Raw genomic sequence first — 57,149 nt, forward strand, 5'->3', positions numbered from 1 at the left:
CCGGACGAACCGGTCCCGGTCCTGGACGCCCTCCGGCAGCAGTTCACGCCGCAGGAGCACGGAGCGGCGTGGGGGCGGCCGTGGAGCACCAAGTGGCTGCGTCTGCAGGGGCAGGTCCCGGACGCCTGGGGCACGGCAGCGGACACCTCGGTGGAAGTCATTGTGGACCTGGGCTTCAGCAGTGACCTTCCCGGATTTCAATGCGAAGGGATCGCCTGGCGGCCGGACGGGACGATCGTCAAGGCCATCTCCCCGCGGAACCAGTACATTCCGCTGAAGCTCCTGGGCGGCGGGATGGCCGTCGACTTCTACGTCGAGGCGGCCGCCAACCCCGACCTGTCGCAGGGGTGGACCTTCGCGGCGACCCCCTACGGCGACAAAGCAACCTCCGGCAACGAGCCGAAGTACCGGCTCGGCCGGATCGTCATCGCGGAACTCAACCAGACGGTCTGGGAGCTGCAGCAGGACATCTGGACCCTCAGCGGCCTGATGCACGAACTGCCGATGGAACTGCCGCGCCGCCACGAAATCCTGCGCGCGCTGGAACGGATGCTGGACGTGATGGATCCCGACGACGTCCCCGGCACGGCGTCAGCCGGGCGCGAGGCCCTGGCCGGCGTCCTGGCCCGGCCGGCGTACGCCTCCGCCCACCACCTGCTCGCCACCGGACACGCGCACATCGACTCCGCCTGGCTGTGGCCCGTCCGCGAAACCATCCGCAAATGCGCCCGCACCTTCTCCAACGTGGTGGCACTGATGGACGAGGATCCCGGGTTCGTGTTTTCCTGCTCCTCAGCCCAGCAGCTGGCCTGGATCCAGGAGCTGTATCCGGAGCTCTTCGGCCGGATCCGGGAAAAAGTCAAGACCGGCCAGTTCGTCCCGGTGGGCGGCATGTGGGTCGAATCGGACACCAACATGCCCGGCGGCGAGGCCATGGCCCGCCAGTTCCTGGAGGGGAAGAGCTTCTTCCTGGCCGAATTCGGCGTGGAATGCGAGGAGGCCTGGCTGCCGGACACCTTCGGCTATTCGGCGGCCATGCCGCAGATCGTCAAGGCCGCCGGCAGCAAGTGGTTCCTGACGCAGAAGATCTCCTGGAACCAGGTCAACCGGATGCCGCATCACTCCTTCAACTGGGAGGGGATCGACGGCACCCGGGTCTTCACCCACTTCCCGCCGGTGGACAGCTACAGCTCGGAACTCAGCGGCCGGGAACTCGCCCACGCCGAGCGCAACTACCGGGACCACGGCCGGGGCACGGTCTCGCTGGTTCCGTTCGGCTACGGCGACGGCGGCGGCGGCCCCACCCGGGAGATGCTGGCGGCGGCGCGCCGCACCGCGGACCTTGAGGGATCGCCGAAGGTGGAACTCGGCTCGGCCGCCGGCTTCTTCGCCCGCGCCGAAGCCGAATACGACGCCCTCCCCGTCTGGGTCGGCGAGCTGTACCTCGAACTGCACCGCGGGACCTACACAAGCCAGGCCAAAACCAAACTGGGCAACCGGCGCAGCGAACACCTGCTCCGCGAAGCCGAACTCTGGTGCGCCACGGCGGCCGTGCGCACCGGATACGGATACCCGGCGGACGAACTCAAGCGCCTCTGGCGGTTGGTGCTCCTGCAGCAGTTCCACGACATCCTCCCGGGCAGCTCCATCGCCTGGGTGCACCAGGACGCCGAACGGAACTACGCCGCCGTCGGCCGGCAGCTTGAAGCGATCATCGCCGACGCCGCCTCCGCCGTACTGGGCGCCGGGGACACTGACTTCCTGCTCAACGCCGATCCGCATGCGCGCCACGGGGTCCCCGCGCTGGCCGCGGCCGAGCCGGTCCCCGCCGGGCAGCCCGTGCTGGCCACCGAAGCCGGCGGCGGCTACATCCTGGACAACGGGATCATCCGCGCCGTCATCAACGCCGACGGTCTGCTGGCATCGCTGACGGATTATGCCAGCGGACGCGACGCCATCGCGCCCGGGCAGTTCGGGAACCTGCTGGAGCTGCACCGGGACACCCCCAACGAATGGGACGCCTGGGACATCGACGCCTTCTACCGGCGCAACGTCGTCCGACTGACCGGCGCGCGTTCCCTGACGCTGGAATCCCGCGGCCGGGACGCCGTCGTTGTGGTGGAGCGGCTGGCGGGATCCTCGGCGGTCACCCAGCGGATATCGCTGGCGGCGGGCGCCGGCTCCCTGGCGATTTCGACGGCGGTGGACTGGCAGGAAAGCGAAAAGCTCCTCAAGCTCGGATTCGCGCTGGACGTCCGGGCGGACCGGTCCGCCTCGGAGACCCAGTTCGGGCATGTGTTCCGCCCAACGCACCTCAACACCTCCTGGGAAACTGCGAAGTTCGAGATCTGCGCCCACCGGTGGATCCACGTCGCCGAGCCCGGCTACGGGGTGGCAGTTACGAACTCATCCACCTACGGCCATGACGTCACCCGGAATATCCGGGCGGACGACGGCGGGACGACCACCACCGTGCGGCTCTCACTGCTGCGCGCGCCCAAGTTCCCGGACCCCGCCGCGGACCGCGGCCGCCACGAACTGAACGTCACCATCCGGCCCGGCGCCAGCATCGCCGATGCCGTCGCAGAGGGATACCGCACGAATCTGGCCCCGCGCGTGGTCAAAGGCGCCCATGGCGTGGAACCGCTCATTGCCGTCTCCAACCCGGCCCTGGTCGTTGAGGCCGTGAAACTCGCCGAGGATGGCTCCGGCGACGTGATCGTCCGGGTCTACGAATCGCTGGGGGAGAGGTCCACGGGGACCGTGACGGCCGGCTTTGCCCTCCACGGCATCCACACGGTGGACCTGCTGGAGCGTCCGGCGGTTGCGCCGGGAGTGACCGCGGCGGGGGACTCGGTGGACCTGGCGCTCCGGCCCTTCCAGCTGGTGACGTTGAGGTTTATGCGCTGAACGGGCCGTTAAACAGGCTGAGTGGGAGCGGTCCAGTTGGACCGCTACCACTCATCCCCCCAATGGCGCTTGGGCGGCTGCCTCGGCTCCGCACGGATTGTCCCCGTTCACGAAGCGAATGCCGCTTTCACACATTCATGATTCTCTCATGGTCTAATGATTTTGTGAATGCCTAGCCGCGGTTCCGACGTAATGTTGCCCTAGCGTTACCTGAGGGACTCGCGATCAGCCCGGAAAACCAGAACACCACGAGGCCCACGACGTAGCCCAGGGCCGCCGCGTAGTTGACGAAATGCTGTGCGCCGGCCCAACTGGACGGCGTCAGGGCGGCCGGAAGGCTCAGGACCGCGAAGGCGGCGCCGAGCAGGACGAGCAGGGCGCCGGCCCTGACCAGGCGCGGCAGCCGGCTTCTGACGGCTGCCAGCAGCGGAGCCACCAGGACCAGTGAAACGAAGGCTGGATACGTGCGTCCGGCAGCCGTGAACCAGGGGGCCAGGTCCGCGTCCCCTGCGCCGTCCGCCGCCTGCGCGTGCAGCCCCTCCGGTGATCCGTAGCTGTCCATCAGGAAGAACGCCAGCGTCACGGCCAGGCAGCCGAGCCCCAGCGCCCAGCGCCCGATTCCTCCGGCAATGAGCTGGTGGGCCCGGTCAGCGGCGAGTCCCCTGGTGACCCGGAGGCCGACGAGCAGGACAGTCGCGAAGACGAGATAGCGCAGGATCAGGCTCGTGAGGTCCCACCCGCCCAGGGCGCGGTCAATCAGCTCGTAGAGCTCGGAGACGGCGAGCACACTGCACAAGGTGCCCAGGAAGAGGATGCCGAACACAGTCCGGTTCCGGCCCCGTACTGCGTCCGGCACACGCAGGAGAAGCGCCGCGCAACACACCAGCAGCGTCGCCCATTCCAGCGTTGCCCTCATCAGGGTTCTCCCCGTCGCTCCGCGGCGCGGCTCACAGTTACTATCCGGTCAAGCCAGTGTGCGCTCTCCGCGTCTTCCTGGCCAGAATTTTCGACAGCCAGAAAACGGAAAGCCCCACCACGAGGCACAAAATGGCGGTGTAGCTGAAGACGAAGCGCAGGTAGGCCAGTGACGGAGGAATCACCGGGGACAGCAGGCTCAGCGTAATAGCCAGGGATCCAACTGCCAGCAAGCCGGCGCCGAGCCGCACAAGGCGGGGGAGCCCGCTGCGCACCGCCCGCACCATGGCAGGGAAGAGGGCAAGCGTGATGTAGGCGGGGTAGAGCCGTCCGGCCGCTCCGTAGTACTCCACGAGCGCCGCGTTGCGGACATCCCTGTCGTACACCGCGATCAGGCCGGCGGACGATCCTGCCGTGTCCATCATCAGGAAGACCACCACGACCGCCACCGATGCAGCTCCCACAAACACGATTCCGGGCGGGCCGGTGATCAGCCGGAGGGCGTCGTCCGCCCCGAAGCCCCGGGCGATTCTGAGCCCGAGGGCAAAGACGGTGCCGAAGATGATGAAGCGCAGCAGCAGGTTGGCCAGGTTCGTTCCACCGAGGACACTGTCCACGGCCAGGTACGGTGCCTCGATGCTCAAGAGGATGGCCACGGTCATGAACGCGTAGACGAAGAACAGCGACCTGTTCTCGCCCCGGAGGGCACTCGGAATCCGCGCGACCGCGACGAGAGCGCAGACCGCCAACGTGGTCCACTGCAGGATCTCGATCATCGGGGGTTCAGCCGCAGCTCGCGCTTTGCCATCAGGCTGGAGATCCAGATGAGGGCGAGACCCAGCGCAAGGCACAATACCGCGGTGTAATTGATGACGGCTTGAAGGTATGCAACTTCCGACGGGATCAGGGGGAAGAAGGAGCCGGAGGCCATGGCGGCGAATGCGACCGTCAGCAGCAGTGCTCCGATGCGGATGGTTCTGGGCAGTTGCTGACCCATGGCCACGAAGGTGGCGGGCAGGATGCACACGGCAACGTAGGCCGGGTACAAGCGCCCCGCCGCGGCGTAGGATTCGATGAGTGCCGCATTCTGGGGGCTTCTGTCGCGCACGCCGCTCAAGCCGGTGGCGGTTCCCGCGGTGTCAGCCCACAGGAAAAGAATCACGGTGGCGATGCCTATGACGGCGAGGACAGCCATGCCCGCGGGGCCGGCGATGAGGCGGACGCTCTTCCTGGCGGCGAAGGCCTTGGCGATCCGGTAGCCGGCCAGCAGTACCGTGCCGTAGACGACGAAACGAAGGATCAGGTTTGTATAGTTCTCGGAGCCGAGCCACGCATCGATGGACCGGTAGCTCACGTCGATGCTGAGCAGGATGGCCACGGTGGACAGCACGAAGACGCCGAAAATGGACCTGTTCTCACCCCGCAGCGCACTTGGAATCCGCGCGATCGCGACGAGTGCGCAGACCGCCAAAGTGGTCCACTGCAGGATCGCGATCATCCGAGGTTCTCCCATATCTTTTTTGTTTGTTCCTGCTCGTGTTCCTGGCGGCGCAGGGTTTTGCCGAGGGCCTGCAGCCGCTCCCCGGCCAGGGCCGTGAGTTCGCCATCGGACAAGGCATCCAGGGCGGCCTGCTTGGCCTCCGGCGGCCAGCCGGCCTCGGCTTCTGTCAGCAACCCCGTAGCGACGAGTCCGCCCGTGAATCCTACGCCAGCGGCGCGTGCGGTTGCGACCGCCAACTCGGGGGAGAGCCGGTTGGCGGTCAACTGGGCCGAATAGTTCTGCGGCGCGACCCCGGTGGCGTCCGAGACCCGGTGCCGCAGTTCGCCGTCGTCGATCGCGTCCACCCAGTTCCGGACCGAGGTGGCGTGCGGTGCGGGGGCGAGCGCCGGCGTCAGCGCACTGCCGTCGTCACCGTAGCCGCCGTAGGCCGGGGCCGAGCGGGAGATGACGGCCCGCAGCAGGTCCATGGTGGCAATCTGGCTGACGAGTTCGGCGGGAGTGGGCGGCAGCGGCCGCCCGGCGAGTTCCGCATAGCTGTCGAACGAGGCAAGGTCTGCCAGGGGGCTGCGCTTGAGGGCCCGGCTGATGCTGACGAGGGTGCTTTCCGCGACCTTGCCGCGCACAAGCTGCTGGGCGAGCGTGGTGCGCTTGATCCCGGAGATCCTGCAGATGTCGGCTGTGCTCGCGTTGGGGGCAACGACATGGAGCCAGTGTTGAAACGCCTTGGCGGGTAAGGGCATTTACGGCTTCCTGCAGAGTCGAATGGAAGTGCGGCTTCTGAAGTTCGGTGGAGCGGTGACAGGGGTGATTTTACGGGACGTGCTGATTCAACTATGCTAAATGCTCGAACCCGCTGGTCCGTACACCCCCCAAGTCCGGACCGGCGGGTTCTCTTATGCCCGGCGGCCGGCGGGCGCCCGGAACGCCCTGTGGCGGTCTGCTGTGGGCCGCGGTGAGAGAATGGACCAATGACTGCAACCCTTGTTGCCAAGGACCTCTCCGGTGGTCACGACCACCGCACACTCTTCTCCAAACTCTCCCTCACCGTCGCGCCCGGCGACGTCGTCGGCGTCGTGGGCGCCAACGGAGCGGGCAAATCCACCCTGCTCCGGCTCCTGGCCGGCGTCGACCAGCCGCAGGAAGGCTCCATCAGCCTGGCCCCGGCGGACGCCTTCGTGGGCTGGCTGCCCCAGGAACACGAACGGATCGCCGGCGAGACGGTGGCCGGTTACATCGCGCGGCGCACCGGCTGCGCGCAGGCCACCCTGGACATGGAGTCCGCGGCGGATGCCCTTGGCAGCGGCGCCCCCGGCTCCGATGACGACTACTCCCTCGCGTTCGACCGCTGGATGGCCTCCGGCGCCGCGGACCTGGACGATCGCATCCCGGCCGTCCTGGCCGACCTCGGCCTGGAGGTGGGCCAGGACGCCGAAATGACCGGGCTCTCCGGCGGGCAGGCTGCCCGCGTGGCGCTCGCAGCGCTGCTGCTCAGCCGCTTCGACATCGTGCTCCTGGACGAACCCACGAACGACCTGGACCTCAACGGGCTGGCCAAACTCGAGGCCTTCGTGCAGGGACTCCGCGGCGGCGTGCTGCTGGTTTCCCACGACCGCGAGTTCCTCGCCCGCTGCGTGACGACCATCGTGGAGCTGGACCTCGCGCAGAACTCCGTAGCGGTCTACGACGGCGGCTACGAGGCCTACCTCGAGGAGCGGGCCGTGGCGCGCCGGCATGCCCGGGAACGCTACGAGGAGTTCGCCAACACCAAGGCCGATCTGGTCTCCCGGGCCCGCACTCAGCGCGAGTGGAGCTCCCAGGGTGTCCGCAACGCCATGAAGAAGAACCCGGACAACGACAAGATCCGGCGCGCGGCCAGCACCGAGTCCTCCGAGAAGCAGGGCCAGAAGGTCCGCCAGATGGAATCGCGCATCGCCCGGCTGGACGAGGTCGACGAACCCCGCAAGGAGTGGCAGCTGCAGTTCAGCATCGGCCAGGCACCGCGTTCGAGCGCCGTCGTGGCGACGCTCCGCGACGGCGTCGTCCGTCAGGGGGACTTCACCCTGGGGCCGGTGAACCTGCAGCTCAACGCCGGCGAACGGATCGGCATCACCGGCCCCAACGGCGCCGGCAAGTCCACCCTGCTCCGCCTGCTGCTGGGCCTCCAGCGGCCCGATTCCGGCGACGCCTCCATGGGCGCCTCCGTGGCCGTGGGCGAGATCGACCAGGCCCGCGGGCTGCTGGCCGGCCCGCTGAAACTGGCCGACGCCGTCGAGGCCGTGCTCACGGACCAGACCCCGGCCGAGGTCCGGACCCTGCTGGCCAAATTCGGCCTCAAGGCAGACCACACCTCCCGGCCGGTGGACTCCCTGTCGCCGGGGGAGCGGACCCGGGCTGCGCTGGCGCTGCTGCAGGCCCGCGGCGTGAACCTGCTGGTGCTCGACGAGCCCACCAACCACCTGGATCTTCCGGCCATCGAACAGCTCGAGGAAGCCCTCGAAGGCTACGACGGCGCCCTGCTGCTGGTCACCCACGACCGCAGGCTGCTGGAAAACGTGCGCCTCGACGCGCGCTGGAACGTGGACAACGGCGTCGTCACCGAGCTCCTGGGCCACACCGCCCCGAAAGGCAACAACACATGAGCATGGACCGGGTGGCCTGGAGCTCCCTTTACAACATCACGCGCGCCTCGAGCGGCTCGAAACCGTTCTCCAAGGAGACGCTCAAGCGTGTGTTCAGCTTCGCACGCCCGCACAAGGGCAAGCTGATCGCCTTCGTGCTGCTCTCGATCGTGATGGCCGTGCTGGCCGTCGCCACCCCCGTGCTCGCCGGCCAGGTCGTGGACGCGATCATCGCCGGTGCGGCCACCGACGTCGTGGTCTGGCTGGCCGTGCTGATCGCCGTCGTGGCGGTCGCCGAAGCCGGGCTGGGACTCGTCACGCGTTGGCTGTCCTCCACCATCGGCGAAGGCGTGATCGTGGACCTGCGCACCAAGGTCTTCGACCACGTGCAGAAAATGCCGATCGCGTTCTTCACCCGCACCCGCACCGGGGCGCTGGTGAGCCGGCTGAACAACGACGTGATCGGCGCCCAGTCGGCCTTCGCCGGGACCCTGTCCGGGGTCGTCAGTAACGTCGTGGCCCTCGCCCTGACCCTCGTGGTGATGCTGGGGAAGTCCTGGCTGATCACCGTGCTCGCCATGATCCTGCTGCCGATCTTCCTGATCCCGGCCCGCCGGATGGGCTCCAAGCTGGCCGACCTGCGTCGCGAGGCCGCCGAGCACAACGCGTCCATGGGCACCCAGATGACCGAGCGGTTCTCCGCCCCGGGCGCCACCCTGGTGAAGCTCTTCGGCCGCCCCGACGAGGAATCCCGGGAGTTCGCCGTCCGCGCCGGGCGCGTGCGGGACATCGGCATCCGCACTGCCATGCTGCAGTTCACCTTCGTGACCGCCCTGACGCTCGTCTCGGCGCTGGCCCTGGCCCTGGTCTACGGGCTCGGCGGCTTCCTTGCGCTGCAGGGGCAGCTGGCCGCGGGCGACGTCGTCGTGCTGGCGCTGCTGCTCACCCGCCTCTATGCGCCGCTCACCGCGCTCTCCAACGCCCGCGTCGAGATCATGAGCGCCCTGGTCAGCTTCGAGCGCGTCTTCGAGATCCTGGACCTCAAGCCGCTCATCCAGCAGAAGCCCGACGCGGTGTCCTCGCCGGCCGGGCCGCTGTCCGTGGAGTTCGACGACGTCCGCTTCTCCTACCCTTCGGCGGACAAGGTCTCGCTCGCCTCGCTCGAGGACGTGTCCACCCTCGACACCCGCGGCGGCGAAGAGGTGCTGCACGGCATCAGCTTCCGGGTCGAACCCGGCCAGACGGTCGCCCTTGTGGGCTCCTCGGGCGCCGGCAAATCCACGATCGCGCAGCTGCTCTCGCGCCTATACGACGTCGATTCCGGTGCGGTCCGCTTCGGCGGAGCCGTGCCCGGAACCGGGGTGGATGTTCGTGACCTCACTTTCGATTCCATGCGGCACACCCTGGGCATGGTGACCCAGGACGGGCACCTGTTCCATGAGAGCATCGCCTCCAACCTGCGCCTGGCCCGCCCGGAGGCCAGCGACGAGCTCATGTGGGACGTCCTGCGGCAGGCCCGGCTGGAAGACATGATCCGCTCGCTCCCGGACGGCCTGGACACGGTCGTGGGGGAGCGCGGCTACCGCCTCTCGGGCGGCGAACGCCAGCGCCTCACCATTGCCCGCCTGCTGATTGCCCAGCCGCGCGTTGTGATCCTGGACGAGGCGACGGCGGCCCTGGACTCGACCAATGAAGCCGCCGTCCAGGAGGCGCTCGGCGCCGCGCTCGAGGGGCGCACCGCCGTCGTGATCGCCCACCGGCTCTCGACCATCCGGGCCGCCGATGCCATTCTGGTGGTGGAGGACGGCAGGATCGTGGAGCGCGGAACGCACACCGAGCTGCTGGCCGCCGAGGGCCGCTACGCGGAGCTCTACCGGACCCAGTTCGCCGAGGCCAGCGCCGTGGCGGAAGAGGCCGTTCCCGGGCACTAGCTGTACTAGCCCGGCTGGCCCCAGAGGGCAGGCAGGACGTGGTCGGTGAGCAGCGGGGCGAGGTCGTCCGGCAGCTCCGCGGCCAGGTCCAGCCAGCGGATCTCGGCGATCTCCGCGGAGGGACGGGCATTCCAGACGCCCGGGGCCGTGAAGACCGTGGCCTGGATCTGCGTCGCGGCCTCATTGGCGGCGTCCGCGAGCCAGATACCCAGGAGCACGAGCTCGTCGGCCGCGAGCACGATCCCGACTTCTTCCGCCAGCTCCCGCGCGGCCGTCTGCGCCGCCGTCTCGCCCGTCTCGGGCTTGCCGCCGGGGTGCATGAACTTGTCCGTGCCGCGTTTGCGCACGGTGAGCAGGCGTCCGGCCTCGTCGAAAACACAGACCGCGGAGACCACAATCAGCGGGTTCATGCCGCGGCGTCCGCGGTGCGGCGCAGGACCGAGGTGAGCAGCTGGTCCTTGGCCGGGCCGGTGACATCCCACTCGTAGCGGAATTCGTCCGGGCCCGTTCGGGTGTAGCTCACGCGGTAAGTGTCCGGGTCGCACCAGTGCTGGTCCTGGCTGGTCCGCGCGCCGAAGCCCATGCGGTGGAACGGCCTTCCGTCGGGGAAGAACATGTCCATTGTGTCGGGTGCGCCCGTGGGCCGGAGCAGGTACTCCCGGCTGGCCGGCCCGGTGAACGGTGCGCCGGCCGATCCGGCCGGTCCGCCGGGGACGGAGGCCCAGGAAACGGTGCCCTCTTCGCGGAAGCGGAGGCCGCCGTCGTCGTCCGTTGCGGTAAAGCGCACGACGCCGGTGAAGGTCCCCCGGGTGCCGGTGGACCGGTCCAGCAGGGTTCGTTCCACGGCCCAGGTGCCCAGCAGGTAGGCGCGGAGGTCGAAATCCGGAGCGGCGTCCGGGGACTGGGGATTCAAGTGCCCTCGATTGGAATCGAACCAACGACACCGGCTTTAGGAGAGCCGTGCTCTATCCACTGAGCTACGAGGGCGGGCATCCGTGCTGGACGGCCGCGGGCCGGCCCGTTCGGACACGGATATAAGCATACAAGGTGAGGGGCCGTACTACGCTCTTGGCATGACCGCCGCAGCCGACTCGCCGTCCAAGGACATCATCTACATCCCAGCCATGCCGTCCACCCGGTTCTACGCCGGGGCGCTGGCGCTGCTCAGCGTGCTGCAGTATTTCGTGGCGGAGGCCGCCGTGATCGGCGCGTGGGCGGGGCAGCAGCCGTACAGCCGGCGGACCGGGTACATCAGCGACCTGGGCGCGACGGGCTGCGGCGTTTTCGACGGCCGGGACGTCTGCTCGCCGGCGCACGTGCTGATGAACGCCTCGTTTGTGGTCCAGGGCATCGGCATGATGGTCGGCGCGCTGCTGCTCGGGACGGCGCTGCTGTGCACGGCGGCGCGGCCCGGGGCGCGGTTCGCGCTGGCACCGGCCAGCCGGGTTACGTGGGCGGCCGCCGTCGCCGCGCGCGCCCTCACCGCCGCCGCCGGTGCCGGGACCGTCCTGGTGGGGCTGGTCCCGGAGGACGCCGGCTCCGTGTGGCACGCGGTGGGAGCCATCCTGTACTTCGCCGCCGGTAGCCTGGCGCTGGTGCTGCTGGCCTGGCTCTGGCTCCGGCAGACACCGTTGAGCTGGCCCATCCTTGCCTGCGGCGTGGTGTCCCTCGGGGCCCTGATCGCCGGCGGGGTGACCGGGATGGCCGTGCCTGAGCCCGGCACCCTGGAGCGGCTGATGGGCTACCCCATCACGATCGGCACCGCCGCCGTCGGACTGGTGGTTGCCCAGCGGGTGGGGAGCGAACGCCGCGTGCGGAAGGCCACACTGGCCGCGGGAGCTGCGCAGGCCGCGGGAGCCGGCGGGGCCTGGGGGCCGGGGACAGCCTGACGCCGGGTTCCTGATCTGACGGCACCGCGGTTCGGGGGTGTCTCATGTCTCATGGGAGGCGCACCTTCGATTATCATGAGGGCATTCGCCGGAACATTCCGGTGCAGCATGCGCGTCGGAACTCCAGCGCATGGCGAATGGCCGATTGTGGAGTCCAAATGGGGACGAATGTCTGATCAGCGAGTCTTGCGGCGTTCTAATGCAGCGACAGCCTTCGCGGGCCTGGGCGACGTCGATGCCCGCCACGACGGTCCCGGCCGCGCCTTCGAACTGGTTGTGCCGACCTGCCGCCGGGCTGAGTTCCGATGACAATCGAGGCCACCGCCGGACCCGGCGAACTCATCACAGCAGAGCCTGACGTTGCGCACGAAGCAGTTCCCGACGTCGCGCACCACGCCGTTCCCGACGTCGCGCACGGCGCGGGAGTGACGACTCTCGGGCCTGTCCCGATCGGCGTCCGCCTGCGCGAGGGCGGCATCATCGAAGTCGCGCTTCCCGCCAACGAGGAAATCGAGGGCCCAGAGGCCCGCGTAGCCGGGGCAGCGGTCCGGGCCCTCGCCAACGGCCGGCGTGTGCCTGTGCTGCTGGTCATCACGGGTGTGGTGGGTGTCAGTGTGGAGGCGCGGCACGTCTACAGCACCTCGATCGCGGCGTCCGCCTTTGCCCTTGTGGGGGAAAGCCCCGTCGACCGCGTGATCGCGCACTACCTGCTGCGGTCGAAGACCGAGACCATCCCGGCGCAGTTCTTTCTCTCCGAGGCTGAGGCCATCGACTGGTTAGGGCAGTACACGAGTGAACACTGATCCGCCGGACCCCCGGCTTCACGCCCTCGTGGAAGGCATCGTCCGAATTGCAGGCGGCGACCTGACCACCCGGATTCCGCACTCCGGTGCCCGGGACGACGTCGCCGCGGTTATCGCCGGGATCAACCTGATGGCAGATGACCTGCAGACCATTTACCAGGAACTCGAGGAACGCGTCGAAAGCCGAACGGCGATGCTGCGCGAGGCCCAGGTCGAGCTCGAACGGATGGCGCTGACCGACCCGCTGACCCAGCTTGCCAACAGGACGGCGCTCAACTCGGTCCTGAGCCACGCCCTTGCCGAGACAAGCCGGGGCGAACTGCCGCCGGCACTGCTGGTCCTCGATCTCGACTCCTTCAAGGGCATCAACGACACCCTGGGCCACAGCGCCGGCGACGACGTGCTCCGGGTGATCTCGCGGCGGCTGCAGCAGGCCGTCCGCGACACGGACACGGTCGCCCGTCTCGGCGGCGACGAGTTTGCCGTGATGCTGCCGAAGTCCAACCTGGTCAGGGCCCGCCGGGTCGCCAACAGGATCCTCAAGGCCCTCGGCGAGGGCCTTGAAATCGGGGACCTGCGCATCACCTGCGGCACCAGCATCGGGCTGCGTGTCGCGGAGCCGGGTCAGTCAGTCGACGATCTGGTCATGGAAGCGGACACGGCGATGTACGCCGCCAAGGCTCAGCCGCACAGCAGCATCAAGGTGTTCGAACCGGCACTGCTTTATGCCCGCAGGCTCCAGAGCGTCCTGATCACCGAACTGCGGGAGGCGATCCACCAGGACCAGCTCACCCTGCACTACCAGCCGGTGGTGGAACTTGCGACCGGCAGGATCGAAGGCGTTGAAGCGCTGGTGCGCTGGAACCATCCGGAGCGCGGCCTGCTGATGCCCGATTCGTTTATCCCGCTGGCTGAAGAGACGGGGATGATCGTGGACCTGGGCCACTGGGTCCTGCGGAATGCCGTGCGCCAGCTGCGGCGTTGGCAGCAGGAGCTGAACGTGGACGCCGCCTTCAATGTCCGTGTCAACATCTCCACGACCGAGCTGCAGAACCTCGACCTGATCGATCACGTCCGCGACATCCTCCGGGAAACGGGGGTGGACGCCGCCAACCTCATTGTCGAGCTCACGGAGTCAATGGCCGTCAACGGCGGGGACGTGGACCAGTACTCCCTGAGCGGGCTGCGGCGGCTGGGGGTGCAGCTCGAAATCGATGACTTCGGCACCGGCTACTCCTCCATCAGCTACCTGCGGAAACTGCCGGTCAACGTGGTCAAGATCGACAAGAGCCTGATCGCCGGGCTGGGCTCGGACGAGGAGCAGAGCAATTTCGTCGCGGCGGTGCTGCATCTCATCCATGCCTGCGGGCTCACGGCGATTGCCGAGGGCATCGAGACGGCGGAGCAGGCCGCGGAACTCGTCCGGCTGGGCTGCTCGAGCGGGCAGGGCTACTACTTCAGCCGGCCCGTTCCAGCGGCGCAGATCGAGGCGCTGATTAGTCCCAGGGCGGCGGGGGAGTAGACTCAGCCGCCCGTCATTTCCTTTGTTCAGGCCTTTGTTCGCGGGTGTTAAACAAGAAAGGCGGGTACCGGAAGTTGCCTTCCAGTACCCGCCGTACTTTTCTACGTCCCAGCCTTAGACGCTCAGGTTGGCGTCCGGCCACCAGTTCACCGTCGGCTTGACGGTGTCGGGCCACCAGTTGACGGCTTCGACGGAGCCCTGGGCGGCGTTTCCACCGGCTGCTGAGATTGCTGTAGTCGCGGAAAGGCCCGTGACGGCCAGCGCGCCAGCGACAAGAAGTGTTGCGAGGGTCTTTTTCATGTAGGACTCCAGATACGTAAGAGGCTGATGTGACTCATGTTATGCGAGTTCAGTATAGGGGCATTCGACACGCCATGACCTAACAATTCTTCGAAGTAAGACAATCCTTGTGTTAACGTGCGCTCCTGAGTCACTACTGCGCCAATACTGCGACTAACTGGCTTGCGAGTTTGGTCCAACTTCACCCTCGCGGCAAAGGATAATTGGATCATGCAACAAAATTCTGTTTCCGCGACATATGTGGCGGCTGAGCTTCAAGCACGGGACTACCGGGCTGGCCACGATTTCGGCGAGGCAGCCCGGAGTGCCCGGAAAGCTGCGGTGATTGCACTGAGCGACGGCCAGATCAGGGCTTGGTGGAACATGACCTTTCTCCAAGCTGAGTGTCTCCTGGCGGCTGGCGAATTCGAGGCAAGCGCCGAAGTTTCCGGTACCCTTGTCGCGTCAGGATCCACCACACCGCAGCTCCAGGCACAGGTCCACATTCTGAGGGCCAAAGCATGTCAGGGCGCCGGCCTGTTGGATGTTGCGGCCGCCGAAGCCCGAGCCGCAACGGAGTTGGTGCAGGATGAGGCTGATATTGAAGTGAACGTAACAGCTGGGCTGGCTCTCATTTCCGCGTTAGGGGACAGCGGGCAGCTCCACGAAGCGTGGGCTGAAAGCCTCAATCTCGCCAATGCGATATCGGCAGAAGTCGATGAACAGCTGCTGGGCAAGGCCTACTGGGTGATCGGGAATGTGGCTTTCCTCTGTGGCAAAGTGGCGGAGGGCTTGTATTACCACGAGCTGGCAGCTGACACTTTCTCTCCGACGAGAAACCTCGATGTCTGGGCCAAGTTCAACAAGGCATCAGCGGCTATGCGGCTTGCAGCGGATGTCTCAGACGCAGACACGCTCCGCTGCATCGAACGAGCGGAATTGGCTACGGATGTCATCGGAGGCAGCGCGAACGATTACCTCCTTTTGAAGCTCAATCGTGGGCACTGGAACTTCTTGGCGGGCGACTACGCCGCGGCCGTTGATTTGCTGGAAGAAATCTTTGTTGAAGCGGAAAATCCTTCGCCACAGATTCTGGGGGAGGCCGGCCTATTGCTAGGGCGGGCAAATGCTTCAATGGGAAATCGAGAATCGGCCCAGAGGCATCTGCTCAAGGCCGTGGAGCATTTTGAGGCTTCGGGGGCACAACAGCGTGCAGACCAGGCTCGGGAGTATCTTTCCAATGAGGCGTGATCCGGCCCGGGGTGAGCGGTGTCGCGGTCCCCGTGGCGCCCTCCGAGTGGGGGATGTCCCTCCGAGCCCCGGAGACGGCTGGACGTAGTAGGATCGTGCCCGCCAGCGGCGGTTAGGGACTGGGCATGTCCCGAAGTCGGAGCCGTCGGTGATGCCCTTCGGGTACCACGGCGGCGGATGGACATAACAGGACTATGTCCAGTGGCTCTGCCTAGGATTGGGCATGTCCCGCGGTGGGGGCCGCGGCGGAGGCGCGCTTGCGACCCAGCAACACCGCGGCGCCGCCAGCCACCAGGCTCAGCACCAGCAGCACCCAGCCTGCGACGGTGAGCCCCGAGGCCAGGGCAACCTGGCCGGCGTCGACCGTGTCCGCGGACATTAGCGAGTCAATGGCCGCGTTGCCCCACAGCCGGACGGCCGCGAACAGCAGGGGCACGGCCCACAGCGCCCAGCGCAGCCCCTTGTGTGCCACGTTCGTGCCGATGAGCAGCAGCCAGGTGAAGCCGAAGATCAGCGGGAAGAGGGTGCCCGCCGTCTTATGCACATAGTTCAGCTGGCCGCGGGCGGCCTCGTCCATCGCCAGGCGCAGTTGCTCCACAAAGCCCAGGTCGAAGCCCCCGACCAGGGAGTCCGGCATGGCCAGGCCGCCGCTGAGCTGGGTGAGCTGGTTCAGGGTGAGTAGGTGGACGTACCAGAACAGGAACAGGCTCACCACGACCCCGGCGATCAGGATCAGGTTGCTGTTGTTCTGGGCCTTCTGCGGGGTCCGGCTGGTGCTGGGGTTGATCACCGACGGCAGATGATGCTGGGGGACGACGGCGTTGGCGCCGTGCTTCTTCATTCGCTGTGCGGGTGTCTTGGCCATGGCACCATTATCGCCCGTGCCGACCGGGCGGCCGGCGCGGGCCGAACGCCGGTCGGACTGCCGCCTGTTCACTGCCGGCAGGCGCCGATAGGCTGGAGCGCGTGACCGAACTAGGAAAGCACCGGCTCGGCCGGCACAGCACCGCTGAACTCAACCCCGCCCTGGACGACTATCAGCTCGCCGAGGCCCTCGTGCGCGAGGCCGGGACCCTGGCGCTGCTTATGCGGCAGGCCGGGCTCGAAGGCCGGCAAAAGACATCCGTGTCCGACGTCGTCACCGCCGCGGACCACGCGGCTGAGGCCTATGTGCTCGAACAGCTTCAGCGCTGCCGGCCCGACGACGGCATCCTCGGCGAAGAGGGGGCCTCCGTGGCGGGCACCAGCGGCAGGACCTGGGTGATCGACCCCGTCGACGGGACCTACAACTTCCTGCACGGCTCCACGTACTGGTGCTCCGCCATTGCCCTCAAGGACTCCTCCGGAGTGCTGCTCGGCGGGATCTACCAGCCGGAGGAGGACAAACTCTGGCTCGGCGGCACAGGCCGCCCCTCCACGCTCAACGGCGAACGCCTGACCACCTTCGGGCCGGACGGCGTTCCGGGCGGTCGTTCCAACACCCCGTTAGCCGAACTCGGCGCCGCGACCTACATCCACCCAACCTGGCTCGCCGACCCGATGTGCGCCATGCCCTGGCACGCCGCCGCGACCTCCGCCGCCGCGCTGCGCATGTTCGGCTCCGGGTCCTGTGACCTCAGCCGGGTGGCCGACGGCGGACTGGGCTGCTGGTTCCAGCACAGCTGCCCGGAATGGGACTGGCTGCCGGGCAAGGCGATTGTCCTTGCGGCAGGCGGCGCCGCCGACGTCGTCCGGGTCAACGGACTCGACTGGTTCGTCGCCGGAGGCACGAGGGCGGTCCGGGAACTCCGCGCCGCCCTGGAATCCGGCTCCGCAGGGTAGATCCGGGCGGAGAGCACGCCCGCCCTCGGGACATGCCCAGTCCTCGCTTCGCCCGCCGGGGGACATGCCCATTGTTAGCGGCGGGGCATGGACATACGGGCCTTGTGCCCAGCGGCCCAGGTCGGGGGAGGGCATGTCCGGCAGGGGGCGCTGTGAAGGCCGGGGGACATGCCCATTGTTGGCGGCGGGGCATGGACATAGGGGCATTCTGTCCAGTGGCCGCGGGCAGGGGAGGGCATGTCCCGAGGGGGCGGACGCCGGTGTCTGTGGCACCGCCTAGACTTGTTAACACCATGGATATGTTGTTTGACCCCTACGCCGACGGACCCTTCCAAGCTGCCACGAAGACGGCGGCGAGCACGAAAGCGCCCGCGGGAACGGGGACGGCGACCCTGCACTCCGCGGGAAATTCCGGGCCCCACGGCGGCCACGGGCACAATCCGGCAGGGGATGCGGAGCACCACCGGCTCCCGGGCGCGGCCGAGCTGCTCGAGGGACTGAACCCGCAGCAGGAAGAGGCCGTCAAGCATGCCGGCAGCGCCCTGCTGATCGTCGCCGGCGCCGGCTCGGGCAAGACCCGCGTGCTCAGCAACCGGATCGGCTACCTGATCGCCACGCGGCGCGCGCACCACGGCGAGATCCTGGCCATCACCTTCACCAACAAGGCTGCCGCCGAAATGCGGGAGCGGGTCGAAGCCCTTGTCGGCCCCCGGGCCAAGACCATGTGGGTCTCCACCTTCCACTCGTCCTGCGTCCGGATCCTGCGCCGCGAAGCCAAGAACGTCGGCCTGAACTCCAACTTCTCCATCTACGACTCCGCTGACTCGCTGCGCCTCATCACCCTCGTGGCCAAGAACCTGGACATCGACCCGAAGCGCTTCGCCCCCAAGGCGATCCAGCACAAGATTTCGGCGCTCAAGAACGAACTGATCGACGCGGACAGCTACTCCTCCAGCGCCAACTACAACGACCCTTTCGAACAGTCCGTCGCCGAAGTGTTCAAGGGCTACACGCAGCGGCTGCGCCAGGCCAACGCCATGGACTTCGATGACCTGATCGCCGAGACGGTCTACATGTTCCGCGCTTTCCCTGCGCTCGCCGAGTCCTACCGCCGCCGCTTCCGGCACGTTCTCGTCGACGAATACCAGGACACCAACCACGCCCAGTACGCGCTGGTGCGCGAGATCGTGGGCGAAGGCCCCGGCGCGGCCGAGCTGACTGTCGTCGGCGACTCGGACCAGTCCATCTACGCCTTCCGCGGCGCCGACATCCGCAACATCGTGGAGTTCGAGAAGGACTACCCGGACGCCCGCACCATCAAACTCGAGCAGAACTACCGCTCCACCCAGACCATCCTCAGCGCCGCCAACTCGGTCATCTCCCGCAACCCCAACCGGCCGGAGAAACGGCTGTGGACCGCGGAAGGCGACGGCGAAAAGATCGTCGGCTATGTCGGCGAGAACGAGCACGACGAGGCCCAGTTCATCGCCAAGGAAATCGACCGGCTGCAGGACGAGGGCGACCTGCGCCCCGGCGACGTCGCGATCTTCTACCGCACCAACGCCCAGTCCCGCTCGATCGAGGATGTCCTGGTCCGCGTCGGACTGCCGTACAAGGTGGTCGGCGGCACCCGGTTCTACGAGCGCAAGGAAATCAAGGACGCGCTCGCCTACCTCCGGGTCCTGGTCAACCCGGACGACGACGTCAACCTGCGCCGCATCCTGAACGAGCCCAAACGCGGCATCGGCGACCGGGCCGAAGGCGCCGTGGCCTCCCTGGCACAGCGGGACCGGATCTCGTTTATGGCCGCCGCCCGCCGCGCCGACGAGGCGCCCGGCATGGCCACCCGTTCCGTCAACGCGGTCCAGGGCTTCGTGAAACTGCTCGACGACCTCGCCGAGGTCGCCTCCGGATCAGGCGCGGCCGCTGCCCTGGAGGCCGTCCTGGAACAGACCGGCTACCTCGCCACCCTGCGCTCCAGCACCGACCCGCAGGACGAGTCTCGGGTGGAAAACCTCGCGGAACTCGTCGCCGTCGTGCGTGAATACGAGCGCGACAACCCCGAGGGTTCGCTCGGGGCCTTCCTAGAGGGGGTCTCCCTTGTGGCCGACGCCGACCAGATCCCGGACGCCCCGGCCGGGTCCCCCGACCAGCTGGCCGCCGCCGTCGCCGAAGCCAAGCGGCTCGGCGTCGTCACCCTGATGACCCTGCACACGGCCAAGGGACTCGAGTTCCCGGTGGTGTTCCTGACCGGCATGGAGCACGGCCTGTTCCCGCACCAGCGCTCCGCCACCGACCCCAAGGAACTCGCCGAGGAACGCCGGCTGGCGTACGTGGGCCTGACCCGGGCCCGGAAACGCCTCTACCTGACCCGCTCCGAGGTGCGCAGCATGTGGGGCCAGAGCCAGTACAACCCCGCCAGCCAGTTCATCGAGGAAATCCCGGCCGAGCTGGTCGAGTGGAAGCGCGAAGGCTCCACCCGGCAGGCCGGCGGCTGGGGCGGCGGCGCCTCCATCGGCTCCAGCCGGTACGGCGGATCCTTCTGGGGAGCCGGCACCGCGCGCGGGACCGAGGCCAGCCCGTCCGCCGGCTTCAACGCTGACGTTCCCGCCGCCATCGCCAAGAACCGTGTGCAGCCGCAGAAGGAAATCGTCGCCGTCAGCGTGGGCGACAAGGTCAACCACACGAGCTTCGGCAACGGCACCGTGCTGGCCGTCGAGGGCGCGGGGGACAAAATGGTCGCGAAGGTGAAGTTCAGCATCGGCGAAAAGCGGCTCCTGCTCCGGTACGCCCCGCTGACCAGGCTCGACGCCTAAACTCAGGCATGAAGGTTTTGCTGGCCAGCCAGGCCATCGCCGGACACTTCAATCCCATGACCGGCATCGGCGTCCGTTTGAAGACCGAGGGCCACGAGGTCGGCTGGTATACCGGCCGCACGCTCGCCGGCAGACTGGACGAGCTGGGCATCCCGCACTACCCGTTCGACCGCGCAATCGAGCACACCGGGGACAACCTCAACGAGCTCTACCCGCAGCGCGCCAAACTCAAGGGACCGATGGCCATCCGGTTCGACGGGGAACGGATCTTCGCCAGCAACGTCACGAATTTCTTCGAAGACATCCGGGACGTGCACCAGCGTTTCCCGTTCGACGCCGTCGTGATGGACAGCAGCATGTTCATCCAGCGGCTCGTCGCCGTGGTGCTGGGCAAAACGGTGGTCAGCGTCGTCGCCATCGGCAACATGGAAAGCGACCCGCTGGTCCCGCCCTTGTTCTTCGGCTTCTCCCCGGCGCGGACCCCGGCCGACAAGATCCTCCATGCCGGCGCGCGGCTGGTCTCGGAGCAGATCGTCACCAAGCCGGCGCGGACCAGCTACGCGCGGCAGCTCCGGGGCTACGGCCTCCGGACACCGCGGGGGACCCCCATCACCGACGAGACCTACCGGTGGTCGCACGCGATCATCCAGACGGGCACCGCGTCCCTGGACTTCCCGCGGCGGAACATCAACCCGAAAGTCCACTACGTCGGCGCCCTGCTGCCACACCGGGCAGGATCTGCCACCGACCCGGCCGCCGCGACCGGCCCGGCCGCGGCCAGCGCTCCGGCCGCGGACGCCCGGCAGCCGACGGCGGCGCAGGGGACTTACCGCCGGACCGTCGTCGTCACCCAGGGAACCGTTGACAACAGGGACCCGGCCAAACTGATCATCCCCACCATTGAGGCGCTGAAGGACACGGACTCCCTTATCGTCGTGGCGAGTGGCGGTGCGAACACGGAAGCTCTGCGACGGCGGTATCCGCAGCCCAACGTGGTCGTCGAGGACTACGTCGACTTTGCCCGGGTTTTTCCCTTCACGGACGTTTTTGTCACCAATGGCGGATTCGGCGGGGTGCTGTTGAGCCTGTCCCACGGGGTTCCCCTGGTGACGGCGGGACTCAACGAGGGCAAGAGCGACGTCAACGCCCGGGTGGCATACGCCGGCGTCGGGGTGAACCTGAAGACTGAGAACCCCAGCGCCGCTGCGATCCGCTCCGCCGTCGACACCGTGCTGGGTGATCCGGCCTGGCGGGAACGGGCGCAGGCGATGCGGGGGCAGTTCGAGGCCGACGACAGCGTCGGCGCCGCCGTCGAGGTCATCAAAGCCGCCGTCGCGGGCTGACGCAGGCACCCGGAAGCACCCGGCATCGGGACTGACGCCGGCAGCCGCCGGTGCACGCCGTCCCTGCAGGCATAATGGAGCCCATGCGACGGACACTTCTGGGGATTCTGGCCGCCCTCATCCTGCTGGCGGCCACGGCGTGCACCGTCACGCAGAAGGACCCGGACTATGTCCCGCCCGCACCGCTGCCAGCCCTCGAGCAGCTCAGGCAGGCGCCGCTCGCCGATGCGGCCACATATGCCGCGGGCCAGGACATCCTCAGCTTTGTCACCGATGACCGGAACGTGGTCTGCTCCCTGACATCGGCCCGCGGCGAGCACGTGAACCTGCCGTATGAGCAGAACGGCTACGCCGACCCCGCCAACAACAAGCTGGCGACCGTCCCGGTGGCGCACTGCGAACTGGCGGCCTACCCCGCGCCGGCCGCGAAGGACATCACGGACGACTGCGGCGGGACGGGCCTGGGCTACCTCGGCGGCGCCGCGCTGCTCACCCCGGAGCGCGCCGGCTACGGCGAATGCCGCTCCGGCGTCACACAGCAGGAAGCCGAATCCGGGCCCCGGGGAAGCCGCAAGGGCCCGATCTCCGAGCTTCCCGTCCTCGGCGAGGGCCAGAACCTGGAGCGCAACGGACTGCGCTGCTCGGCCTACAACGGCGGAGTCGCCTGCGGAAACGTCTCCGCCGGCGTCGCATTCTTCGTGTCGCGCGAGCGTTACGAACTGATCTCCGATGCCGGGAAAACAGCCACTCAGGCACCTTCAGACGCCCCAAAAACCCCGTAATCTAGGCGTTTTTCTACGCTCCATAGAATAGTGTCCTTACTCACATTGAGGGTAGTCTGGAACGGGCCCGTCTCCAAGAAGGGCTAGAGTTCGAAAGAGGAGTATTGCGCCCTGTGGCTCGTTTTTGCCATTTGCAGGGTGCGTTTATTCCGCAGCCCGGTAACTGCGATAACGCGGGGTCCGGCTGTACAGAAACTACTTCGACGTAGAGGACACTAAACCGTGGACCTGTTTGAATACCAGGCGCGCGATATGTTCGAGGCGCACGGTGTACCCGTGCTTGCCGGGATCGTGGCGCACACCCCTGAAGAAGCAAAGGCAGCTGCCGAGAAAATCGGCGGCGTAACTGTCGTCAAGGCGCAGGTCAAGGCCGGAGGCCGCGGCAAAGCCGGCGGCGTCAAGGTCGCCAAGACCGCTGACGAGGCGTTTGAACACTCCACCAACATCCTCGGGATGGACATCAAGGGTCACACCGTCCACCGCGTGATGATCGCCCAGGGTGCGGACATCGCCGAGGAATACTACTTCTCCGTTCTTCTGGACCGGGCCAACCGCAACTACCTGGCCATGTGCTCGGTTGAAGGCGGCATGGAAATCGAGCAGCTCGCCGTTGAGCGCCCCGACGCCCTGGCCAAGATCGCCATCGACCCGGCCGTCGGCATCGACCAGGCCAAGGCCGACGAAATCGTCGCCGCTGCAGGCTTCTCCGAGGAACTGCGCGGCAAAGTCGCCGGCGTCATCCTGAAGCTCTGGGACGTTTTCAAGAAGGAAGACGCCACCCTGGTGGAGGTCAACCCGCTGGTCCTGACCGGCGCCGGTGACATCGTTGCCCTCGACGGCAAGGTCTCCCTCGACGAGAACGCCGGCTTCCGCCACCCCAAGCACGCGCACCTTGAAGACAAGGACGCTGCTGACCCGCTCGAGGCCAAGGCCAAGGCGCAGGACCTCAACTACGTCAAGCTGGACGGCTCCGTCGGCATCATCGGCAACGGTGCCGGCCTGGTCATGTCCACGCTCGACGTCGTTGCCTACGCCGGCGAGAACCACGGCGGCGTCAAGCCCGCCAACTTCCTGGACATCGGCGGTGGAGCTTCGGCCGAGGTCATGGCAGCAGGCCTCGACGTCATCCTGGGCGACCCGCAGGTCAAGTCCGTCTTCGTCAACGTCTTCGGCGGCATCACCGCCTGTGACGCCGTCGCCAAGGGCATCGTCGGTGCCCTGGCCGAGCTGGGCCACTCCGCGAACAAGCCGCTGGTAGTCCGCCTCGACGGCAACAACGTTGAGGAAGGCCGCCGCATCCTGGCCGAGGCCAACCACCCGCTGGTTACCCTGGCCGCCACCATGGACGAGGGCGCCGACAAGGCTGCCGAGCTCGCCAACGCAGCGAAGTAAAGGGACTCGACTATGTCTATTTATCTGAACAAGGACTCCAAGGTCATCGTCCAGGGCATCACCGGCGGCGAAGGCACTAAGCACACCGCCCTGATGCTGAAGGCCGGCACCAACGTCGTCGGCGGCGTCAACGCCCGCAAGGCCGGCTCGACCGTCCTGCACGGCGACACCGAGATCACCGTCTTCGGTACCGTCAAGGAAGCCATGGCCGAGACCGGCGCTGACGTCTCCATCGTCTTCGTCCCCCCGGCCTTCACCAAGGACGCCGTCGTTGAGGCCATCGAGGCCGGCATCGGCCTGGTCGTCGTCATCACCGAAGGCGTGCCGGTACAGGACTCTGCCGAGTTCTGGGCCCTGGCACAGTCCAAGGTCGACGCCAACGGCAAGCAGGTCACGCGCATCATCGGACCGAACTGCCCCGGCATCATCACCCCCGGCGAGGCCCTCGTGGGCATCACCCCGGCCAACATCACGGGCAAGGGCCCCATCGGCCTCGTCTCCAAGTCAGGCACCCTGACCTACCAGATGATGTACGAACTGCGCGATCTGGGCTTCTCGACCGCCATCGGCATCGGCGGCGACCCGGTCATCGGCACCACCCACATCGATGCGCTCGAGGCCTTCGAAGCTGACCCGGAAACCAAGGCGATCGTCATGATCGGCGAAATCGGCGGCGACGCCGAAGAGCGTGCCGCCGACTACATCAAGGCACACGTCACGAAGCCGGTTGTTGGCTACGTCGCAGGCTTCACCGCCCCGGAAGGCAAGACCATGGGCCACGCAGGCGCCATCGTCTCGGGCTCCGCGGGCACCGCCCAGGCCAAGAAGGAAGCCCTCGAGGCTGCCGGGGTCAAGGTCGGCAAGACGCCGTCCGAGACCGCCAAGCTCCTGCGCGAGGTCTTCGCCACCCTCTAGGGGCCGAAGCACCAAGCACCACCACAACGCGGGGTCACCTACGGCCCGTCCCACTCGCTGGGATGGGCCGGAAGTGACCCCGCGTTGTTTGTTTAAGCACGACGGCGGCGGGTCACGTTCCCGGGGAGGTGGCCTGCCGCCGTCGTGCTTTTCCGTTTTGCCGAGGCCGGGCCTCAAGCTTTGGCGCCGTGCCGGGGCCGGGCCTCAGACTTTGGCGCCAGCCAGGAGTTCGTCGAGACGCTCGTAGCCTTCGGTCAGGCCGCCTTCCATGCCGGACTGCGCCATGCCGTCGCGGGCCTTCATGCTCGGATAGACGCCGTGGGCCTTCAGCCGCGTGCGTCCGCCGCCGAGATCCTCGAAGGTCAGGAACTCGATGCTGACCACGTCCGGGTAGCCGTCGAACTCGAAGGTCTGGATGGCGAAGTCGTTTTCCCGGACCGTGTGGAAGACGCCGTTGAAGCCGTAGGCGGCGCCGTCCGGTCCCGTGTGGGTGTAGCGGTAGCTGCCGCCGGTCCGGAAATCGTAGTGGTCGATGTCCATCTTCAGCCGCCGCGGGCCGAGCCACTGGGCGACGAGGGCGGGCTCTTTGTGGGCCCGGAACACGTCGGCGACGGGAAAGTCGAACTCCCGCTCGCAATCGATGAAGGGCAGTCCCTCCGGGACACTGAGTTTCAGGGCGTTGGTCATGATGACTCCTTTGCCGGTGTGCCGCGTGCCGCGGCGTTTGATTGGAGCACGGCGTCCAGGCTGCGGAACTGCTCCTCGCGGACCAGCCGGTACTGGTCGATCCAGGCGGTGAGCGCCTCCAGCCGTGCGGGGTTCAGGTGGACGGGCCGGCGCTGGGCGTCACGGGTGCGCGTGACCAGCTGCGCCTGCTCGAGGACCTGGATGTGTTTCGAGACCGCCTGCTTGGTGATCGCGAAAGGTTCCGCCAAATCATTCACGGTGGCCGGACCCCGGCTGAGCCGGGAGATGATGCGGCGACGGACCGGATCGGCGAGGGCCAGGAAGGCCAAGTCGAGCTGATCGTCGTCGCGTTCGTCCACTGGATGCCCCACCTCCCGTCCCGGATCCGACAGTGAATCTGTTCGTCAACTGGTCATCAACCGCGTGTTCGATCACGTAGTCCACTTCGTGTTCAACCGCATCGTTGATCAATCTCTAGGTTGTTAACGCTACGCCTGGCCGCAGGCCTGCGCAAGAGTCCAGCGCGGCGTCCCTACGCGCCCGTCCCGCACCTCGGGACGTGCGCGTAGTGACCCCGCGCCGCCGGGCGGGACGCGTAGTGACCCCGCGCCGCCGTCGGCCCTTGCGTCGGCGGCTCGCACTTTGTTAGTATGTCAGGACAAACTAATGAAGGTGTAGCGAGTGCCACTCGTGCGAATCGACGTCAACCAGGGCCGGACCCCGGAGCAGCTCCAGGCGCTCAGCCGGGGAATCCACGACGCCATTGTGGCCGAATACGGCATTCCGGAGCGGGACTACTTTCACGTCCTGACCGAACATCCCGCGGGCCAGATCCTGGCCCAGGATGCCGGCCTCGGCTTCGAGCGGACGCCGGGCGTGCTGATGATCCAGATCTTCACCCAGGCCGGACGGAGCCAGGCGGCCAAGCAGTCCCTGTTTGCCGCCATTGCGGAAAAGCTGGCCGCCACCGGAGTCGCCGGCGAGGATGTCTTCATCGGCTACGTCGAGAACACTGCGGGGGACTGGTCGTTCGGTTTCGGCCGGGCGCAGTACGTCACCGGAGAGCTGGGCGTGCCCAGTAAATAGCCCGCAGGCACGCGCCGGCTGCCCGCCGAAACGGCCACGCCGCAAGGGCATTCAGGCCCCCAGTGTCAAGTTGTAAATATGTCAGTACAAACCTTTGACAGTACATGCATTCTAGGGCAGAGTAGTGGATGTGGCCCGGCTCACGCCGGCTTCCTAAGCACCGAAGCTCAGGCTGCGCAAAGGTACCGAGTTCACACCAGAAAGGTCCACGATCACCGTGACCCACGAACTGCTCACGATCGGGCGCATCAGCGTTGATATCTACCCGAACGACATCGGGGTGGATCTGGAGGATGTCACGTCCTTCGGAAAGTACCTTGGCGGATCACCGTCCAACGTAGCGGTCGCGGCCGCCCGCCACGGCCGCCGCACCGCTGTGATCACCCGCACCGGCGACGACGCCTTCGGCAAATACCTGCACCGCGAACTGCGCAAGTTCAACGTGGACGATTCCTTCGTCACCGCGGTCAAGGAATGGCCCACCGCCGTCACCTTCTGCGCGATCAAGCCGCCGGAGGACTTCCCGCTCTACTTCTACGGGCGCTTTCCCACGGCCCCGGACCTGCAGATCAAGGCCGAGGAGCTGGACCTGGACGCCATCAGGGACGCCGGCATCTTCTGGTCCACCGTCACCGGCCTCTGCCAGGAGCCCAGCCGCACCGCCCACCTCGCGGCCCACGAGGCGCGGCCCCGCACCGGGCTGAAGCCCGGCCGGTTCACCATCCTGGACCTCGACTACCGGCCGATGTTCTGGGCCTCCGAAGCCGAAGCCCGGGAACAGGTCGCCAGGATCCTCCCGCACGTCACCGTGGCCATCGGCAACGACAAGGAATGCGCCGTCGCCGTCGGCGAAGGCACCCCGGACGAACAGGCGGACCGGCTGCTCGCGGCCGGCGTCGAGATCGCCGTCGTCAAGCTCGGCCCGGAAGGCGTCATGGCCAAGACCCGCACCGAGCGCGTCGTCTCCGCCCCGGTGCCGGTGGAAACCGTCAACGGCCTGGGCGCCGGCGACTCCTTCGGCGGAGCGTTCTGCCACGGGCTGCTCTCCGGCTGGCCGCTCGCCCAGGTTCTCGACTTCGCCAACGCCGCCGGCGCGCTGGTCGCCTCCCGGCTGTCCTGCGCCGACGCGATGCCGACGCCGGAGGAAGTCACCGGTCTGCTCGCCGAACGCGGCCGCCTCGTACCGGGCACCTACGCCACCGAAGGAGCAACCCTGTGAGTGTCGACCCCGCCGCCGCCACCCTCGCGGTGGACGATGATCCCCGCCGCTACGAACACCTGAGCATCATCCGGCTCGAGGACCCCGACGCGATCGCCCGCGCCGCGAAGGCCCGCCGCCGCCACCCCGGCGTCAAGGCCGGCAAGCAGAACTTCATCGTCGCCGCCGACCACCCGGCCCGCGGCGCCCTCGCCGTCGGCAGTGACCCCGTGGCGATGGCGGACCGCCGGCAGCTGCTGGACCGGCTCCAGGTCGCCCTGGCCAATCCCGACGTCGACGGCGTGCTGGCCTCCCCGGACATCATGGACGACCTGCTCCTGCTCGGCGCGCTCGAGGGCAAGCTCCTCTTCGGTTCGATGAACCGCGGCGGTCTCTCCGGGCTGGTCAACGAACTCGATGACCGCTTCACCGGCCACACCGCTGCCGCCCTCGAGGCGCTGGGCGCCGACGGCGGCAAGATGCTCACGCGCATCTGCCTGGGCGACCCGGACACGGTCGCCACCCTGGAGGCCACCGCCAAGGCGATCGATTCCCTCGCCGGGCGCAAGCTCATCGCGATGGTGGAGCCGTTCCTGTCCATCTGGGAGAACGGCAGGGTCCGCAACGACCTTTCCACGAACGCGGTGATCAAATCCGTCGCGATCGCCGAAGGCCTGGGCTCCACCAGCGCCTACACCTGGATGAAGCTCCCGGTGGTGGCCGAAATGGAACGCGTCATGGCGTCCACCACGATGCCCACCGTGCTCCTCGGCGGCGACCCGGACAGCAGCCAGGACGACGTCTTTGCGAGCTGGGAAGCAGCCCTCGCGCTGCCGGGCGTCCAGGGCCTGACCGTCGGCCGGACCCTGCTCTACCCGCAGGACGGCGACGTGGCCGGGGCCGTGGCAACTGCCGCCTCGCTGCTGCACCACACCGCACCCGCCCGCCCGGCACCCGCCCGCACCGCACCCGCAGAAGTATCGGAGTAACGTCCCATGGGAACCAGAACTGCCTCAGGAACACGCAGAATGACCGTCGCGCAGGCGGTCGTGGAATACCTGTCCCAGCAGTACACCGTCGATTCGATCGGCGGCCAGGACTTCCGCGAACGGCTGATCCCGGGCACCTTCGGGATCTTCGGCCACGGCAACGTCGCCGGCGTCGGCCAGGCCCTCAAGCAGTACCAGCAGCTCGATCCCACGATCATGCCGTACTACCAGGGCCGGAACGAACAGGCCCAGGCGCACCAGGCCGTCGGCTACGCCCGGCACACCCGGCGCCGGCAGACCTTCGCGATCAGCACCTCGATCGGACCGGGGTCCTCGAACCTGCTCACCGGCGCCGCGCTGGCCACCACCAACCGGCTGCCCGTGCTCCTGCTGCCGAGCGACACTTTTGCCACCCGCGCCGCGGACCCCGTCCTGCAGCAGCTTGAGCAGCCCTACGCCTACGACATCACGGTCAACGACGCCTTCCGTCCGCTGTCCAAGTTCTTCGACCGCGTCTCCCGGCCCGAGCAGCTGTTCTCCGCGTTCCACCACGGCCTCCGGGTGCTGACGGACCCGGCCGAGACCGGCGCCGTGACCATCTCGCTGCCCCAGGACGTCCAGGCCGAGGCCTTCGACGTGCCCGAGGAATTCCTCGCCGAACGCGAATGGCGGATCCGCCGCCCGGACGCCGACGACGGGGACATCCGCCGCGCCGCCGACGCCATCCGCGCCGCCCAGCGCCCGCTCATCATCGCCGGCGGCGGCGTCCTCTACGCCTACGCCAACGAGGACCTCGCACGGTTCGCCGAGCTGACCGGCATCCCGGTGGGCAACACCCAGGCCGGCGTCGGCGTCCTGCCCTGGGACCACAAGTTCTCCCTCGGTGCGATCGGCTCCACCGGCACGACGGCGGCCAACGCCATCGCCGCCGACGCGGACCTGATCATCGGCATCGGCACGCGCTACGAGGACTTCACCACCGCGTCCCGGACCGCGTTCCAGAACCCGGACGTGAAGTTCATCAACATCAACGTCGCCGCGATCGACGCCTACAAGCACGGCACCTCCCTACCGATCGTCGCGGACGCCCGCAAGGCCCTGGTCAAGCTGAACCAGGCCCTCGGCGGCTACCGGATCGGCGCGGACCTGGAGCAGCGGATCGCGGCAGAGAAGGCCCGCTGGGACGCCACCGTGGACGAGGCCTTCGACACCCGCTTCACCCCGCTACCGGCCCAGAACGAGATCATCGGCGCCACGAGCCGGGCCATGGACGCCCAGGACGTGGTCATCTGCGCCGCCGGGTCCCTCCCGGGCGACCTGCATAAGATGTGGCGCGTCCGGGACCCGTTCGGGTACCACGTCGAATATGCCTACTCCTGCATGGGTTACGAGATTCCCGGCGGCCTCGGCGTCAAGCGCGCGGCGCTGGCCGAAGCCGCGAGGGGCGGGGCGCAGCGCGACGTCGTTGTGATGGTGGGGGACGGTTCCTACCTCATGATGCACACCGAACTGGTCACCGCCGTCGCCGAACGGATCAAGCTGATCGTGGTCCTGATCCAGAACCACGGCTACGCCTCAATCGGCTCGCTCTCCGAATCGCTCGGCTCCCAGCGCTTCGGCACCCAGTACCGCGCCCTGGACGAGGACCAGCACAGCTTCGACGACGGCGAGCGGCTCCCGGTGGACCTGGCCCTGAACGCCGAAAGCCTCGGCGTGAAGGTGATCCGGATCGAACCGGGGGAGAAGGTCATCGCGGAGCTGGAACAGGCCGTCCGCGACGCCAAGGCGGCGCCCGAACGCGGCGGCCCGATCCTCATCCACGTTGAATCCGACCCGCTGCTGGACGCCCCCAGCTCCGAGTCCTGGTGGGACGTTCCGGTCTCCCAGGTCTCCGAGCTCGACTCCACGAAGCAGGCCTTCCAGACCTACGTCGACCACAAGAGCCGCCAGCGCAAGCTGCTCGGCTGACCCCGGCTTCCTGAGCCATCCCCGATTCCAATTCCCAAGGACATTCCATGAGCACCGTCACCACCACCAAAACCATCCACCACTTCATCAACGGCACTGAGTCCGCCGGCGAAGGGACCCGCACCCAGCCCGTCTACAACCCCGCCACCGGCGCCGTCAGCGCAGAGCTGCGGCTGGCCAACCGGGCGGACCTGGACGCCACCGTCGCGGCCGCCCGCGCCGCCGCCGACATCTGGGGCGACATCTCCCTCGCCAAGCGCACCACTGTGCTGTTCAAATTCCGCGAACTAGTCGCGGCCCACGTCGATGAACTCGCCGAACTGATCACGGCCGAGCACGGCAAGGTCCTCTCCGACGCCAAGGGCGAGATCGGCCGCGGCCTGGAGGTCATCGAATTCGCCTGCGGCATCCCGCAGCTGCTCAAGGGTGACTACTCGGACCAGGTCTCCACCGGCATCGACGTCTTCTCCTTCCGCGAACCGCTCGGCGTCGTCGCCGGCATCACCCCGTTCAACTTCCCGGTCATGGTGCCGCTGTGGATGGCGCCGATGGCGATCGCCACGGGCAACGCCTTCATCCTCAAGCCCTCCGAGCGGGATCCCTCCGCCTCGATGCTGCTGGCCAAACTGTGGAAGGACGCCGGCCTGCCCGACGGCGTCTTCCAGGTCCTGCACGGGGACAAGGAAACCGTCGAGGGCCTGCTGACCCACCCGGATGTGGACGGCATCTCCTTCGTCGGCTCCACCCCGATCGCCCAGTACGTCCACGAGACCGCCACCAAGCATGGCAAGCGCGTCCAGGCCCTGGGCGGCGCGAAAAACCACGCCATCATCATGCCCGACGCCGACCTCGACAACGCCGCGGACCACTTGGCCGCCGCCGCCTTCGGCTCCGCCGGGGAACGCTGCATGGCCATCTCGGTCGCCGTCGCCGTCGGCGAGGCCGCCGATCTGCTGGTCAAGAAGGTCGAAGAGCGCGCCCTGGCCGTCAAGGTCAACAACGGCACCGTTCCCGACGCCGAAATGGGCCCGGTCATCACCCCGGCGTCCAAGGACCGCATCATCCGGATCGTCACCGAAGCCGAAGCCGCGGGAGCGGCGATGGTGGTGGACGGCCGCGACCTCGTGGTCCCCGGCCACGAGGACGGCTTCTGGGTCGGCCCGACCGTCCTGGACCACGTCAAGACCGAAATGACCGCCTACAGCGAGGAAATCTTCGGACCCGTCCTCGTCGTCGTCCGCGTCGAGGACCTGGACGCCGGCATCGCGCTGATTAACGCCAACCCCTACGGCAACGGCACCGCCATCTTCACCTCCTCCGGCGCCAACGCCCGCAAGTTCCAGCGCTCCGTCACCGTGGGCATGATCGGCATCAACGTGCCGCTGCCCGTACCGGTGGCATACCACTCCTTCGGCGGCTGGAAGGCCTCGCTCTTCGGCGACAAGCACATGTACGGCCCGGAGGGTGTGTCCTTCTACACCCGCGGCAAGGTGGTCACCTCCCGCTGGCCCGAACCCACCCATGCCTCCGGCGCCTCCTACAACTTCCCGTCCAACTAAGCGACCCGACTACCCCCAATCGACTGCTCCGCAACGGCCGTTTTGAGCGTCCAAAACGGCACCTGTGGAGCAATCGATGAGAAGGAATGGCAATGACTGAGAACAAGCTGATCATCGGCACCGCGCCGGACTCCTGGGGCGTCTGGTTTCCGGATGACCCCAAGCAGACCCCGTGGGAGCGCTTCCTCGACGAGGTCGCCGAATCCGGCTACAAGTGGATTGAACTCGGCCCCTACGGCTACCTCCCCACCGACCCCGCCCGGCTCGCCGAGGAGCTCAAGGCCCGGGACCTGCAGATCTCGGCCGGCACCGTGTTCACAGCCTTCCACCGCGGCCTGGATCAGTGGGAATCCGCGTGGGAACCGGCCCGCAAGGTTGCCGAACTCACCGCCGCGATGGGCGGGGAACACATGGTGGTCATCCCCGCGATGTGGCGCGACGACGTCACCGGCGAGGCAGTGGAAAGCGGCGAGCTCACCGAGAAGGCCTGGGCCGACCTCTTCGCCGGGCACAACCGCCTCGGCAAGACCCTGCTGGAGGACTTCGGCCTGAAGCAGCAGTTCCACTCCCACGCCGACTCCCACGTCGGCGCGCAGGAGGACATCGAGACCCTGCTCGGCGCCACGGACGCCAAGTACCTCAACCTGTGCCTGGACACCGGGCACGCCGAGTACTGCGGGGCCTCGAGCCTGGAGCTGATCAAGAACTACCCGGACCGGATCGGCTACCTGCACCTCAAGCAGATCAACCCGGAGATCCTCAGAAAGGTCAACGCGGAAAACATGACCTGGGCCGCCGCCAACCTGGCCGGCGTGATGACCGAACCGCCGAACGGCCTGCCGGACCTGCGCGCCGTCATCGAGGCCGTCGAGGCGCTGAACCGGCCGATCTTTGGCATCGTGGAGCAGGACATGTACCCCGTGGCCTTCGACGTCCCGATGCCGATCGCCAAGCGCACCCGGAACTACCTGCTTTCCTGCGGCTCCCGCACCGCCGTCAACTAGACGTCAACCAGAACTGAGGACAAGACCATGACCAAGACCCTCCGCATAGCTGTCATCGGGGCCGGCCGTATGGGCGCAGACCACATCCAGCGGCTCAACACCCGCATCCACGGCGCGGAAGTTGCCGCCGTCGTCGACGTCGACCTGGCCCGGGCGCAGGCCGCCATCGAAGGCATCCCGGGCGCCGTCGCCCTGGCCGACGCCGACGAGGCCCTCAGCAACGGCGACGTCAACGCCGTGCTGATCGCCACCCCCGGCTTCCTGCACGAGGACATCCTGCTTAAGGCGATCGCCAAGGACATCCCGATCCTCTGCGAGAAGCCGCTCACCCCGGATGCCGAGACCTCCTGGAAGATTGTCGAGGCCGAGCAGAAGCTGGGCCACAAGCGCATCCAGGTCGGCTTCATGCGCCGCTTCGACGCTGAATACGCCGCCCTCGGAAAGATCATCCGCAACTCCGAACTCGGCGAGCTGCTGATGCTGCACCACCAGCACCGCAACCCGACCACCCCGGCCGGTTTCACCAACGAGATGCTGATCAACGATTCCGTGGTCCACGAATTCGACGCGATCCGCTACTTCACCGGCGAGGAAATCACCTCCGTCCAGGTCCGCCTCGGAAAGGCCACCCGGAACGCCCCGGCCGGCCAGCACGACCCGCAGCACGTGCTGATCGAAACCGAATCCGGCGTCCTGGCCGACGTCGAGATCTACGTCAACGCCAAGTTCGGCTACGAGGTGGCCACCCAGGCCTCCTTCGAGGACGGCATTGTCAGCATCGGCGGGGACCAGGGCCCGTACACCCGCAGCAACGGCCGCTGGGGCGGCACCATCACCCCCGGCTTCGAGGAGCGCTTCGGCGCCGCGTACGACGTCGAAATCCAGTCCTGGGTGGACGCCGCCCTGCGCGGTGAGATCGGCGGCCCGACGGCCTGGGACGGGTACGCCACCGCCGCCTGCTGCGAGGCCGGCGTCGAGGCGCAGAAGAACGGCGAAAAGGTCGCCGTGAAGCTGAACGCCAAGCCCGACCTTTACCGCTAGCCGCCAGGACGAACGTGTTGGGGGCCGCGGCCTCCCTCCCGTTCCGTCCCGCGCGCAACCTGACTGATCCACAATGGAGTGTCCCACGTGAAAATCGCCCTTGATCCAACGCCCTTCCACCACTCGCACAGCCTGCTGGAGTTTCCCCGGGTGGTGGCGGACCTCGGCTACAAGTACATGCAGATGACCCCGCACGCCGATCTCATCCCGTTCTACAACCACCCGAAGGCCGACGACGAACTGGTGGGCCAGCTGGCCAAGGCCTGCAAGGACGCCGGGATCGAGATCGCCTCGGTCCTGCCGGTGCTGCGCTGGTCCGGCCCGGATGAGGACGCCCGCGAAGCGGCCGTCCGGTACTGGAAGCGTGCCATCCAGATCGCCGTGGACCTTGGCGTCAGCACCATGAACACCGAATTCAGCGGACGCCCGGAGAAGGCGGAGGAATCCGAGCGCGCGTTCTACCGCTCCATGGAGGAACTGCTGCCGATCATCGAACGCGAAGGCATCGACCTGCTGATCGACCCGCACCCGGATGACTTCGTCGAGGAGGGCCTGGCGGCGATCCGGGTGATCCGTGGCCTGAACTCCAAGAACGTCGGCATGGTCTATGTCGCCTCGCACAGTTTCCACATGCAGAACGCGCCGCTGGACATCATGCGCGCCGCGGGGGACAGGCTCCGCCTGGTCCACGTCGCCGACACCATGGACCACCACGCCTCGCACGGGCTGCGCTACATCACCAACCCGCCCGGAAACCCGGTCCGGGTGCACCAGCACCTGAAGATCGGCGATGGCGACGTCAACTGGGATGAGTTCTTCGGCGGTCTCAAAGAGATCGGCTTCCTCGACCGGGACGACACCGTGATGGTCTCCAGCGTCTTCGCCGAGGACGACAACGCTGCCGAGGTCTCCCGCTACCAGCTGGACACGATGAACAACTACATCGAAAAGGCACGGTAGCGGCCGCCCTATGCAGAAAACGGAAAACACCCTCCCCAGCGCTTCGACCCAAGCCGGGCCCGGCCCCGCCGGCCCGCCCGGTGCTCCCGCGCACCCGAAGCGTTTCATGCGGAAGGTCGCGCTGTTCTCGACCTTCGGCGGCCTGCTCTTCGGCTACGACACAGGCGTCATCAACGGGGCCCTGCCGTTCATGCAGCGCGACCTCGGGCTGACGCCGCTGACCGAAGGCCTGGTCACGTCGACCCTGCTCTTCGGCGCGGCGTTCGGTGCGATCACCGCCGGCCGGCTGTCCGACCGTTTCGGCCGCCGCAAGACCATCATGGGGCTGGCCCTCATTTTCGCCGTCGCCACCATCGCCTGTTCCCTGGCCCCCACGACGGGACTGCTGGTGCTGGCCCGGACCGTCCTGGGCCTGGCCGTCGGCGGCGCCTCGGTGATCGTGCCGGTGTACCTCGCGGAAATGTCGCCGGCAGCCCAGCGCGGGCGGATCGTCACGCAGAACGAGCTCATGATCGTTACGGGGCAGTTCCTGGCGTTTACGTTCAACGCGGTCCTGGGCAACGCCTTCCCCGAGGCCTCGAATGTGTGGCGCTGGATGCTGGTCATCGCGACACTGCCGGCCGTGGTGCTGTGGTTCGGGATGCTGGTCCTGCCCGAAAGCCCCCGCTGGCTGGCATCGGCCGGACGCTTCGGCGAGGTCCTCGAAGTCCTGCGCAAGACCCGCGCGCCGGCCGATGTCTCGACGGAATTCGACGAGGTGCGGCAGGCGGCCCGGGAGGACTACCAATCCAAGCTCGGAACCTTCCGGGACCTCACGGTGCCCTGGATCCGCAGGATCTTTGTGGTGGGACTGGGCATGGCGGTCATCAACCAGATCAGCGGCGTCAACGCCATCATGTACTACGGCACCTCGATCCTCTCCAGCTCGGGCTTCGGGGACCAGGGCGCACTCCTTGCCAACGTCGTCAACGGCGTCACCTCCGTGGCCGCCGTCATCGTCGGCATGTCCCTGATGACACGGGTCCGCCGGAAGTCGATGCTGATCGTCGGCCTGATCGGGACGTCGTCCTCGCTGCTGGCCATTGGCCTGATTTCGATGCTGATCCCGGAAAGCACCCTCCGCGGCTATCTGGTGCTGCTGTTCATGGTGACCTTCCTGGCCTCCATGCAGTCCTGCATCGGCACCGTGACCTGGCTGACGATGTCCGAAATCTTCCCGATGCATGTCCGCGGGATCGGCATGGGCATCTGCGTCTTCGTACTGTGGATGATCAACTTCCTGATCGGTTTCTTCTTCCCGCAGATGGTCGCCTGGATCGGTGTTTCCATGACGTTCTTCATCTTCGTGGCGATGCAGCTGGCAGCGATCGTCTGGGTGAAACGCGTCGTACCGGAAACCAAGGACAAGAGCCTGGAAGACCTGGAGCACTACTTCAAGAACGCGGCCAACAAGCAGCCCGTCAGCGAGTAGCGGTCAGCACAAAGCCGGGCAGCGCTACACGTGCGCGTGCAGCGTCGGGAGCGCAGCGACCAGCGGCGCCAGTTCCGGCACCTCCTGCGCCTCGGCCAGCGCACGCTCCAGCGTGGCGTCATGGCTGGGCCGGGCCTCCTCGAGCAGCTTGATGCCGCTCGGCGTGAGTTCGGTGTAGATCCCGCGGCGGTCATCGGCGCACAGGATTCGGGTCAGCAGGCCGCGGTCCTCCAACCGGTTGACCAGGCGGGTGGTGGCGCTGGCGCTCAGTGCCGTGGCGCGCGCCAGTTGCTGCATGCGCATGTGCCAGCCGTCCTGGCGGCTCAGCGCATCCAGCACGGTGTACTCCACGACGGAGAGTTGCGCCACAGCCTGCAGCGAACGCTCCAGCTCCGCCTCGATCAGCCCATGCAGGGCCGCCAGGGTCCGCCAGCCTTGCGCCCGGACCTCCACGGCGTCGTCCTTGATGCCCATCAGTTCTTCCCTTCAGATCAGCCTGCCCTGCCCCGAAAAACTCCGCAACGAGGACAGCCCCACAAATTAGTTGCTTGCGCGGCATAGTTGCTTGTGCAACAATAAATAACGCGTCTGCAACTAATAGCTTACGCTTCGCTTTTCTTTCCGTACAGTTTTGAAGGAGCTCCCCATGCCCATCGGCCTGATAGCACTCGCCCTCGGCGGGTTCGGGATCGGACTCACCGAGTTCGTCATCATGGGCCTGCTGCCCGAAGTGGCCGCAGACTTCCAGGTCAGCGAGGCCACGGCGGGCTGGCTCATCTCCGGCTACGCGCTCGCCGTCGTCGTCGGGGCCCTGCTCCTGACCGCCGCCGTGACGCGCTTCGAGCGCAAGCCGGTGCTGGCCGTGCTGATGGTGCTGTTCATCGCCGGCAACCTGGTCTCGGCTGTGGCGCCCGACTACTTGCTGATGATGATCGGCCGCATCATCGCGGCGCTCGCGCACGGCGCCTTCTTCGGCATCGGCGCGGTGGTCGCGGCCAGCATGGTCGCCCCCACGAAAAAAGCCGGTGCGATCGCCATTATGTTCACCGGGCTCACGGCGGCCAACGTCCTGGGCGTTCCCTTCGGCACGATGCTGGGCCAGGCCGCCGGCTGGCGGTCCACCTTCTGGGCGATCACGGGCATCGGTGTGCTCGCCCTGGTCGGCATCCTCACCCTGGTTCCGAAAACCGGTTCGGGCCAGGCGGGCGATGGTTCTGCCCCCGGTTCTGCCTCCGGCGGGCTGCGCGGGGAGCTGCGGGCTTTCCGCTCCGGGCAGGTCTGGCTCTCCATCCTGGTCACCATCCTGGGCTACGGCGGCATGTTCGGCGCCTTCACCTATATCGCCTTCACGCTCACTGAGGTCACCGGGTTCTCCGCCTCCACCGTGCCGTGGCTGCTCATCCTCTTCGGCGTGGGCCTGTTCATCGGCAACACCGTGGGCGGCAAGGCGGCGGACCGGAACGTGGACCGCACCCTGCTCGTGGCGCTCGCCGTGCTGGTCGTCGTCCTCGTGGTATTCGCCCTGACCGCCGCCAGCCAGCCGATGACGATCGCCTCCATGGTGCTGCTGGGCGGCTTCGGCTTCGCCACGGTCCCCGGGCTGCAGATGCGCGTCATGAAATACGCCACGGCCGCCCCCACCCTGGCGTCCGGCGCCAACATCGGAGCCTTCAATGTGGGCAACGCGCTCGGCGCGTGGATGGGCGGCGTGACCATCACCGCCGGCCTCGGCTACACCTCACCCATCTGGGCCGGTGCCGGGATCACCCTGCTGGGCCTGGGGGTCATGGTGTTCGCCGCGGCCGCTGCGAAGCGGCACGACGGCGGCACCTCCGGAACCGGGGTCGCCGGTGCGGACGGCGAGCGGGAAACTGTGGAACTCCAGCCCGCCTAGCGGCCCTGAACGCACGATGGATCTGACGACGACGGCGGCCCCCGGCTGCCGTCGTCGGCGTTTGCGGGCTGCGTTCACCGCCCCGCAAGCCCCGTGAACCGACGAAATTTTACCCATAGAACCGCCTTAGTTACGTGATTACATCCTAATGTCAGGACAAACTATTGACATGCGTGAGCTAAATCACCATGATCGAGGTAGGCATTATTCCGGCGGCTGCAAGGTAGCAGCCCGGAGCTGAAATCAAAGGAGATTCACGGTGGCTAAATTTTCCTGGCGCAAGGCGACCCTGGTGGCGGCGGTTGTGCCGATGCTGGCACTGAGTGCATGTTCAAGCACCGGCGGCAAGCCCGCGGATTCCGGCAATGCGGCCGGCGGCGGCCAGGTTGCCACGACGGAACGGATGAAAATCGCCCTGATCACCCACGCCCCCGCCGGCGATACGTTCTGGGACACCGTCCGGAAGGGTGCCGAGGAGGCGGCGGCGAAGGACAACGTCGAGCTGCTCTACACGGGCGATCCCGAGGCCGGCCGGCAGGCGCAGCTGATAGAGCAGGCAGTCGACCAGAAGGTGGACGGCATCGCCGTGACGCTGGCTACACCTGACGCCCTGAAGGACGCCCTGAAGAAGGCCTCTGATGCGGGCATCCCGATTGTCAGCCTCAACGCCGGCGAATCGGTCGCCACCCAGCTCGGGGCTTTCACGCACTTCGGTTCCAACGAGCAGCTCGCCGGACAGGCCGTTGGTACCAAGCTGGCCGACGGCGGGTTCAAGCACCCGGTCTGCGTGATCCAGGCGCAGGGGCACGTGGGCCTGGAAGCCCGGTGCGCCGGTGTGAAGACGAAGGTTCCCGGGACCGAGATCCTGTACGTGAACGGCGCTGACATGACCTCGGTCGAGTCGACGGCTACCGCCAAGCTGCAGGCCTCCACGGATGCTGATGTCATCATCGGCCTGGGCGCTCCCATCACCCTGACGCTCCTGAAGTCCGTGTCGACCGCCGGGAGTGAGGCGAAGGTTGCCAGCTTCGACCTGAACAAGGAACTGGCGCAGAAGATCGCCGACGGCACGGTGCTGTTCACCGTGGATCAGCAGCCGTGGCTGCAGGGTTACAGCGCCGTTGACGCGCTGTGGCAGAACAAGCGCGGCGGATTCAATATCGGCGGCGGCCAGGCGGTCCTCACCGGTCCCGCAATCATCGACCAGTCCAATGCGGCCGACGTCCTGAAGTTCGCCGAGCAGGGTATCCGCTAAATAGCCCGCTGGCCGGGCCGGTTCACGCCGGCCCGGCAGCAAGGAGATCTATCATGACCATGACCCAGACCAAGCCAAAGTCACCGGCGCCCGATGAGCGCGTCGCCAAGCGCAGTCCGTTCCAGAAGCTGCTCGGACGTCCCGAGGTCGGTGCCCTGGTGGGCGCCATTGTCCTCTTCATCTTCTTCGCGTTGGTGTCCCCGACGTTTACCCAGCCGAACGCGCTGGCGACCATTCTGTACGGTTCCTCCACCATCGGGATCATGGCCGTGGGGGTCTCCCTGCTGATGATCGGCGGGGAATTCGACCTCTCCACCGGTGTCGCGGTGATCACCTCGGCCCTGACGGCGTCGATGTTCAGCTGGTACTTCAGCACGAACGTCTGGGTCGGTGTGCTCCTGGCCCTGGTCGTGTCCCTGTCCATCGGCTACATCAACGGCTGGATCCTGATGAAGACCAAGCTGCCCTCCTTCATCGTGACCCTGGCGACCTTCCTGATGCTGACCGGCCTGAACCTGGGCCTGACCCGCCTGATCGGCGGCTCGGTATCCTCCCCGTCGATCTCCAATATGGACGGCTTCGCCTCGGCCCGGGCGGTGTTCGCCTCCTCGGTGACCATCGGCGGCGTCGACGTCAAGATCACCGTGTTCATCTGGTTCGCGCTCGTCGCGGTCGCGACCTGGGTGCTGATGCGGACCCGCGTGGGGAACTGGATCTTCGCCGTCGGCGGCGACGCCAACGCGGCCCGCGCCGTGGGTGTCCCGGTCAAGGCCACCAAGATCGGCCTGTTCATGGGCGTCGGTTTCTGCGGCTGGATCCTGGGCATGCACAACCTCTTCGCCTTCGACACCGTGCAGTCCGGTGAAGGCGTGGGCAACGAATTCCTCTACATCATCGCCGCGGTCATCGGCGGCTGCCTCCTCACCGGCGGCTACGGCTCTGCCATCGGCGGCGCGATCGGCGCGTTCATCTTCGGCATGGCCAACAAGGGCATCGTCTACGCCCAGTGGAACCCGGACTGGTTCAAGTTCTTCCTGGGCCTGATGCTGCTGCTGGCCACCATCGTCAACCTCATCGTCAAGCGCCGCGCGGAACTCAAGTAAAGGGGCCCTGGAAGAAATGAACGCTAAAGAAATCGACCAGCAAACGCTGCTCCAGAACGAAAAAGACCCCCTCACCCACACCCCTGTGCACCTGCTCTCCCTCGAGGGCGTCGGCAAGCACTACGGCAACATCATCGCCCTCTCCGACGTCACTATGGCCGTGGACAACGGCCGCGTCACCTGCGTCCTCGGCGACAACGGCGCCGGCAAATCCACCCTGATCAAGATCATCGCCGGCCTGCACCAGCACGACGCCGGTGTCCTGAACATCATGGGCGAGGAACGGAAATTCGATTCCCCCCGCGACGCCCTGGACGCCGGCATCGCCACCGTCTACCAGGACCTCGCCGTCGTGCCCCTGATGCCGATCTGGCGGAACTTCTTCCTCGGCTCGGAGCTCACGTCCGGCTTCGGCCCGTTCAAGAGCATGGACGTCGACAAAATGAAGGAGATCACGCTCAAAGAACTTGCCGAAATGGGCATCGACCTCCGGGACGTGGAACAGCCCATCGGCCAGCTCTCCGGCGGTGAACGCCAGTGCGTCGCGATCGCCCGGGCCGTGTACTTCGGCGCGAAAGTCCTGATCCTGGACGAGCCCACCGCCGCGCTGGGCGTGAAGCAGTCCGGCGTCGTGCTTCGCTACATCCTGCAGGCCCGCGACCGCGGCCTCGGCGTCATCTTCATCACCCACAACCCGCACCACGCCTTCCCCGTCGGCGACCGGTTCCTGCTTCTCAAACGCGGCAAGTCCATCGGCTACTACGACAAGAAAGACATCACCCTCGACGAACTCACCGCCCAAATGGCCGGCGGCGCCGAACTCGCCGAACTCGCCCACGAACTCGAACAGCTCGGCGGCCACGGCGACATCGTCAAGGAAGTCCAGGGCGAAGTGGCCGAGGTGGCCCAGACCACCGGCAAGAGCTACTAGCAGCCCGGGAGAGCGGGGCCCGCCCGACCGGGCACGGCCCTGCTCTTTCCTGCGCCGGCTTCCTGCGCCGGCTTCCAGCACGGGCTTCCTGCGCCGGCCGGGGCACGGCCTGGAAGCCGCGGCCCCGCACCGGCCCCACCCTCACACCGTTGTGAACAATTGAAAGGACGAGCCCATGACTTACCTTAAGCGGGACTCCGCCGACCTTCCCCTGCCCGTCCGGATCGGGCTCATCGGCTCGGGCTGGATGGGCGCCTTCCACGCCGAGAGCATCGCCCGCCGGGTCCCCGGCGCCGAGCTTTCGGCCATCGCTGACCCGAACGTGGAGTCCGCCGCGGCGCTGGCCTCCGTCCTGGGCACCGGCAAGGTGACAGCCGACGCCGCCGACATCCTGGCCGACCCGGAGATCGACGCCGTGATCATCGCAAGCCCGGCACGCTTCCACTCCACGCTGATCGCCCAGGCTGCTGCCGCCGGGAAACATGTGTTCTGCGAGAAGCCGGCCGGCCTGGGGCTCGACGAACTCGACAACTCCCTCTCCGCCGTGGAGGCCGCCGGCGTGCACTTCCAGATCGGCTTCAACCGCCGATACGCGGAGGACTTCCAGGCAGCCAAAAAGGACCTCGCCGCCGGCACGGTCGGGACGCCGCAACTGCTGCGCTCACTGACCCGGGATCCGGGCACGGGAAGCATTCCAAACGCGGCCAGGGTCCCGGCCTGGACCGTCTTCCTGGAAACCCTGATCCACGACTTCGACACCCTGAACTGGTTCAACGAAGGCGCTGAACCGGTGGAGGTCTACGCCATCGCCGATGCGCTGGTGGAACCCGGACTGCGCGACCAGGGCTTCCTGGACACGGCCGTCGTGACCATCCGCTACAGCAACGGTGCCATCGCGGTGGCTGAGGCCAACTTCAGCGCTCTTTACGGCTACGACATCCGCGGGGAAGTCTTCGGCTCCAAGGGCATGGTGCAGGCCGGGCGGGCCACGGAAACCGCGGCCCGCCGCTACACCGCCGACGGGATGTCGGCCGACACGCCGCGGCTTAACGTGGAGCTCTTCCGGCAGGCCTACACGGACGAACTAGTCGACTTCGCCGATGCTGTGCGCGCCCGGCGGGACGGCCGCAGTGACGATACAGTGCCGGCGCCCGTGCCCTTCAGCCTCACGCCCGGCGCAGCCGACGCCCGGCGCGCGCTGGCCGTGGCGCTGGCCTGCATCGAATCGGTCAAACGCGGCACTCCGGTGGCCGTCAACACCGTCGCCGTCAACCCAGCCGCCGTCCACGGGACGGCGGTCCTCTGATGCGCCTGGCTGTCTGCGCCGAGATGGTCTTCACCGAACTTCCGTTCACGGAACGGGTGCGCCGGATCCACGAGGCCGGCTTCGACGTCGAACTCTGGGATTCGCGGACCAAGGACATTGGCGCGCTCAAGGCCACCGGGGCCGTGTTTTCCTCCATGACGGGTTACACCGCCGGCAGCCTGGTGGATCCCGACACGGCGGACGAGGTCGTGCGGACGGCGGAGTCGCTCATCCCGACAGCACTGGAGCTCGGTGTGAGCCGGATGGTGGTGCACCCGGCGGAACTCATTGACGGCCACGCCGCCCGCCCGGTCTACCGGACCAGCGGCCACATGTGGGCCACCGGGGCCAGGACCCTGGAACGGCTTGGCCGGCTCGGCGAGAAACACGGGGTGACGTTCTGCCTCGAGAACCTTAACACCATCCTCGACCACCCCGGCATCCCGCTGGCCCGTGCCAAGGACACCCTGGCGCTCGTGCAGGCCGCCGCGCACCCGAACGCCAGGCTCATGCTGGATCTGTACCACGCCCAAATGGGGGAGGGGAACCTGATCGAGCTCGTCCGGAGCTCCCTGCCGTACCTTGGCGAAATCCAGGTGGCGGATGTCCCGGGCCGCTGCGAACCCGGGACCGGGGAAATCAACTACGCTGCTGTCGCCCGGGCGCTTGCGGAGGCCGGCTACGACGGGACCGTGGGCATGGAAGCCTGGGCCAGCGGTGACAGCGACGTGGCCCTGGCGGCCTTCCGCGCGGCATTCACCGTACCCGCGCTCCACACGAAAGTTGAAGTATGAAAGACGTCATTCTCGGACTGGTCGGGGTGGGGCGCATCGGCGTTATGCACGCCAACAACATCGCCGCGCTCAATGGCGTCCTCCATCCCCAGGGCATCAACGTCCGGCTCCGGCTCACCGACGTCGCGGAAGACCACGCCCGGAGCATCGCCGCGGGGCTTGGTGCCGAGTTCCTGCCCTCGGTGGAGGCGCTCCTCGCGTCCGGGCTGGACGGACTCGTTATCGCCACCGGAACCGGGACCCACCCGGAGCTGATCAAAGCCGGGGTGGACACCGGCATCCCGGTGTTCTGCGAGAAACCCGTCGCCCTGAACGTGGCGGACGCCCTGCCCGTGCTCGAGTACATCCGGGACCGGCACGGCGTCGTCCAGATCGGCCACCAGCGCCGGTTCGACGCCGGCTACCAGGAGGCCCGGCGTGCCTACCAGGCCGGGGAACTGGGCTGGATCCACTCGCTGCGCGCCGTCACCTGCGATATGGCGCCGCCGCCGGTCGAGTTCCTGGCCAGTTCCGGCGGGCTGTTCCGGGACTGCTCGGTCCACGATTTTGACATCCTGCGCTGGCTCACCGGCCGGGAAATCGTCGAGGTCTACGCCCGGGGCTCCAACAACGGGGATCCGACAATCGGGGAAGCCGGCGACGTGGACACCGCCCTCGCGCTGGTGACGTTCGACGACGGCACCGTGGGAACCGTCTCGGCCACCCGGTACAACGGGGCGGGCCACGACGTGCGGCTGGAAATCCAGGGCTCGCGGGGCTCGCTCATGGTCGGCCTCGACGACAAGACGGCCCTGGCCTCGGCCGAAGCCGGGGTCTCCTTCCCGGCCGGGGAACCGCACCGGACCTTCGCCGAGCGGTTCGAAACGGCCTACCGTTCCGAGATGGCCGCCTTCGTCGAGCTGATCCTGGGCCGCCGGGACAACCCCTGCACGCCGGAGGATGCCGTGGCCGCTTCCCGCGTGGCCGATGCCGCCCAGGAATCCCTCGCGACCGGCGTGCCGGTCCGCGTGGTGCAGACCGTGGCCGGCTGAGTGGCCCGCTGAAAGGACGCTCCATCCCGGTTCCGTCACCGGGGTGGAGTTCCAAAAGAACCCCGGGGCCCAGTTCACAACGGCCCCGGGGTTTCTTTGTCTGGCTGCGCGGTTTTCTCGTCTCCGCGGTCTTCCTGACGCGCGGTGCCCTCAGGCGCCGAAGGGCAGCCGCGGGTCCAGGTCCTGGCCTTCCCAGGTCTGGCGGATCCAGCCGTGGTGCGGGTCGTCGCTGATGAGCCAGTCGCGGACCGGGCCCGGGCCCGCCATCACGTTGAGGTAGTACATGTCGTAGCCCGGGGCCGCCATGGCCGGGCCGTGCCAGCCGTAGGGCACCAGGACGACGTCGCCGGTCCGCACCTCCGCGGAGACATCGATGGGCCGCTCGTCCGAGGCGTACACGCGCTGGTAGCCGATCGCGTCGTCGGTTCCCGGCCGGTCCGGAGCGCCGGGGGAGACCCGGGTCTCGAAGTAGTAGATCTCCTCGAGGCTGGTCTCGCCGTCCTTCTCCTCGTCGTGCTTGTGCGGGGGGTAGGAGGACCAGTTGCCGGCCGGGGTCAGGACCTCGCAGACGATGAAGCGGTCCGCTTCGAGCGCGGCGGGGGTCCCGAAATTATGGACCTGGCGGGAGCAGTTGCCGGCCCCGCGCAGTTCGACCGGAGTCTCCGCGGCCGTGATCAGGCGCGTCGGGTAGGAGGCCTTGGCCGGGGCGGTGGCCACGGCGACGCGTCCGCCGTCGGCCGAACTTATGGTCACGGCCTTGCCGGTGCCCGTGTAGAGGACGTCGCTGGGGCCGCCGAAGACGTTCTCCCGGCCGGCCAGCCGGTACTCCGCGCCCTCGACGGACACCGTGAAGGATCCGTTGAGCGGGATGACGATGCGTTCCTCGTCCGCGGCGGGAAGTTCGACGGCGGCGGCGGCCCCCAGGGTGGCGACCTTCAGCCCGGTGTGGGCCCAGCCGTCCACCGCCAGGGTGGAATCGGAGGTGCCCAGGGAGACGTCCCAGGTGCCTTGGGCGGCGGTGCCGAGCGGATAGACCCAGTTGGCCATGAGTTCTGCCTTTTCGTTGTCGCGCCGGAGGACGGCGCGGATGCTGACGTTGGTGGGGGCGGGGACGAGGCGCGCAGCGCCGGACGGGCACAGCCGATCGGCAGGCGCCGTCGCCTGGGTGCTCTTGGCGCCTAGCGTTGGACGAGCGTCATTTCGAAGCTGTAGGAATCCGCACGGTAGACGTGGTGGCCGGTCTCCACCTGGCGGCCGGTGTCGTCGACGGCGGTGCGCTCCATGGTGACCAGGGCCGAGCCCGGGGTGGTTTCCAGCAGGGTCGCCTGGTAGTCGTTGGCGATCATGGCGCCGATCCGCTGCGAGGCGAGCCGGAAGTTGACGCCGCCGTTGCGGAGGATCGCGTAAAGGCCTTGTGAGCCCAGGAGCGCCTCGTCGATGGGGGTGATGTCGTCGCGGACCCAGTTTTCCATCAGCGCCAGCGGTTTACCGCCGACCTTCCGGAGCCGGGTGAAGTGGTAGACCTTTGCGCCGGCGGGAATCTGGAGTGCAGTCCGGGTGGCGGCGTCGGCCTCGTCGTGGGAGAAGCTCAGCACGTCCGTGGTGGGCTTGCTCCCGTTGTTGCTGAGGTCGTCGAAGAGGCTGGAGAGTTCGAGGGGGCGCCGGACCTGGCTGGAGACCACCTGGGTGCCGACGCCACGCTTGCGCACCAGCAGGCCCGAGCGGACCAGTTCGTCCATCGCCTTGCGCATGGTGGGGCGGGAGAGGTTCAGCTGCGCGGCCAGGTCGATCTCGTTGTCGAGGCGGCTCCCCGGCGGAAGGATCCCCCCGTGGATCGCGGCCTCGATGCCCTGGACCACCTGGTGGTAGAGCGGCACGGGCGAAGACCGGTCGACGTTGAGATTTAGTTGATTCGCCACTTTTTGAATAGCCACTGTTGACGCGCTCCCTTGTGCCCGGGACCCGGGCCCAAGTCGGGCCGCCGGTCACGTTCTTAAGCGTATGTTCGCTTGATAGGACATACTGCCTAAGTCCATGGTAGCAGGGGCGTTCAGGCCAGGGGAGAGCTGCGACACACCTCAATAAAGGCGCGGAACGGAGCCAGCCGTTCTTCGGCCGGGAGTTCCCGAGCCTCGGGGTGCCACTGCACGGACGCCACCCAGCGCTCCGGGTCCTCCAGCGCCTCAACCGTCCCGTCCTCGGCAACGGCGGACACAACGAGCCCGTCGGCGACCCGGGCTACGGCCTGGTGATGGCCGGAGGCAATCTTAACCGAGACGGCTTCAACAGGGACACCGTCGCCAGGGCCACCGTCGCCAGTGCCGTCGAGGCCGGTACCGCCGTGTCTCTGGCCGCCGTACAAACCGGCAACCTTGCTTCCGGCCTGGACCGCGACCTCATGCCAGGCCCACGGGCCGGCCCCGCGTACCGGTTCGGCTTCCCGGTGCGCTACGGTCCCCGGATCCATGTCCTGGATCAGCGTTCCGCCATAGAGCACATTGAGCAGCTGGTGCCCGCGGCACACGCCGAGCACGGGCAGCCCGGCGTCGATCGACCGCCGCGCAATGGCCAGATCCAGCTCGTCCTGGGCGCGGCTGACGTCGTAGCAGGCGGCGCCGGGTTCCTCGCCGTAGAGCCGGGGGTCCAGGTCGCCGCCGCCCGGAAGGACGACGCCGTCGAGCGCCTCAAGCGGCTCCCCGGGGGCCGTGAGCAGCACCGGCTCGCCGCCGCCGTCGCGCACCAGTTCCACGATGTAATCGAAGAGCGCATTGGCCTCAGCCACCCGCGGATCCGGGTCAGTGGAGCTGCTGAGCCGGACGGGAATGCCGATGCGGGGCGGGGTGCTGCGGGTACGGGGCGGAATCTGCATGGTCCATTCTGCAACAGAACTTCCGCATCACACCGCAGGTCTAGGATGGCCGGATGACCAACAGATATCTCGTGTCCCGCAGCCGCTTCATCGCCGCTGCTCCGGAAGCCATTTTCGAGGTGCTCGCCACCCCGGCACTGCACAGCGTGATCGACGGCTCCGGCACCGTTAAGGGTGCCCAGCCGCGCGGCCCCGAGCGGCTCGACCTTGGCGCGAAGTTCGGCATGGAAATGAACATCAAGCTGGACTACAAGATCCTCAATACGGTCTGCGAGTTCGAGGAGGGCCGGCGGATCGCGTGGCGGCACTTCGGCGGCCACGTGTGGCGCTACCTGCTGGAGCCGGCGGCCGACGCCGCCGGCAACCCGGGCACCGTCGTCACCGAACAGTGGGACGCGCGGGAGGTGCGCGCCAGGATCCTGCTGCGCCTGGCCGGTTACGTCCGCCGCCACCCGGCCAACATCGAGCAGACCCTCGTCAAGCTGGACTCCTACATGAGCTCCGGGCAGCGCGAGGCCGGCAACGCCGGGGTTTCCTGACGCCCAGGCGGCGCTGATACGGGCCGGGCCGCCCTCGGTCGGTCCCGTCATGCCCGGCCGCTTCTGTAATGTGGATGGCACCGGGAGCAAAGGCAATACTGAAGGTGGGAACCACGATGGGCCGCAGGACACTCGTTGACGACCTCGTCGACGGCCTGCTGGCGGACATCCTTGACGGCAAACTGCAGCCCCACGAAGCAATTCCGCCCGAAGCCGACATCGCCAAGGCCTACGACGTCAGCCGCCTCACTGTGCGCGAAGCGCTGAAGGCCCTGAGGGCGCAGAACATCCTGTACGTGAAAGCCGGGCGGGGAACCTTTGTCAATCCTTCCGACAACTGGACCGGGCTGGACGCGATCTTCAAGGCCGCCTCGCACAACAGCGGGGAGGAGCAGGTGGCCGTGGGGCTGATTGAGATGCGCCGCATGGTGGAAACCGGAGCCGCCGCACTGGCAGCCAAACGCCATACTCCCGAACATGCCGACCAGATGCGCAGATGCATAGCGGACATGAAGCGCTTCCATGAGTCCGGCGACCTGGATGCCTTTGTGGCGGCAGACATCGAATTCCACGATGCCGTGCTGAAGGCCTCGGGCAATCCTTTTATCCGGGCGCTATTCGCCCAGATAGGGCAACTCCTTTACGTGAAGCGGCGCGAAACGTCAGCCGTCGAGGAAATCCAGGTGCACGCCATTGAGTTCCACCAGAAGGTCATGGACAGCATCCTGAGCGGCGACGCCGAGCTGGCGCGCCGCACTATGGACGAGCACATGGACCAGACGTACCGGGACTACGAGCGCTACGTGCACAACTCCGCGTCCTGAGCCGCGTCCTGCGCCCGCGTTGCGGCAGCCGGGGCTTGACGTAATCCACGTCACTCTTCTATGCTCGTTCTCATGCACTTCCATCAGATGTCTGACATCTGACCCAGTCCACCCGGAACTGTTCCCCGGACTGAACCTCCCCACCATCCCCACGGAGTCCCGCCACCACCGCAGGTGCCGGCCCCGTTACACAGAAGGTCGATGATGACTTCAACCTCCCTCAAGTCCGCTGGACTCGGCGAGCTTGGCGAGCGCACGCTCCGCAAGGTCCGCCGCCGAGTTATGCCGCTGATAGTCCTTCTCTACTTCATTGCCTATCTCGACCGCAATAACGTGGGCTTCGCCAAACTCACCATGAGCGAGGACATCGGCCTGACCGCCGCCGCCTACGGGCTGGGCGCCGGCATCTTCTTCCTCGGCTACGCGCTCCTCGAGATCCCGAGCAACGCAGGCATGTACCGGTTCGGCGCACGCAAGTGGCTGGCCCGCATCCTCATCACCTGGGGCATCTTCGCCACGGGCATGTGCCTCGTGAACGGTGAAACCACCTACTACATCATCCGCTTCCTGCTCGGGGCGGCCGAGGCCGGGTTCTTCCCGGCAATCCTCTTCTACCTGACACTCTGGTTCCCCGCCGCGCAGCGCGTGACCGTGCTCGGCATCTTCATTCTGGCCCAGCCGGTGTCCAACGCCCTGGGGGCCCCGGTCTCCGGGCTGCTCCTGCAGATGGACGGCATCATGGGACTCCACGGCTGGCAGTGGCTATACATCATCGAAGGCATCCCGGCCATCCTGCTCGGCCTGCTGACGCCCATCCTCATGACCGACCGTCCGCGGGATGCCAAATGGCTCAACAACGACGAGCGTGAATGGCTCACCAACACCATGGAAGCCGAACTAGCCGCCAAGTCCAGCTCGGGCAGCCACAACTTCCTGGCCGGCCTCAAGGACAAGCGCACGCTGATCTACTCCGCCCTCTACTTCGGACTGGTCTGCGGCATCTACGGACTCGGCCTGTGGATGCCCACCATCGTCGCTGCGCTGGGCAAGTTCTCCACGACCCAGATCGGCTTCATCGTCTGCATCCCGTACACCATCGCCGCCGTCTTCGTGTACTTCTGGAGCAGGCGTGCGGACCGCACCGGCAAGCGCGCCTGGCACACCGCCGTCAGCATGGTGCTGGCCGGCATGGGACTCCTGGCCGCAGGATACCTGCTGCCCGTGAACCCGGTTCTGGCCCTGATCGGACTGACCGCCTCGGCCATGGGCATCTACGGCGCCATCGCCCCCTTCCTGTCCATGCCCTCGGTCGCACTGACCGGCGCGGCTGCTGCCGCCGGCCTGGCCATGATCAACTCCCTGGGCAACCTGGGCGGCTTCGTTGCCCCGTACGCCGTCGGACTCCTGAACGATGCCACGGGCAACAACCAGAGCGGCCTGCTGTTCCTGTCCCTCTGCCTGTGCATTACCGCGGTGGCCACCTACCTCTACGCCCGGAAACGGCCTGAAGGCGATGCCGCACTGGAACCGGCAGCAGCCGCACCCGTGACCACTGAACCCCCGGCCCCGGCCAAGATCTCCTGATACCGAAATCCCTGAAGGAAACACCAAAAATGAGCGCAACCACTTTCCCCTCCGAACGCACCGTTGTCCTGACCGGCGCCGCGTCCGTTCGCGGCATCGGCCGCGCCGCCGCTGACCGCATGGCCAGCGAAGGATGGTCCATCGCCATCCTCGACATCAACGCGGAAGACGCCAAGTCAGCCGCCGCCGAGATCGGCTCCAACCGCGCCGTCAAGGCGATCGGCGTCGGGGCGGACGTGTCCGACGAAGCGTCCGTCGACCGGGCGATCACCGAGATCGAAGCCTCGCTTCCGCCGATCGTCGCACTCGCCAACCTTGCCGGGATCAGCTCGCCGACGACGTTCATGGAAACCACCGTGGAGGAGTGGGACAAGGTGTTCGCCATCAACATGCGCGGAACCTTCATCGTGTCCCAGCGGGTCCTCAAGGGCATGATCGAGCGCAAGCTCGGCCGCATCGTGAGCATCTCGTCGATCTCCGCCCAGCGCGGCGGCGGCACGTTCTCGAAGGTTGCCTACAGCGCGACCAAGGCCGGAATCCTCGGATTCACCCGTGCCCTGGCCCGCGAAGTCGGCGAGTTCGGGATCACGGTCAATGCCATTGCCCCCGGCCCGATCGACACCGACATCATGGGTGGAACCCTCACCGATGAGCGCAAGGCGCAGATGTCCGAGGGCATCATGATGGGCCGGGTCGGTACCCGCGAGGAAGTGGCGGCCCTGATCGCCTTCCTGCTGGGACAGGACTCGGGCTACATCACTGCTGCCACCTATGACATCAACGGCGGTCTTCAGGTTTCCTGACCGGATCCCGACCTAATACGAAGGTTGCCCCCGCCGGATGTCCGGCGGGGGCACCTTCGTGTCGGGGCTCGGTGCCTGCCGTCCGTGCCTGCCGGCCCCGGTGCCTGCCACGTCTGGGCCCGGGCCGCAGTCTAGGCTGGCACTATGAACGCCGCCCGCAGCCTGCATCCGAGTCCGCGCACGCTGGAGGTCGAAAGCCTGGACAGCTTCGACCGGCTGGTCGCGGCCGGGGCCAGGACGATGCAGGGCTGGCACGCCCAGTCGCTGGACCTGCGCGGACGGACCGCGCAGCTCGAGGCCATGAACCCGCAGGGCGGGATCTTCCTCGGGTGCACGTTCGACGACGGCGTGGAGGATTCGCTGCGCAGCCGCGGGGCCCTCATTTTCCCCAAGCTCGAGGCGGTGCCGTTCAACCCGTACCGCTCCCGGCTGTACACGCCGCAGGAGCTTTACCAGGGGATCTCCGAGTCGCGCTATGAGGACACCCCGGACGCCAAGGTGTACCAGTGGAGCATCCGGCCGGGACAGCGCCACCGCCTGGACGCGACCCTGGCCGCTGCCCTGCATGACCATTCGATCGGCGATGCCCTCGATGAGCTGACCCGTTCGGATCTCTGTGCGGGCCGGACCATGGTGGGCGTGATGGGCGGACATGCCGCACGCCGCGGGTCCGCCGTTTTCGAGGAGGCCGCGCTGCTGGGGCGGCTGCTGGCCAGGGACGGCCGGGTGGTTGCCACGGGCGGCGGCCCCGGGACGATGGAGGCCGCCAACCTCGGCGCCTACCTGAGCGAGGCCCCGGACCGGGACTTCCGGAGCGCCCTGGACGACCTCGCCGCGGTTCCCGGGTTCCTGCCCTCGGTGTCGGCGTGGGCGCGGTCTGCCGCCGCCGTCGTCGAACGCCATCCGGAGGGCACGCCGTCCCTGGGCGTCCCCACCTGGTTCTACGGGCACGAGCCGCCGAACTTCTTCGCCACCCACATCGCCAAGTACTTCGCCAACGCCATCCGCGAGGCCATCCTGCTGGAACTGTGCAACGGCGGCATTGTCTTCCTGCCCGGGTCCGGGGGCACCGTGCAGGAGATCTTCCAGGATGCCTGCGAGAACTACTACGGCACCCCGGGCACCATCATGCCGATGGTGCTGGTGGGCCAGGAGCACTGGCTGCGGCGTTACCCGGCGTGGCCGCTGCTGCAGAGCCTCGCCGCGGGGCGGCAGATGGAGAGCCGGATCTTCCTGGTCGACACCGTGGAGGAAGCGCTCGCCGTCCTGGACCGCTAGGGGCTTAGAGGTCCTTGCGGCACTGCGCCGAGCCCAGCTCGTACAGGCCGTTCAGGTCCCCGGCGGCCAGGCCGTCCGGGGCGCCGATCTCGGGGTACATCAGCTGCACGGGGTCATCCACATGCTCCAGGCCCATGACATGGCTAAGCTCGTGCAGGATCACCGCGGTGGCGTACGCGGCCCCGTCCGTCCGGCTGAGGTCCTGGGCGATCTGCGGGGCATCGAGTTCCAGGCTGCCGGTGACGAAGCTCTTGGGCCCGTCGCCGAAGCTGAAGTGCGTGCTGCCGCCGGTGCCGATCACCGGCCCCGCGAGCTGCGGCGCCTGCTCCGGGGTGGTCCACGCGATCAGCAGGGGCGCCCAGCGGTCCCCGTAGGCGTCCTGCTGGTACGGGATGCGGGACGGGGACGGGGCTTCGGCGGTCGACCCGTCGTCGACGAACCTGATTCCGGTGGCGCGGGAGATGGTCCTGATCGCGTCCTCGACCAGGCGTTCGGCGCCCTCCGGGGCGAGTGCCGCGTTCACCACATAGTGCAGGGGCCGGCACGGCGAATAGCCCACCGGAGTGCCGTCGTCGTTCATGGCCAGGAACCGGTAGGAGCTGCTGGCAGCGGCCGGCCTCTGTGGGCGTCCGAGCGGTTCGTCCTGCTCCTCTATTCCGGGCGGGGGAGTGTCCGTCCGCACAGCCTCGGCGGGTGCGGGCTTCCCGGGCTGGCCGGATATCGCCTTCCCCGGCCCGGTGCCGCGGCTGACGTCGAGCAGTCCGGCGAACCGCGGATCCCCGGAGATGACGCCGGCGGCCAGGAACGCGGCGCCGGCAATCACGGTGGCGGCGGCGAGGCCGCGGATGATCCGTCCCGTAGTGCGGGGGCTGCTGTTCCGCGCTGTACGGTCCCGGAACTCAGGACCGTCCACTACGCGACCACGGCGCCGAAGGCCAGGCCCAGCAGATACGTCACGCCTGCCGCGCCCATGCCAATGCCCAGCTGGCGGAGGCCTCGGGAGGCGGGGGAGGTGCCGGAGAGGAGCCCGACGACGCCGCCGGTGAAGAGCAGAGCCACGCCCACCAGTGCGGCGGACAACACGAGGGCCAGGATACCGGTCATGCCGAAGAGGAAGGGCAGGATCGGAATGATGGCGCCGGAGGCGAAGAAGCAGAAGCTCGACGCCGCGGCGCTCCAGGCGGTTCCGACGGCTTCATGCTCGTCACGGGCCTCCGGCAGTTCCGGCTGCAGCGAAAGGCTGGGATCGCAATCGCAGTCGAGCAAACCCATCCGCTCCGCGACGCGGTGCTCGGCAGCCTCCCGCGACATGCCGCGGGCCAGATACACCAGCAGCAGCTCGTTGTGTTCGATGTCCAGCGACGGGGCGGCGGCCAGGGTGATCTGAGTGGGGCGGGTCGCTGCCAGGAGCTCACGCTGGGAGCGCACGGAAATGAATTCGCCCGCGCCCATGGACAGCGCCCCGGCCAGCAGCCCGGCGACACCACTGAGCAGGACCACGGAACTGCCCACGCCGGAGGCCGCCATGCCCATGACGAGGGACAGGTTGCTGACCAGCCCGTCGTTGGCGCCGAAGACGGCGGCGCGGAAGGTGCCCGCCAGCCGGTTGCGGCCCCGGGTGGCGAGCCCGCGAACGACTTCCTCATGGATTTGTTCGTCGGCGACCATGGCAGGGGTGGCGGTGGGGTCGGCAGCGTACGGGGAACGGCTTTCGGCCCGCTGGGCGAGGGCCAGGACGAAGACCGAGCCGAAGTGGCGGGCCAGGAAGCCCAGGAACTGGCTGCGGAGCGAGGCGGGGCGGGGCCGGCCGGCCTGGTCACCAAGCAGCTGCAGCCAGTGCGCCTCGTGGCGTCCCTCCGCTTCGGCCAGGGCGAGCAGGATCTGGCGCTCCTCGCCGCGGCGGTTCTGGGCCAGGTCGCGGTAGACGGCTGCTTCGGCGCGTTCGTCCGCAAGGTACTGCCGCCACCGCTTGATGTCCGCGGGGCTGGGTGTCGTGGCGGGCGCCGTGTGGCGGGGGCCGGACCGGTCGGGTCCGTGGTTGAACGAGTCAGATGTGGCGTGCTGGGACACGGAAGCTCCTGGGCTTGAAAGGGCATGGTTCGGCCCCATTGCGTATCCAGCCTACCGCGTCTTTCCGCGGATTTTCGGCTGGCGAACCTCGGTGAGGGGTTTAGGCGGACCGTAAAAAACGCGGGCATCGCGGGGCCTCCCGCAGCCGCCGGAGTCCCGCGCGGCGGGAGCCCTTGACCGCCCGGGTCCGTGGTGTTCGAATGAAAGCCAGGGCGGGCTCTCCGGGGCCTTTGCCGCCACCGCAGTCACACGGAGGTTGCATCATGGACAACATCGGCTCACGTCCAATCCAGCCGGCCCGGGATTCCCTCGAGTCCGATCCCGCCTACGACTACGCCGACGACGCGCCCGTGAGTGATGGCGCGGAGACCGAGGAAGAGGAGCTCTTCGAGGAGGCCGATCGGCTTGTTCCCCTGGACGAGGAGGACTTCCTGGGCGATGAGACGCCCGTGGTGCCCCTCGAAGGGGAAGAATTCCTGGAACCCGAGGAGCAGGAATGATGCTCCCGCGGCCTAAGGGTTCTGCGGCTTAATGCTCGCCGGCTTAATGCTCGACTCTTAAGGCTCAACGGCGGCGCCCCCTCAGAGGGAGCGCCGCCGTCGACCATTAACTCGCTGTCAGGACCGGGAGGGTCAGGACCCTAGTGGGTCAGGACGGGGACCTGCTCTTCCTCGGCGGCGCCGCCGGCGACCCGGCGGTGCCAGTTCGCCATGACCGCGGGATCGGTCGGCTTGGTCAGCAGCGACACGGCGATGTAGACCACCGCGGAGGCCAGCAGGCCGTAGTAGATCGGTTCGTTGGCGTAAATGCCGTCCAGCGGAACCTCGGCGTTGATCTCCAGGATGATCATGGTGCCGAGGGTGATGACCGAGCCCACGGCCATGGAGGCAGCCGCGGCGATACCGGTGCCGCGCTTCCAGACCAGCCCGCCGAGGATGGCGACCAGGAGCCCGCCGACGAGGATGTCGTAGGCGATGGTGAGTGCCGCGACGACGTCCTTGGTGATGATGGCGATGACGATTGCCACGATGCCGAGGCCCAGGACCCACATACGGTTGGCCCTGACGTCGTGCTCCGGGTTGTCCGTGTCATCGGTGTTGATGTCCTTGCCGAACCAGCTGGCAACGAACGGCAGGACATCCGCGCGGGCCACGGTGGCGGCGGCGATCAGGGCGCCGGAGGCGGTGGACATCATGGCGGCGACGGCCGCGGCGAGCACCAGGCCGCCGATGCCGATCGGCAGCAGGTTGGTGGCAACCTCGGCGTACACAACGTCCTTGCCGAGGGCCTTGACGTCGATGTCCGGCAGGGCAACACGGGCGCCGAGGCCGATCAGGGCGCCGGCCGCACCGTAGAGGATGCAGTAGATGCCAGCCGTGGCGCCGCCCCAGCGGGCGACCGTGGGGGTCTTGGCGGTGAAAACGCGCTGCCAGATGTCCTGGCCGATCAGCAGGCCCAGGGTGTAGACGACGAAGTAGGTGATGATCGTCTGGATGCCGATGCCGTCGATCTGGAAGAAGCTGGCGTCGACGCGGGCTCGGATGCCCTCGAAACCGCCGGCGGCGTTGAGCGTGAACGGCAGCATCAGGAAGAAGATGCCGATGGTCTTGATGACGAACTGGACCTGGTCGGCCAGGGTGATGGACCACATGCCGCCGATGGTCGAGTAGACCAGGACGATCGCGCCGCCGATGGCGATCGCGAGGGCACGGTCCCAGCCGAAGAGCACCACAAAAATGGTGGCGTAGGCGCCGGTGGAGGTGGCGCAGAGCATGAGCGTGTAGGCGAGCATCACGATGCCCGAGGTCTGGGTGGCGTTGCTGCCGTACCGCAGGCTCAGCATCTGGGACACGGTGTAGATCTTGAGCTTCTGGATGGTGCTGGCGAAGAGCAGGCTGAGTAGCAGCACGCCGGCGCCGATCGCGACCACGAGCCACATGCCGGAGATGCCGAACTTGTAGCCCAGGCCCACGCCGCCTACGGTGGAGGCGCCGCCGAGCACGACGGCGGCCATGGTCCCGGTGTAGAGGAACGGGCCGAGGCGGCGGCCGGCCACCAGGAAATCGCTGTTGTTCTTGGTGCGGGATTTACCCCACCACCCAAACGCCAGCATGGCGACCAAATACACCACCACGATGGCGATGTTGACGAAACTTGCGTCCATTGAGGGCTCCTCGGAGCTGTTCGGAGCAGGCCTGAACCGGCCGCAGCGCACCA

At 67.5% G+C, this 57,149-nt stretch carries 52 protein-coding genes and 1 tRNA gene (1 of these 53 only partly in view); 35 read left to right on the top strand and 18 right to left on the bottom strand.

Annotated features, from left to right (window positions below; genetic code table 11):
* Positions 1-2,910, top strand: partial view of an alpha-mannosidase gene (locus tag J2W14_RS14070; protein ID WP_307463539.1) — the 3' portion only. 114 nt of this gene lie to the left of the window's left edge; 2,910 of the gene's 3,024 nt are visible here — the last part of the coding sequence; the start codon falls outside the window, past its left edge; its stop codon occupies positions 2,908-2,910.
* A gap of 172 nt (positions 2,911-3,082) precedes the next feature.
* Here J2W14_RS14070 and J2W14_RS14075 read toward each other — a convergent pair whose 3' ends face one another.
* The 4 genes from J2W14_RS14075 to J2W14_RS14090 are packed head-to-tail and all read right to left on the bottom strand — an operon-like array spanning position 3,083 to position 6,066.
* On the bottom strand, positions 3,083-3,826 hold the full coding sequence (locus tag J2W14_RS14075; protein WP_307463542.1) for a hypothetical protein: 744 nt from the start codon (positions 3,824-3,826) through the stop codon (positions 3,083-3,085).
* A gap of 40 nt (positions 3,827-3,866) precedes the next feature.
* Positions 3,867-4,601, bottom strand: coding sequence for a hypothetical protein (locus J2W14_RS14080; RefSeq protein WP_307463543.1), 735 nt, complete (start codon positions 4,599-4,601; stop codon positions 3,867-3,869).
* Positions 4,598-5,338 carry a hypothetical protein gene (locus J2W14_RS14085; RefSeq protein WP_307463546.1) on the bottom strand — a complete coding sequence of 247 codons (741 nt, stop codon included), beginning with the start codon at positions 5,336-5,338 and terminating at the stop codon, positions 4,598-4,600. The genes J2W14_RS14080 and J2W14_RS14085 overlap by 4 nt, the downstream gene beginning before the upstream one ends.
* Positions 5,320-6,066 (bottom strand): hypothetical protein, encoded by a 747-nt coding sequence (locus J2W14_RS14090; RefSeq protein WP_307463550.1) that lies wholly within the window; start codon positions 6,064-6,066, stop codon positions 5,320-5,322. The genes J2W14_RS14085 and J2W14_RS14090 overlap by 19 nt, the downstream gene beginning before the upstream one ends.
* A 228-nt stretch (positions 6,067-6,294) precedes the next feature.
* On the opposite strand from J2W14_RS14090, the gene J2W14_RS14095 reads away from it, so the two are divergent.
* Entirely contained in the window at positions 6,295-7,965 is a 1,671-nt protein-coding gene (locus J2W14_RS14095; protein ID WP_307463553.1) for an ABC-F family ATP-binding cassette domain-containing protein, read from the top strand.
* Positions 7,962-9,875, top strand: a complete 1,914-nt coding sequence (locus tag J2W14_RS14100) for an ABC transporter ATP-binding protein (protein ID WP_307463555.1) — start codon at positions 7,962-7,964, stop codon at positions 9,873-9,875. The genes J2W14_RS14095 and J2W14_RS14100 overlap by 4 nt, the downstream gene beginning before the upstream one ends.
* Before the next feature lie 5 nt (positions 9,876-9,880).
* Here the strand turns inward: J2W14_RS14100 and J2W14_RS14105 are convergent, their stop codons facing one another.
* From J2W14_RS14105 to J2W14_RS14115, 3 genes are all read right to left on the bottom strand, one after another.
* The gene (locus tag J2W14_RS14105) at positions 9,881-10,285 is read right to left on the bottom strand and encodes an NUDIX hydrolase (RefSeq protein ID WP_307463558.1); all 405 of its coding nucleotides are present in this window, start codon (positions 10,283-10,285) and stop codon (positions 9,881-9,883) included.
* Positions 10,282-10,788: a DUF6314 family protein gene (locus tag J2W14_RS14110; RefSeq protein WP_307463560.1), complete on the bottom strand. Its 507-nt coding sequence runs from the start codon at positions 10,786-10,788 to the stop codon at positions 10,282-10,284. Before J2W14_RS14110 ends, J2W14_RS14105 begins: the two co-directional genes overlap by 4 nt.
* 1 nt (position 10,789) lies before the next feature.
* A tRNA-Arg gene (locus J2W14_RS14115) sits at positions 10,790-10,862 on the bottom strand.
* 86 nt (positions 10,863-10,948) lie between these two features.
* Here J2W14_RS14115 and J2W14_RS14120 point away from each other — a divergent pair.
* The 3 genes from J2W14_RS14120 to J2W14_RS14130 all read left to right on the top strand — a co-directional run bounded on the left by J2W14_RS14120 (position 10,949) and on the right by J2W14_RS14130 (position 14,089).
* Positions 10,949-11,764, top strand: coding sequence for a DUF998 domain-containing protein (locus tag J2W14_RS14120; RefSeq protein WP_307463562.1), 816 nt, complete (start codon positions 10,949-10,951; stop codon positions 11,762-11,764).
* 305 nt (positions 11,765-12,069) lie between these two features.
* On the top strand, positions 12,070-12,567 hold the full coding sequence (locus J2W14_RS14125; RefSeq protein ID WP_307463564.1) for a DUF7793 family protein: 498 nt from the start codon (positions 12,070-12,072) through the stop codon (positions 12,565-12,567).
* Positions 12,557-14,089: a putative bifunctional diguanylate cyclase/phosphodiesterase gene (locus tag J2W14_RS14130; protein WP_307463566.1), complete on the top strand. Its 1,533-nt coding sequence runs from the start codon at positions 12,557-12,559 to the stop codon at positions 14,087-14,089. The genes J2W14_RS14125 and J2W14_RS14130 overlap by 11 nt, the downstream gene beginning before the upstream one ends.
* A gap of 114 nt (positions 14,090-14,203) precedes the next feature.
* On the opposite strand, the gene J2W14_RS14135 is transcribed toward J2W14_RS14130, so the two are convergent.
* Entirely contained in the window at positions 14,204-14,389 is a 186-nt protein-coding gene (locus J2W14_RS14135) for a hypothetical protein (protein ID WP_307463570.1), read from the bottom strand.
* Between the two features lie 210 nt (positions 14,390-14,599).
* Here J2W14_RS14135 and J2W14_RS14140 point away from each other — a divergent pair, with 210 nt between their 5' ends.
* Positions 14,600-15,619: a hypothetical protein gene (locus tag J2W14_RS14140; RefSeq protein WP_307463573.1), complete on the top strand. Its 1,020-nt coding sequence runs from the start codon at positions 14,600-14,602 to the stop codon at positions 15,617-15,619.
* Positions 15,620-15,830: 211 nt separating this feature from the next.
* Here J2W14_RS14140 and J2W14_RS14145 read toward each other — a convergent pair whose 3' ends face one another.
* Complete coding sequence (locus J2W14_RS14145; RefSeq protein WP_307463576.1) at positions 15,831-16,484, bottom strand: hypothetical protein; 654 nt, start codon at positions 16,482-16,484, stop codon at positions 15,831-15,833.
* Positions 16,485-16,585: 101 nt separating this feature from the next.
* On the opposite strand from J2W14_RS14145, the gene J2W14_RS14150 reads away from it, so the two are divergent.
* The 6 genes from J2W14_RS14150 to sucD all read left to right on the top strand — a co-directional run bounded on the left by J2W14_RS14150 (position 16,586) and on the right by sucD (position 24,688).
* Complete coding sequence (locus tag J2W14_RS14150; protein ID WP_307463580.1) at positions 16,586-17,440, top strand: inositol monophosphatase family protein; 855 nt, start codon at positions 16,586-16,588, stop codon at positions 17,438-17,440.
* Between the two features lie 299 nt (positions 17,441-17,739).
* Positions 17,740-20,256 carry a DNA helicase PcrA gene (gene pcrA, locus J2W14_RS14155; protein ID WP_370871312.1) on the top strand — a complete coding sequence of 839 codons (2,517 nt, stop codon included), beginning with the start codon at positions 17,740-17,742 and terminating at the stop codon, positions 20,254-20,256.
* Between the two features lie 8 nt (positions 20,257-20,264).
* Positions 20,265-21,599, top strand: a complete 1,335-nt coding sequence (locus J2W14_RS14160; protein WP_307463587.1) for a glycosyltransferase — start codon at positions 20,265-20,267, stop codon at positions 21,597-21,599.
* Positions 21,600-21,673: 74 nt separating this feature from the next.
* Positions 21,674-22,381, top strand: a complete 708-nt coding sequence (locus J2W14_RS14165) for a hypothetical protein (RefSeq protein ID WP_307463591.1) — start codon at positions 21,674-21,676, stop codon at positions 22,379-22,381.
* Between the two features lie 222 nt (positions 22,382-22,603).
* A complete protein-coding gene (sucC, locus tag J2W14_RS14170) occupies positions 22,604-23,773 on the top strand; it encodes an ADP-forming succinate--CoA ligase subunit beta (protein ID WP_307463594.1) in 1,170 nt (389 codons plus the stop codon).
* A 12-nt stretch (positions 23,774-23,785) separates the two neighbouring features.
* The gene (gene sucD, locus J2W14_RS14175) at positions 23,786-24,688 is read left to right on the top strand and encodes a succinate--CoA ligase subunit alpha (protein WP_307463597.1); all 903 of its coding nucleotides are present in this window, start codon (positions 23,786-23,788) and stop codon (positions 24,686-24,688) included.
* Between the two features lie 204 nt (positions 24,689-24,892).
* Here sucD and J2W14_RS14180 read toward each other — a convergent pair whose 3' ends face one another.
* Together J2W14_RS14180 and J2W14_RS14185 are read right to left on the bottom strand one after the other, a co-directional pair.
* Positions 24,893-25,375 carry an SRPBCC family protein gene (locus tag J2W14_RS14180; RefSeq protein ID WP_307463600.1) on the bottom strand — a complete coding sequence of 161 codons (483 nt, stop codon included), beginning with the start codon at positions 25,373-25,375 and terminating at the stop codon, positions 24,893-24,895.
* The gene (locus tag J2W14_RS14185) at positions 25,372-25,734 is read right to left on the bottom strand and encodes an ArsR/SmtB family transcription factor (protein ID WP_307463602.1); all 363 of its coding nucleotides are present in this window, start codon (positions 25,732-25,734) and stop codon (positions 25,372-25,374) included. The genes J2W14_RS14180 and J2W14_RS14185 overlap by 4 nt, the downstream gene beginning before the upstream one ends.
* 322 nt (positions 25,735-26,056) lie before the next feature.
* Here J2W14_RS14185 and J2W14_RS14190 point away from each other — a divergent pair, with 322 nt between their 5' ends.
* The 9 genes from J2W14_RS14190 (at position 26,057) to J2W14_RS14230 (ending at position 36,651) form a co-directional block, all read left to right on the top strand.
* Complete coding sequence (locus J2W14_RS14190) at positions 26,057-26,461, top strand: tautomerase family protein (protein WP_307463606.1); 405 nt, start codon at positions 26,057-26,059, stop codon at positions 26,459-26,461.
* A gap of 217 nt (positions 26,462-26,678) precedes the next feature.
* Positions 26,679-27,680 carry a 5-dehydro-2-deoxygluconokinase gene (iolC, locus tag J2W14_RS14195; protein ID WP_307463609.1) on the top strand — a complete coding sequence of 334 codons (1,002 nt, stop codon included), beginning with the start codon at positions 26,679-26,681 and terminating at the stop codon, positions 27,678-27,680.
* Complete coding sequence (locus J2W14_RS14200) at positions 27,677-28,648, top strand: Cgl0159 family (beta/alpha)8-fold protein (RefSeq protein ID WP_307463612.1); 972 nt, start codon at positions 27,677-27,679, stop codon at positions 28,646-28,648. Before iolC ends, J2W14_RS14200 begins: the two co-directional genes overlap by 4 nt.
* A 39-nt stretch (positions 28,649-28,687) precedes the next feature.
* Positions 28,688-30,616, top strand: coding sequence for a 3D-(3,5/4)-trihydroxycyclohexane-1,2-dione acylhydrolase (decyclizing) (iolD, locus tag J2W14_RS14205; RefSeq protein WP_307463614.1), 1,929 nt, complete (start codon positions 28,688-28,690; stop codon positions 30,614-30,616).
* Positions 30,617-30,663: 47 nt separating this feature from the next.
* Positions 30,664-32,175 (top strand): CoA-acylating methylmalonate-semialdehyde dehydrogenase, encoded by a 1,512-nt coding sequence (locus J2W14_RS14210; protein ID WP_307463618.1) that lies wholly within the window; start codon positions 30,664-30,666, stop codon positions 32,173-32,175.
* 92 nt (positions 32,176-32,267) lie between these two features.
* A complete protein-coding gene (locus tag J2W14_RS14215) occupies positions 32,268-33,179 on the top strand; it encodes a sugar phosphate isomerase/epimerase family protein (protein WP_307463621.1) in 912 nt (303 codons plus the stop codon).
* 27 nt (positions 33,180-33,206) lie between these two features.
* Positions 33,207-34,220, top strand: a complete 1,014-nt coding sequence (locus J2W14_RS14220) for a Gfo/Idh/MocA family protein (protein ID WP_307463623.1) — start codon at positions 33,207-33,209, stop codon at positions 34,218-34,220.
* Between the two features lie 87 nt (positions 34,221-34,307).
* Positions 34,308-35,180: a sugar phosphate isomerase/epimerase family protein gene (locus J2W14_RS14225; protein ID WP_307463626.1), complete on the top strand. Its 873-nt coding sequence runs from the start codon at positions 34,308-34,310 to the stop codon at positions 35,178-35,180.
* Between the two features lie 10 nt (positions 35,181-35,190).
* Entirely contained in the window at positions 35,191-36,651 is a 1,461-nt protein-coding gene (locus J2W14_RS14230; RefSeq protein ID WP_307463629.1) for a sugar porter family MFS transporter, read from the top strand.
* Between the two features lie 24 nt (positions 36,652-36,675).
* Here J2W14_RS14230 and J2W14_RS14235 read toward each other — a convergent pair whose 3' ends face one another.
* Positions 36,676-37,125: a MarR family winged helix-turn-helix transcriptional regulator gene (locus J2W14_RS14235; protein WP_307463632.1), complete on the bottom strand. Its 450-nt coding sequence runs from the start codon at positions 37,123-37,125 to the stop codon at positions 36,676-36,678.
* Positions 37,126-37,297: 172 nt separating this feature from the next.
* Between J2W14_RS14235 and J2W14_RS14240 the strand changes: the two genes are divergently transcribed.
* The 7 genes from J2W14_RS14240 to J2W14_RS14270 all read left to right on the top strand — a co-directional run bounded on the left by J2W14_RS14240 (position 37,298) and on the right by J2W14_RS14270 (position 44,965).
* Positions 37,298-38,545, top strand: a complete 1,248-nt coding sequence (locus J2W14_RS14240) for an MFS transporter (protein ID WP_307463637.1) — start codon at positions 37,298-37,300, stop codon at positions 38,543-38,545.
* Between the two features lie 259 nt (positions 38,546-38,804).
* The gene (locus J2W14_RS14245) at positions 38,805-39,800 is read left to right on the top strand and encodes a substrate-binding domain-containing protein (RefSeq protein ID WP_307463640.1); all 996 of its coding nucleotides are present in this window, start codon (positions 38,805-38,807) and stop codon (positions 39,798-39,800) included.
* A 53-nt stretch (positions 39,801-39,853) separates the two neighbouring features.
* Positions 39,854-40,903: an ABC transporter permease gene (locus tag J2W14_RS14250; protein WP_307463643.1), complete on the top strand. Its 1,050-nt coding sequence runs from the start codon at positions 39,854-39,856 to the stop codon at positions 40,901-40,903.
* 16 nt (positions 40,904-40,919) lie between these two features.
* Positions 40,920-41,834 (top strand): ATP-binding cassette domain-containing protein, encoded by a 915-nt coding sequence (locus J2W14_RS14255; RefSeq protein ID WP_307463646.1) that lies wholly within the window; start codon positions 40,920-40,922, stop codon positions 41,832-41,834.
* Positions 41,835-42,009: 175 nt separating this feature from the next.
* The gene (locus J2W14_RS14260) at positions 42,010-43,140 is read left to right on the top strand and encodes a Gfo/Idh/MocA family oxidoreductase (protein WP_307463650.1); all 1,131 of its coding nucleotides are present in this window, start codon (positions 42,010-42,012) and stop codon (positions 43,138-43,140) included.
* On the top strand, positions 43,140-43,934 hold the full coding sequence (locus J2W14_RS14265; RefSeq protein WP_307463654.1) for a TIM barrel protein: 795 nt from the start codon (positions 43,140-43,142) through the stop codon (positions 43,932-43,934). The genes J2W14_RS14260 and J2W14_RS14265 overlap by 1 nt, the downstream gene beginning before the upstream one ends.
* A complete protein-coding gene (locus J2W14_RS14270) occupies positions 43,931-44,965 on the top strand; it encodes a Gfo/Idh/MocA family protein (protein ID WP_307463656.1) in 1,035 nt (344 codons plus the stop codon). The genes J2W14_RS14265 and J2W14_RS14270 overlap by 4 nt, the downstream gene beginning before the upstream one ends.
* Positions 44,966-45,115: 150 nt before the next feature.
* On the opposite strand, the gene iolB is transcribed toward J2W14_RS14270, so the two are convergent.
* The 3 genes from iolB to J2W14_RS14285 all read right to left on the bottom strand — a co-directional run bounded on the left by iolB (position 45,116) and on the right by J2W14_RS14285 (position 47,834).
* Positions 45,116-46,012: a 5-deoxy-glucuronate isomerase gene (gene iolB, locus J2W14_RS14275; protein ID WP_307463659.1), complete on the bottom strand. Its 897-nt coding sequence runs from the start codon at positions 46,010-46,012 to the stop codon at positions 45,116-45,118.
* Between the two features lie 131 nt (positions 46,013-46,143).
* Positions 46,144-46,884, bottom strand: a complete 741-nt coding sequence (locus J2W14_RS14280) for a GntR family transcriptional regulator (RefSeq protein ID WP_307463958.1) — start codon at positions 46,882-46,884, stop codon at positions 46,144-46,146.
* 131 nt (positions 46,885-47,015) lie between these two features.
* On the bottom strand, positions 47,016-47,834 hold the full coding sequence (locus tag J2W14_RS14285) for a gamma-glutamyl-gamma-aminobutyrate hydrolase family protein (protein ID WP_307463661.1): 819 nt from the start codon (positions 47,832-47,834) through the stop codon (positions 47,016-47,018).
* Between the two features lie 53 nt (positions 47,835-47,887).
* On the opposite strand from J2W14_RS14285, the gene J2W14_RS14290 reads away from it, so the two are divergent.
* The 5 genes from J2W14_RS14290 (at position 47,888) to J2W14_RS14310 (ending at position 52,862) form a co-directional block, all read left to right on the top strand.
* Positions 47,888-48,373, top strand: coding sequence for a polyketide cyclase / dehydrase and lipid transport (locus J2W14_RS14290; protein WP_307463665.1), 486 nt, complete (start codon positions 47,888-47,890; stop codon positions 48,371-48,373).
* A 116-nt stretch (positions 48,374-48,489) separates the two neighbouring features.
* Positions 48,490-49,197 (top strand): FadR/GntR family transcriptional regulator, encoded by a 708-nt coding sequence (locus J2W14_RS14295; protein ID WP_307463960.1) that lies wholly within the window; start codon positions 48,490-48,492, stop codon positions 49,195-49,197.
* 201 nt (positions 49,198-49,398) lie between these two features.
* The gene (locus tag J2W14_RS14300; RefSeq protein ID WP_307463668.1) at positions 49,399-50,781 is read left to right on the top strand and encodes an MFS transporter; all 1,383 of its coding nucleotides are present in this window, start codon (positions 49,399-49,401) and stop codon (positions 50,779-50,781) included.
* A 29-nt stretch (positions 50,782-50,810) separates the two neighbouring features.
* A complete protein-coding gene (locus J2W14_RS14305) occupies positions 50,811-51,584 on the top strand; it encodes an SDR family NAD(P)-dependent oxidoreductase (RefSeq protein ID WP_307463672.1) in 774 nt (257 codons plus the stop codon).
* Positions 51,585-51,728: 144 nt separating this feature from the next.
* Positions 51,729-52,862 (top strand): LOG family protein, encoded by a 1,134-nt coding sequence (locus J2W14_RS14310; protein ID WP_307463673.1) that lies wholly within the window; start codon positions 51,729-51,731, stop codon positions 52,860-52,862.
* A 4-nt stretch (positions 52,863-52,866) separates the two neighbouring features.
* On the opposite strand, the gene J2W14_RS14315 is transcribed toward J2W14_RS14310, so the two are convergent.
* Both J2W14_RS14315 and J2W14_RS14320 read right to left on the bottom strand, forming a co-directional pair.
* Entirely contained in the window at positions 52,867-53,775 is a 909-nt protein-coding gene (locus tag J2W14_RS14315; RefSeq protein ID WP_307463675.1) for a matrixin family metalloprotease, read from the bottom strand.
* Positions 53,775-54,932 (bottom strand): VIT1/CCC1 transporter family protein, encoded by a 1,158-nt coding sequence (locus J2W14_RS14320; protein ID WP_307463678.1) that lies wholly within the window; start codon positions 54,930-54,932, stop codon positions 53,775-53,777. The genes J2W14_RS14315 and J2W14_RS14320 overlap by 1 nt, the downstream gene beginning before the upstream one ends.
* Before the next feature lie 263 nt (positions 54,933-55,195).
* Between J2W14_RS14320 and J2W14_RS14325 the strand changes: the two genes are divergently transcribed.
* The gene (locus J2W14_RS14325; protein WP_307463680.1) at positions 55,196-55,432 is read left to right on the top strand and encodes a hypothetical protein; all 237 of its coding nucleotides are present in this window, start codon (positions 55,196-55,198) and stop codon (positions 55,430-55,432) included.
* Between the two features lie 140 nt (positions 55,433-55,572).
* Here the strand turns inward: J2W14_RS14325 and J2W14_RS14330 are convergent, their stop codons facing one another.
* The gene (locus tag J2W14_RS14330; RefSeq protein ID WP_307463681.1) at positions 55,573-57,096 is read right to left on the bottom strand and encodes a sodium:solute symporter; all 1,524 of its coding nucleotides are present in this window, start codon (positions 57,094-57,096) and stop codon (positions 55,573-55,575) included.
* Between the last annotated feature and the right edge of the window lie 53 nt (positions 57,097-57,149).

The organism is Pseudarthrobacter oxydans, from assembly GCF_030812335.1.
Classification (GTDB): Bacteria; Actinomycetota; Actinomycetes; order Actinomycetales; family Micrococcaceae; genus Arthrobacter; species Arthrobacter oxydans_B.

Bases quoted from the DNA above. Each gene is read 5' to 3' on its own strand.
- J2W14_RS14075 (WP_307463542.1), bottom strand. From the start codon at position 3,826: ATGAGGGCAACGCTGGAATGGGCGACGCTGCTGGTGTGTTGCGCGGCG.
- J2W14_RS14080 (WP_307463543.1), bottom strand. From the start codon at position 4,601: ATGATCGAGATCCTGCAGTGGACCACGTTGGCGGTCTGCGCTCTCGTC.
- J2W14_RS14085 (WP_307463546.1), bottom strand. From the start codon at position 5,338: ATGGGAGAACCTCGGATGATCGCGATCCTGCAGTGGACCACTTTGGCG.
- J2W14_RS14090 (WP_307463550.1), bottom strand. From the start codon at position 6,066: ATGCCCTTACCCGCCAAGGCGTTTCAACACTGGCTCCATGTCGTTGCC.
- J2W14_RS14095 (WP_307463553.1), top strand. From the start codon at position 6,295: ATGACTGCAACCCTTGTTGCCAAGGACCTCTCCGGTGGTCACGACCAC.
- J2W14_RS14100 (WP_307463555.1), top strand. From the start codon at position 7,962: ATGAGCATGGACCGGGTGGCCTGGAGCTCCCTTTACAACATCACGCGC.
- J2W14_RS14105 (WP_307463558.1), bottom strand. From the start codon at position 10,285: ATGAACCCGCTGATTGTGGTCTCCGCGGTCTGTGTTTTCGACGAGGCC.
- J2W14_RS14120 (WP_307463562.1), top strand. From the start codon at position 10,949: ATGACCGCCGCAGCCGACTCGCCGTCCAAGGACATCATCTACATCCCA.
- J2W14_RS14125 (WP_307463564.1), top strand. From the start codon at position 12,070: ATGACAATCGAGGCCACCGCCGGACCCGGCGAACTCATCACAGCAGAG.
- J2W14_RS14135 (WP_307463570.1), bottom strand. From the start codon at position 14,389: ATGAAAAAGACCCTCGCAACACTTCTTGTCGCTGGCGCGCTGGCCGTC.
- J2W14_RS14140 (WP_307463573.1), top strand. From the start codon at position 14,600: ATGCAACAAAATTCTGTTTCCGCGACATATGTGGCGGCTGAGCTTCAA.
- J2W14_RS14145 (WP_307463576.1), bottom strand. From the start codon at position 16,484: ATGGCCAAGACACCCGCACAGCGAATGAAGAAGCACGGCGCCAACGCC.
- pcrA (WP_370871312.1), top strand. From the start codon at position 17,740: ATGTTGTTTGACCCCTACGCCGACGGACCCTTCCAAGCTGCCACGAAG.
- J2W14_RS14160 (WP_307463587.1), top strand. From the start codon at position 20,265: ATGAAGGTTTTGCTGGCCAGCCAGGCCATCGCCGGACACTTCAATCCC.
- J2W14_RS14165 (WP_307463591.1), top strand. From the start codon at position 21,674: ATGGAGCCCATGCGACGGACACTTCTGGGGATTCTGGCCGCCCTCATC.
- sucD (WP_307463597.1), top strand. From the start codon at position 23,786: ATGTCTATTTATCTGAACAAGGACTCCAAGGTCATCGTCCAGGGCATC.
- J2W14_RS14180 (WP_307463600.1), bottom strand. From the start codon at position 25,375: ATGACCAACGCCCTGAAACTCAGTGTCCCGGAGGGACTGCCCTTCATC.
- iolD (WP_307463614.1), top strand. From the start codon at position 28,688: ATGACCGTCGCGCAGGCGGTCGTGGAATACCTGTCCCAGCAGTACACC.
- J2W14_RS14210 (WP_307463618.1), top strand. From the start codon at position 30,664: ATGAGCACCGTCACCACCACCAAAACCATCCACCACTTCATCAACGGC.
- J2W14_RS14215 (WP_307463621.1), top strand. From the start codon at position 32,268: ATGACTGAGAACAAGCTGATCATCGGCACCGCGCCGGACTCCTGGGGC.
- J2W14_RS14220 (WP_307463623.1), top strand. From the start codon at position 33,207: ATGACCAAGACCCTCCGCATAGCTGTCATCGGGGCCGGCCGTATGGGC.
- J2W14_RS14230 (WP_307463629.1), top strand. From the start codon at position 35,191: ATGCAGAAAACGGAAAACACCCTCCCCAGCGCTTCGACCCAAGCCGGG.
- J2W14_RS14235 (WP_307463632.1), bottom strand. From the start codon at position 37,125: ATGGGCATCAAGGACGACGCCGTGGAGGTCCGGGCGCAAGGCTGGCGG.
- J2W14_RS14240 (WP_307463637.1), top strand. From the start codon at position 37,298: ATGCCCATCGGCCTGATAGCACTCGCCCTCGGCGGGTTCGGGATCGGA.
- J2W14_RS14250 (WP_307463643.1), top strand. From the start codon at position 39,854: ATGACCATGACCCAGACCAAGCCAAAGTCACCGGCGCCCGATGAGCGC.
- J2W14_RS14255 (WP_307463646.1), top strand. From the start codon at position 40,920: ATGAACGCTAAAGAAATCGACCAGCAAACGCTGCTCCAGAACGAAAAA.
- J2W14_RS14260 (WP_307463650.1), top strand. From the start codon at position 42,010: ATGACTTACCTTAAGCGGGACTCCGCCGACCTTCCCCTGCCCGTCCGG.
- J2W14_RS14265 (WP_307463654.1), top strand. From the start codon at position 43,140: ATGCGCCTGGCTGTCTGCGCCGAGATGGTCTTCACCGAACTTCCGTTC.
- J2W14_RS14270 (WP_307463656.1), top strand. From the start codon at position 43,931: ATGAAAGACGTCATTCTCGGACTGGTCGGGGTGGGGCGCATCGGCGTT.
- iolB (WP_307463659.1), bottom strand. From the start codon at position 46,012: ATGGCCAACTGGGTCTATCCGCTCGGCACCGCCGCCCAAGGCACCTGG.
- J2W14_RS14285 (WP_307463661.1), bottom strand. From the start codon at position 47,834: ATGCAGATTCCGCCCCGTACCCGCAGCACCCCGCCCCGCATCGGCATT.
- J2W14_RS14290 (WP_307463665.1), top strand. From the start codon at position 47,888: ATGACCAACAGATATCTCGTGTCCCGCAGCCGCTTCATCGCCGCTGCT.
- J2W14_RS14295 (WP_307463960.1), top strand. From the start codon at position 48,490: ATGGGCCGCAGGACACTCGTTGACGACCTCGTCGACGGCCTGCTGGCG.
- J2W14_RS14300 (WP_307463668.1), top strand. From the start codon at position 49,399: ATGATGACTTCAACCTCCCTCAAGTCCGCTGGACTCGGCGAGCTTGGC.
- J2W14_RS14305 (WP_307463672.1), top strand. From the start codon at position 50,811: ATGAGCGCAACCACTTTCCCCTCCGAACGCACCGTTGTCCTGACCGGC.
- J2W14_RS14310 (WP_307463673.1), top strand. From the start codon at position 51,729: ATGAACGCCGCCCGCAGCCTGCATCCGAGTCCGCGCACGCTGGAGGTC.
- J2W14_RS14325 (WP_307463680.1), top strand. From the start codon at position 55,196: ATGGACAACATCGGCTCACGTCCAATCCAGCCGGCCCGGGATTCCCTC.
- J2W14_RS14330 (WP_307463681.1), bottom strand. From the start codon at position 57,096: ATGGACGCAAGTTTCGTCAACATCGCCATCGTGGTGGTGTATTTGGTC.